General features: G+C 66.6%; 55 protein-coding genes, 2 tRNA genes and 1 pseudogene (2 of these 58 only partly in view). 26 read left to right on the plus strand and 32 right to left on the minus strand.

Translation table 11 applies throughout. The features are described from left to right. Together ACL58G_RS29960 and ACL58G_RS29965 are read right to left on the minus strand one after the other, a co-directional pair. Positions 1–1601: the 5' end (the start) of a transglycosylase domain-containing protein gene (locus ACL58G_RS29960; RefSeq protein ID WP_440964085.1), read on the minus strand. 2068 nt of this gene lie to the left of the window's left edge; only the first 1601 of its 3669 coding nucleotides appear in the window; its start codon is at positions 1599–1601; its stop codon lies beyond the left edge, outside the window. A 228-nt stretch (positions 1602–1829) separates the two neighbouring features. Further along, a complete protein-coding gene (locus ACL58G_RS29965; protein WP_440964087.1) occupies positions 1830–2630 on the minus strand; it encodes a competence/damage-inducible protein A in 801 nt (266 codons plus the stop codon). 177 nt (positions 2631–2807) lie between these two features. On the opposite strand from ACL58G_RS29965, the gene ACL58G_RS29970 reads away from it, so the two are divergent. Further along, complete coding sequence (locus tag ACL58G_RS29970; protein ID WP_440964089.1) at positions 2808–4040, plus strand: WD40/YVTN/BNR-like repeat-containing protein; 1233 nt, start codon at positions 2808–2810, stop codon at positions 4038–4040. A gap of 6 nt (positions 4041–4046) precedes the next feature. Here the strand turns inward: ACL58G_RS29970 and ACL58G_RS29975 are convergent, their stop codons facing one another. From ACL58G_RS29975 to ACL58G_RS29990, 4 genes are read right to left on the minus strand one after another with little or no spacing between them, the layout of a single operon-like run. Continuing rightward, on the minus strand, positions 4047–4865 hold the full coding sequence (locus ACL58G_RS29975) for an EI24 domain-containing protein (RefSeq protein WP_413387032.1): 819 nt from the start codon (positions 4863–4865) through the stop codon (positions 4047–4049). Then, on the minus strand, positions 4862–5857 hold the full coding sequence (locus tag ACL58G_RS29980; RefSeq protein ID WP_413387030.1) for a sterol desaturase family protein: 996 nt from the start codon (positions 5855–5857) through the stop codon (positions 4862–4864). Before ACL58G_RS29980 ends, ACL58G_RS29975 begins: the two co-directional genes overlap by 4 nt. 21 nt (positions 5858–5878) lie before the next feature. Continuing rightward, positions 5879–6637, minus strand: a complete 759-nt coding sequence (locus ACL58G_RS29985; protein WP_440964092.1) for a polysaccharide deacetylase family protein — start codon at positions 6635–6637, stop codon at positions 5879–5881. After that, entirely contained in the window at positions 6637–7608 is a 972-nt protein-coding gene (locus ACL58G_RS29990) for a YVTN family beta-propeller repeat protein (RefSeq protein WP_413387028.1), read from the minus strand. The genes ACL58G_RS29985 and ACL58G_RS29990 overlap by 1 nt, the downstream gene beginning before the upstream one ends. Positions 7609–7793: 185 nt before the next feature. Between ACL58G_RS29990 and ACL58G_RS29995 the strand changes: the two genes are divergently transcribed. Together ACL58G_RS29995 and ACL58G_RS30000 are read left to right on the plus strand one after the other, a co-directional pair. Continuing rightward, on the plus strand, positions 7794–8150 hold the full coding sequence (locus tag ACL58G_RS29995) for an FKBP-type peptidyl-prolyl cis-trans isomerase (RefSeq protein ID WP_036235195.1): 357 nt from the start codon (positions 7794–7796) through the stop codon (positions 8148–8150). Between the two features lie 132 nt (positions 8151–8282). Continuing rightward, positions 8283–8534, plus strand: a complete 252-nt coding sequence (locus tag ACL58G_RS30000) for an acyl-CoA-binding protein (protein WP_258851041.1) — start codon at positions 8283–8285, stop codon at positions 8532–8534. Here the strand turns inward: ACL58G_RS30000 and ACL58G_RS30005 are convergent, their stop codons facing one another. Continuing rightward, a complete protein-coding gene (locus ACL58G_RS30005) occupies positions 8535–8813 on the minus strand; it encodes a polyhydroxyalkanoic acid system family protein (protein ID WP_413387027.1) in 279 nt (92 codons plus the stop codon). Positions 8814–8968: 155 nt separating this feature from the next. Between ACL58G_RS30005 and ACL58G_RS30010 the strand changes: the two genes are divergently transcribed. From ACL58G_RS30010 to ACL58G_RS30025, 4 genes are all read left to right on the plus strand, one after another. Continuing rightward, positions 8969–10504, plus strand: a complete 1536-nt coding sequence (locus ACL58G_RS30010; protein WP_440964096.1) for a hypothetical protein — start codon at positions 8969–8971, stop codon at positions 10502–10504. Positions 10505–10676: 172 nt separating this feature from the next. Next, the gene (gene fdxA, locus ACL58G_RS30015) at positions 10677–11000 is read left to right on the plus strand and encodes a ferredoxin FdxA (RefSeq protein WP_413387025.1); all 324 of its coding nucleotides are present in this window, start codon (positions 10677–10679) and stop codon (positions 10998–11000) included. Positions 11001–11133: 133 nt separating this feature from the next. Beyond that, positions 11134–12225: an NAD(P)/FAD-dependent oxidoreductase gene (locus ACL58G_RS30020; RefSeq protein ID WP_056123168.1), complete on the plus strand. Its 1092-nt coding sequence runs from the start codon at positions 11134–11136 to the stop codon at positions 12223–12225. A 234-nt stretch (positions 12226–12459) separates the two neighbouring features. After that, the gene (locus tag ACL58G_RS30025) at positions 12460–13695 is read left to right on the plus strand and encodes a polyhydroxyalkanoate depolymerase (protein WP_440964099.1); all 1236 of its coding nucleotides are present in this window, start codon (positions 12460–12462) and stop codon (positions 13693–13695) included. 53 nt (positions 13696–13748) lie between these two features. Here ACL58G_RS30025 and ACL58G_RS30030 read toward each other — a convergent pair whose 3' ends face one another. Together ACL58G_RS30030 and ACL58G_RS30035 are read right to left on the minus strand one after the other, a co-directional pair. Next, positions 13749–14159 carry a VOC family protein gene (locus ACL58G_RS30030; RefSeq protein ID WP_413387023.1) on the minus strand — a complete coding sequence of 137 codons (411 nt, stop codon included), beginning with the start codon at positions 14157–14159 and terminating at the stop codon, positions 13749–13751. 166 nt (positions 14160–14325) lie between these two features. Further along, complete coding sequence (locus ACL58G_RS30035; protein ID WP_413387022.1) at positions 14326–14805, minus strand: RcnB family protein; 480 nt, start codon at positions 14803–14805, stop codon at positions 14326–14328. 170 nt (positions 14806–14975) lie between these two features. Between ACL58G_RS30035 and rsxB the strand changes: the two genes are divergently transcribed. Both rsxB and nth read left to right on the plus strand, forming a co-directional pair. Continuing rightward, entirely contained in the window at positions 14976–15662 is a 687-nt protein-coding gene (gene rsxB, locus ACL58G_RS30040; protein WP_440964101.1) for an electron transport complex subunit RsxB, read from the plus strand. 7 nt (positions 15663–15669) lie between these two features. Continuing rightward, positions 15670–16317 (plus strand): endonuclease III, encoded by a 648-nt coding sequence (gene nth / locus ACL58G_RS30045; RefSeq protein ID WP_259448886.1) that lies wholly within the window; start codon positions 15670–15672, stop codon positions 16315–16317. A 12-nt stretch (positions 16318–16329) separates the two neighbouring features. Here the strand turns inward: nth and ACL58G_RS30050 are convergent, their stop codons facing one another. Beyond that, the gene (locus ACL58G_RS30050) at positions 16330–16689 is read right to left on the minus strand and encodes a cupin domain-containing protein (protein ID WP_440964104.1); all 360 of its coding nucleotides are present in this window, start codon (positions 16687–16689) and stop codon (positions 16330–16332) included. A gap of 51 nt (positions 16690–16740) precedes the next feature. Here ACL58G_RS30050 and ACL58G_RS30055 point away from each other — a divergent pair. Further along, a pseudogene (locus ACL58G_RS30055) lies at positions 16741–16953 on the plus strand (helix-turn-helix domain-containing protein); the annotation flags it as partial. Here ACL58G_RS30055 and ACL58G_RS30060 read toward each other — a convergent pair. The 3 genes from ACL58G_RS30060 to ACL58G_RS30070 are packed head-to-tail and all read right to left on the minus strand — an operon-like array spanning position 16943 to position 19489. Continuing rightward, entirely contained in the window at positions 16943–18376 is a 1434-nt protein-coding gene (locus ACL58G_RS30060; RefSeq protein WP_440964106.1) for a cell envelope integrity protein TolA, read from the minus strand. The pseudogene ACL58G_RS30055 and the gene ACL58G_RS30060 sit on opposite strands and share 11 nt — an antisense overlap. Before the next feature lie 2 nt (positions 18377–18378). Continuing rightward, positions 18379–18798, minus strand: a complete 420-nt coding sequence (locus ACL58G_RS30065) for an ExbD/TolR family protein (protein WP_413341346.1) — start codon at positions 18796–18798, stop codon at positions 18379–18381. Further along, positions 18788–19489, minus strand: coding sequence for a MotA/TolQ/ExbB proton channel family protein (locus ACL58G_RS30070; protein ID WP_413387018.1), 702 nt, complete (start codon positions 19487–19489; stop codon positions 18788–18790). Before ACL58G_RS30070 ends, ACL58G_RS30065 begins: the two co-directional genes overlap by 11 nt. A gap of 191 nt (positions 19490–19680) precedes the next feature. Between ACL58G_RS30070 and ACL58G_RS30075 the strand changes: the two genes are divergently transcribed. Then, positions 19681–20073 (plus strand): VOC family protein, encoded by a 393-nt coding sequence (locus ACL58G_RS30075; protein ID WP_413387017.1) that lies wholly within the window; start codon positions 19681–19683, stop codon positions 20071–20073. Between the two features lie 484 nt (positions 20074–20557). Here the strand turns inward: ACL58G_RS30075 and proB are convergent, their stop codons facing one another. The 5 genes from proB to rplU form a co-directional block, all read right to left on the minus strand. Further along, positions 20558–21676: a glutamate 5-kinase gene (gene proB, locus ACL58G_RS30080; RefSeq protein WP_413387016.1), complete on the minus strand. Its 1119-nt coding sequence runs from the start codon at positions 21674–21676 to the stop codon at positions 20558–20560. Continuing rightward, the gene (locus ACL58G_RS30085; protein ID WP_413343621.1) at positions 21673–22113 is read right to left on the minus strand and encodes a hypothetical protein; all 441 of its coding nucleotides are present in this window, start codon (positions 22111–22113) and stop codon (positions 21673–21675) included. The genes proB and ACL58G_RS30085 overlap by 4 nt, the downstream gene beginning before the upstream one ends. 4 nt (positions 22114–22117) lie before the next feature. Further along, entirely contained in the window at positions 22118–23230 is a 1113-nt protein-coding gene (cgtA, locus tag ACL58G_RS30090; protein WP_413343620.1) for an Obg family GTPase CgtA, read from the minus strand. A gap of 210 nt (positions 23231–23440) precedes the next feature. Continuing rightward, on the minus strand, positions 23441–23713 hold the full coding sequence (rpmA, locus tag ACL58G_RS30095; protein ID WP_056123130.1) for a 50S ribosomal protein L27: 273 nt from the start codon (positions 23711–23713) through the stop codon (positions 23441–23443). Between the two features lie 42 nt (positions 23714–23755). After that, on the minus strand, positions 23756–24067 hold the full coding sequence (gene rplU, locus ACL58G_RS30100; RefSeq protein ID WP_036230184.1) for a 50S ribosomal protein L21: 312 nt from the start codon (positions 24065–24067) through the stop codon (positions 23756–23758). Positions 24068–24297: 230 nt separating this feature from the next. On the opposite strand from rplU, the gene ispB reads away from it, so the two are divergent. From ispB to ACL58G_RS30115, 3 genes are all read left to right on the plus strand, one after another. Continuing rightward, positions 24298–25287, plus strand: a complete 990-nt coding sequence (ispB, locus tag ACL58G_RS30105) for an octaprenyl diphosphate synthase (RefSeq protein ID WP_413343617.1) — start codon at positions 24298–24300, stop codon at positions 25285–25287. Positions 25288–25339: 52 nt separating this feature from the next. Then, positions 25340–25416: transfer RNA gene (locus tag ACL58G_RS30110), tRNA-Pro, on the plus strand. Between the two features lie 34 nt (positions 25417–25450). Continuing rightward, positions 25451–25527 (plus strand) — tRNA-Pro (locus ACL58G_RS30115). A gap of 6 nt (positions 25528–25533) precedes the next feature. On the opposite strand, the gene ACL58G_RS30120 is transcribed toward ACL58G_RS30115, so the two are convergent. Further along, positions 25534–25731: a hypothetical protein gene (locus ACL58G_RS30120; protein ID WP_413387012.1), complete on the minus strand. Its 198-nt coding sequence runs from the start codon at positions 25729–25731 to the stop codon at positions 25534–25536. Positions 25732–25947: 216 nt separating this feature from the next. Here ACL58G_RS30120 and ACL58G_RS30125 point away from each other — a divergent pair, with 216 nt between their 5' ends. Next, a complete protein-coding gene (locus ACL58G_RS30125) occupies positions 25948–27048 on the plus strand; it encodes a hypothetical protein (protein WP_440964112.1) in 1101 nt (366 codons plus the stop codon). A gap of 6 nt (positions 27049–27054) precedes the next feature. On the opposite strand, the gene ACL58G_RS30130 is transcribed toward ACL58G_RS30125, so the two are convergent. Next, complete coding sequence (locus tag ACL58G_RS30130) at positions 27055–28269, minus strand: MFS transporter (RefSeq protein ID WP_440964114.1); 1215 nt, start codon at positions 28267–28269, stop codon at positions 27055–27057. Positions 28270–28410: 141 nt separating this feature from the next. On the opposite strand from ACL58G_RS30130, the gene ACL58G_RS30135 reads away from it, so the two are divergent. Next, positions 28411–29319, plus strand: coding sequence for a LysR family transcriptional regulator (locus ACL58G_RS30135; RefSeq protein ID WP_413387009.1), 909 nt, complete (start codon positions 28411–28413; stop codon positions 29317–29319). A 99-nt stretch (positions 29320–29418) separates the two neighbouring features. On the opposite strand, the gene ACL58G_RS30140 is transcribed toward ACL58G_RS30135, so the two are convergent. The 7 genes from ACL58G_RS30140 to ACL58G_RS30170 form a co-directional block, all read right to left on the minus strand. Then, complete coding sequence (locus ACL58G_RS30140; protein WP_440964116.1) at positions 29419–32127, minus strand: molybdopterin-dependent oxidoreductase; 2709 nt, start codon at positions 32125–32127, stop codon at positions 29419–29421. Between the two features lie 13 nt (positions 32128–32140). Next, positions 32141–33346 (minus strand): NAD(P)/FAD-dependent oxidoreductase, encoded by a 1206-nt coding sequence (locus ACL58G_RS30145; protein ID WP_440964118.1) that lies wholly within the window; start codon positions 33344–33346, stop codon positions 32141–32143. Further along, entirely contained in the window at positions 33347–33706 is a 360-nt protein-coding gene (gene nirD / locus ACL58G_RS30150; RefSeq protein ID WP_440964120.1) for a nitrite reductase small subunit NirD, read from the minus strand. Between the two features lie 26 nt (positions 33707–33732). Next, positions 33733–36270, minus strand: coding sequence for a nitrite reductase large subunit NirB (gene nirB, locus ACL58G_RS30155; RefSeq protein ID WP_440964122.1), 2538 nt, complete (start codon positions 36268–36270; stop codon positions 33733–33735). Positions 36271–36299: 29 nt separating this feature from the next. Beyond that, positions 36300–37595 (minus strand): MFS transporter, encoded by a 1296-nt coding sequence (locus ACL58G_RS30160; RefSeq protein WP_413343013.1) that lies wholly within the window; start codon positions 37593–37595, stop codon positions 36300–36302. A gap of 277 nt (positions 37596–37872) precedes the next feature. Beyond that, a complete protein-coding gene (locus ACL58G_RS30165) occupies positions 37873–39054 on the minus strand; it encodes a CmpA/NrtA family ABC transporter substrate-binding protein (RefSeq protein ID WP_440964125.1) in 1182 nt (393 codons plus the stop codon). 16 nt (positions 39055–39070) lie between these two features. After that, entirely contained in the window at positions 39071–39712 is a 642-nt protein-coding gene (locus ACL58G_RS30170; RefSeq protein ID WP_413387004.1) for an ANTAR domain-containing response regulator, read from the minus strand. A gap of 197 nt (positions 39713–39909) precedes the next feature. Here ACL58G_RS30170 and ACL58G_RS30175 point away from each other — a divergent pair, with 197 nt between their 5' ends. From ACL58G_RS30175 to ACL58G_RS30185, 3 genes are all read left to right on the plus strand, one after another. Then, positions 39910–40167, plus strand: a complete 258-nt coding sequence (locus tag ACL58G_RS30175) for a hypothetical protein (RefSeq protein ID WP_036229690.1) — start codon at positions 39910–39912, stop codon at positions 40165–40167. 20 nt (positions 40168–40187) lie between these two features. Next, entirely contained in the window at positions 40188–40358 is a 171-nt protein-coding gene (locus tag ACL58G_RS30180) for a hypothetical protein (RefSeq protein ID WP_156403645.1), read from the plus strand. Between the two features lie 217 nt (positions 40359–40575). Further along, on the plus strand, positions 40576–42936 hold the full coding sequence (locus ACL58G_RS30185) for a prolyl oligopeptidase family serine peptidase (protein ID WP_440968164.1): 2361 nt from the start codon (positions 40576–40578) through the stop codon (positions 42934–42936). A gap of 116 nt (positions 42937–43052) precedes the next feature. Here ACL58G_RS30185 and ACL58G_RS30190 read toward each other — a convergent pair whose 3' ends face one another. Then, a complete protein-coding gene (locus tag ACL58G_RS30190; RefSeq protein WP_440964128.1) occupies positions 43053–44255 on the minus strand; it encodes a urate hydroxylase PuuD in 1203 nt (400 codons plus the stop codon). A gap of 119 nt (positions 44256–44374) precedes the next feature. Here ACL58G_RS30190 and ACL58G_RS30195 point away from each other — a divergent pair, with 119 nt between their 5' ends. After that, positions 44375–45313, plus strand: a complete 939-nt coding sequence (locus tag ACL58G_RS30195) for a LysR substrate-binding domain-containing protein (protein WP_056123089.1) — start codon at positions 44375–44377, stop codon at positions 45311–45313. A 24-nt stretch (positions 45314–45337) separates the two neighbouring features. Here the strand turns inward: ACL58G_RS30195 and ACL58G_RS30200 are convergent, their stop codons facing one another. Then, entirely contained in the window at positions 45338–45760 is a 423-nt protein-coding gene (locus ACL58G_RS30200; protein ID WP_413387002.1) for a hypothetical protein, read from the minus strand. A 244-nt stretch (positions 45761–46004) separates the two neighbouring features. On the opposite strand from ACL58G_RS30200, the gene ACL58G_RS30205 reads away from it, so the two are divergent. The 5 genes from ACL58G_RS30205 to ACL58G_RS30225 all read left to right on the plus strand — a co-directional run bounded on the left by ACL58G_RS30205 (position 46005) and on the right by ACL58G_RS30225 (position 50285). Then, a complete protein-coding gene (locus ACL58G_RS30205) occupies positions 46005–46490 on the plus strand; it encodes an RNA polymerase sigma factor (protein ID WP_413389068.1) in 486 nt (161 codons plus the stop codon). Continuing rightward, positions 46487–47143: a zf-HC2 domain-containing protein gene (locus ACL58G_RS30210; protein ID WP_440964131.1), complete on the plus strand. Its 657-nt coding sequence runs from the start codon at positions 46487–46489 to the stop codon at positions 47141–47143. Before ACL58G_RS30205 ends, ACL58G_RS30210 begins: the two co-directional genes overlap by 4 nt. Next, positions 47140–48447: a S8 family peptidase gene (locus ACL58G_RS30215; protein ID WP_440964133.1), complete on the plus strand. Its 1308-nt coding sequence runs from the start codon at positions 47140–47142 to the stop codon at positions 48445–48447. Before ACL58G_RS30210 ends, ACL58G_RS30215 begins: the two co-directional genes overlap by 4 nt. Further along, positions 48393–49112 carry a TorF family putative porin gene (locus ACL58G_RS30220; protein WP_440964135.1) on the plus strand — a complete coding sequence of 240 codons (720 nt, stop codon included), beginning with the start codon at positions 48393–48395 and terminating at the stop codon, positions 49110–49112. Before ACL58G_RS30215 ends, ACL58G_RS30220 begins: the two co-directional genes overlap by 55 nt. Before the next feature lie 75 nt (positions 49113–49187). Further along, entirely contained in the window at positions 49188–50285 is a 1098-nt protein-coding gene (locus ACL58G_RS30225; RefSeq protein ID WP_440964137.1) for a TIGR03118 family protein, read from the plus strand. Positions 50286–50288: 3 nt separating this feature from the next. On the opposite strand, the gene ACL58G_RS30230 is transcribed toward ACL58G_RS30225, so the two are convergent. Together ACL58G_RS30230 and ACL58G_RS30235 are read right to left on the minus strand one after the other, a co-directional pair. Next, the gene (locus ACL58G_RS30230) at positions 50289–51578 is read right to left on the minus strand and encodes an NRAMP family divalent metal transporter (RefSeq protein WP_440964139.1); all 1290 of its coding nucleotides are present in this window, start codon (positions 51576–51578) and stop codon (positions 50289–50291) included. A gap of 185 nt (positions 51579–51763) precedes the next feature. After that, positions 51764–53569, minus strand: coding sequence for a DUF885 domain-containing protein (locus ACL58G_RS30235; RefSeq protein WP_440964141.1), 1806 nt, complete (start codon positions 53567–53569; stop codon positions 51764–51766). Positions 53570–53801: 232 nt separating this feature from the next. Here ACL58G_RS30235 and ACL58G_RS30240 point away from each other — a divergent pair, with 232 nt between their 5' ends. Then, the gene (locus tag ACL58G_RS30240; protein ID WP_413338323.1) at positions 53802–55007 is read left to right on the plus strand and encodes an ammonium transporter; all 1206 of its coding nucleotides are present in this window, start codon (positions 53802–53804) and stop codon (positions 55005–55007) included. Between the two features lie 15 nt (positions 55008–55022). On the opposite strand, the gene ACL58G_RS30245 is transcribed toward ACL58G_RS30240, so the two are convergent. Then, a protein-coding gene (locus ACL58G_RS30245) for an ATP-binding protein (RefSeq protein ID WP_440964143.1) crosses the window boundary here: on the minus strand, positions 55023–55325 show its 3' portion. Its footprint extends 1212 nt past the window's final position; only the last 303 of its 1515 coding nucleotides appear in the window; its start codon lies beyond the right edge, outside the window; its stop codon occupies positions 55023–55025.

Here is a 55325-nt window from a genome sequence, read left to right on the forward strand (position 1 = left end):
ACGACCTTGGACGGGTCGCCGTTGCCCAGCATGCCCTTGCCCGTGAGGCCCGCTTCCGCGGCCGCTGCGTTGTCGGTCAGCTTGCGCAAGGTGGCCGTCACGGCCTTCTGCGCGTCCGAATTCAAGGTCGTCACCACCGACAGGTCGAGGCGGTCGAGGTTGTACAGGCGCGAGTCGCCCAGCAGGTTGGCGAGGTGGTTGCGCACGGCGTTGGCGGCCTTGCGCGTGACGAATGTGTTCGCGGGCGGCGGTGCGACGCCGGAACCGAGTGCCGGATGCAGCACGGTGGCGATGGCCGCGTCGCGCAGCGCGGGCGAAATGACGCCGGCCTGCGCCAGCACGCGCAGGTGCGAGTTCGTGAGGATTTCCAGGTCCTTCTCGCCGGCGCCCAGGTAGTACGCGGGGCGGCGCTGCGCGATCATCAGCGACAGCGCTTCCTTGTACACCAATGCGAATTCGGGCGTGACCTGCTTGCTCGAGAGGATGCGGTTCACTTCCGCGAAATCGCGGCCGTACCAGACCCACATGCCGTCGCCGATGCCGTTCACCTCGCCGTAGCCGAGCTTGGCCGACAGCGGCACGGTGTTCAGGTATTCGAGCACGATGCGGCGCCGGGTCGGGCCCGTGTTCTCGCCGTCCAGGTAGGAACGCAGCGTGGCCGACGCCATCTGGCGCAGCTTGTCGCCCAGCGAGGCCGTGCGGCCTTCCGGCGAGTGGCGGTATTTTTCGATCTGCGTGGCGAGCGTGCTGCCGCCGGCGACGCGGCCGCCGCTGCCCAGGCCGATCGAGTGCAAGGTCTTGTCGAACACGGCTTTCGAGAAGCGGTCCCATTCGACGGCCGGGTTACGCTTCGGATACGTCGTGTCGAGCAGTTCGCGGTTCTCGATGAACAGCAGGCTCTTCACGAGCAGCTGCGGCGTGGCGTCGAACTTGTCGTACAGGCGCTCGGGGAAGCGGGCCGAGAACAGCGGCTCGCCGCTGTAGTCGAGGATGTCGAGGCCGGCGCGCGTCTTTTCGTGGTACGTGGCGAACAGGCCCATGTCGGCCAGTTCCAGCATCTTTGGCGACATGCGCGCCTGTTCGACGACGACGTAGTCGCGCGTCTTGAGCTTGGCCAGGTAGTTCGGCAGGTTCGAGTAGCCGAGGCGCTCGTCGTATGGGCTGGCCTGCGGGAAGCGGATCGCGTCGCTCGGGCCCTTGGCCATGCGGTAGTTGAGTTTCTTCGTCAGGCCGGCGAAGAAGTGCGCTTCGAGCGCCGACGTGCGGCTTTCGTAGACGGCCAGGCCGGCCGCACCCGCGACGGCGAGCAGCAGCAGGACGAGGAACGTGCGCTTGACCATGCGCCAGCGGCGCTTGGGCGGCGCCGGCGGCGTCTCGGGCGGCGTGTCCGCTCCGGCCCCGCCGGGTTCGACGGCGGGCTCGAGGCTGGAGTCGAAACTCGGCTCCTGGCGCGAGGGGATGTTGCGGACAGGGAGATCCTGCTCGGCTGCCACGGCGGGAATGCCGGCCAATGCAGGCTGGCCCGGCGCAGCCTGGCCAAGAATGCGGCGCAGCGCGCGGGAGAAGAAACGGGGCCGTCGTTGACGGCGAATACTATCCATGATGGCTCAACCGGTTTGAAACACGCCTGCAAATCCCGTCAACCTGCTCGCCATCCTGCTGCTGGTCGGTTCGAGTGATCCAGGTCGTAAAAGTTCACAAAGCTACGGCGACCTCACTCCGGATCGCCCCTGCTCACAGACATCATTCCACCACATCAATGTGACATGCAGGAACCGCTCACGCAGTTTTTTGACGTCGTCCTGACATTTTCGCAAAAAAACAACGACTCAGTTCGAACTGCTGTCCACCACCCGCAACGGTTGCACTTCCGCACCCATTCTTTCCAGTTCCACGCACATGTCGGTCCAGGCCGCTTCGACCTGGCCGGGGTCGCCTTTTACCCCCAATTCGATATGGCGCCGCGTGTGCGCATTGCCCACGCTGGGCAGGCTGAACACGCGCACTTCGGGGTAACGCGCTTCCAGCGCCTCCATCAGCGGCGTGAGCGCCGCCTCCGCCGCCTCGACCACCAGCAACGACTTTTCGAGCCGCGCCTCGCGGTGGAATTGGTCCGCATACAGTGTATCGAGCACCCACGCGATCATCGGCCACGCCATCACGGGAAAACCGGGCACGAAGTGGTGCTGCGCCACCGTGAAGCCGGGGATGCGGTTGTACGGATTCGGGATCAGGCTCGCGCCAGCGGGGAATTCCGCCATCCTGAGGCGTTGCAGGTTCTCCGGCGCTTCCAGGTCGGCGTCCGGACCCGCGGTCTCGCGGATGCGTTCCTCGATCAGCGCGCGTCCTTGCGGATGCAGTGCGAGCGGCACGCCCAGCGCCGCCGCCGCGCACTGGCGCGTGTGATCGTCCGGCGTGGCGCCGATGCCGCCGCAGGAAAACACGATGTCGGCACTCGCAAACGTGCGCCGCAGCAGGGCCGTGATGCGGTCCGGTTCGTCGCCGACGATCTCGGCCCACGCCAGGCGCAAGCCGCGCTCGCGCAGGAGTTCGATCACCTTGGGCAGGTGCTGGTCGCGGCGTTTCCCGGACAGGATCTCGTCGCCGATGATGATGAGGCCGAATGACATGCAGTCCTCCATGCGTCCAGTGTGCCACAGTGCGCCGGAGCCTGCCGCGCCGTGGCCGCGTACCGTGTGTGACATTTGCGGACAAACTCGTGACAAAGGCCCCCAAGACGCTACACGGCTCCCCTCCTAGAATCGGCGCGCCGGCCGCGGGCTGCGCGGCGCCGAACAGGATGAACGATGATTCCATCAGGACGACATGTCGCCGGCGCGTGCGCGCTGGTCCTTTTGCTTGCCGGTTGCGGCGGCCCGGACGATCCGGCCGCATCGCCGCCGGTCGCCACCCAGCCGACGGCCCCCGTCGCACAACCGGCGCGCGCCGACGTGCTGGCGACAGCGGCCGGCGGCATCGACAGCATCGCCTTCGGTGGCGACAGCGCCTGGCTGTCGCTGTCGAATACCGCGACCACCGACACGGCCGTCGTCCATGCCAGCCTGCCGCTGCGGGCGGATTCCGCGTGGACCGGCGTCGCGCTGGGCGAATGCGGCCTCGCGCGCGAAGACGGCGGCACCTGGCCCCTGCGCGCGCCATCGTTGCGCATGCTGGGATCCGATCTGTGGCTGTTCCAGCCCTGGTACGACAAGGGCCCGGACGCGCGCCCCGAACACGCGCTGTGCGCGTTGAGTGCCGACCGGACCACCTTCGTGCCGCGCGACGCCGGCCTGAAAGCGTGCGTGGGCAGCACGTGCACGACGTTGTCGATGGACGAGCTGAAACAGGTGAACGACCGCCTGTACACGAATGCCGGCGGCGGCCAGAACGTTCTCGCGTCGAACGACGGCGGCGCCCATTGGCGCGTGCTGACCGGCTTCTTCGACCAGGACATCTGCACCCATCCCGCGTTCGAGATCGTCGGCGACCGCCTGCTCGTCGGCGGCGAATGCCCGCTGGATTTCGCGTTCCTGCGCGCCTACCAACTGGCTGCGGATGGCGTCAGCCTCGCATCGCGCGACGCTCTCCCCGTCGCCTTGCCGGAACTGGAAAACCGCAACGTGCAATTCATCCAGGCGACAGGCGCCCAGCGCGTGTTCGCCGGCGTCGAGGGCGGCCTGCTGCGCAGCGAGGATGGCGGCAAGTCGTTCAAGTTCGTGATCCGGCATCCGCTCAGCGGCGGCGGGAACTACCCGTACATCCGGCATCTGCTGGCCCTCGCGGGCAAGCCGGACACGCTCGTCGCGGGCGGCTTCGACAAGGCGACGCAGAAGCCGTACCTGGCCTGGTCGAAGGATGGCGGCACGACGTGGACGGACCTGTCGCCCCTGCTGCCCGGCTATGCGCGCAACCTGGACGATGCGTCGGTGGCGGAAGTGACGGCCATCGCCCAGGATCCGCAGGGACGCGTGCTCGTCACCGTCAACGAGTCGAAAGGCGCGCAGGGCCGCCTCGTGCTCGTCACGCTGGGCACGCCTTGACGCGCTTTACACGTCCTTGGACACCTGGCCGGCCCGGAGGTCGGCCAGCGCCTGCAGGCAGAAATACTGGAACCACAGGCCCGTGAAAATGAAGATCACGAGGTAGAGCCAGATCGACAGCACGGCCAGGAACGGGAACAGCACGACGGAGAACAGCGCGCCGCCGATCCACGCGACGCCCGGCAACGCGCCCAGCAGGCCCGACACGGTGCCGATCAGTAGCAGAGAGCGCTTGTGCGCGTGCATGATCGTGCGACGTTCCTCCGGGCTGGCGTGGATGGCCAGCGCGTCGTACCCCATCACGCGCGCCGTCAGCCAGCCCCACAGCACGGCCTGCACGACGATGGCGACGGGCGCCAGCGCGTACAACGGCAGCGTGACGAGCCACAGCAGCGCGAACACGACGATGCCCGACAGGTTGACGCCGAGGCTGCCCATGAAGCTGCCGCCCTCCTTGCGCTCGAGCGTCGGGAACTGCACGCGGCTGACGTGGCGCGCGATGGCCGGCATCGCGCCCACGCCGATGAACAGCAGCGACGTGATGATCATCAGCGGCAGCAGCACGAGCATCGCCACGAGCGGGATCACGAGCGTTTTCAGGAAACCGAGGCCGAGGGTGGCAAGGATGCTGCCGCTCGTCTCGAACAGGCCGTAGTCGGCGAAGACCGCGTGCAGCCAGTCCAGCAGCGGCTGCATGCCGGCGTACAGCAGGCCGCCCCACAACGCCAGCGACAGCAGCAGCGGCACGATGGACAACAGCAGCATGCGCCCCGAGAACTGGGAGCGCAGCGCGCGGCCGTAGGCAATGGCGACGGGGCGCATCATGCCGCGTTGCGCCGGTTGCCGGCTTCGACGAGGCGCACGAGGCCGAGCCACTGCTGGCGCCAGAAACCGCGGCCGTAGTCGCGCGCGGGACGTACACTCCCATCAGGATTGGTGCGCGCGAACTGGTCGCGCACGCCCGTGCCGTGCCAGCCGGGCGCGAAGTTGGCGGTGCCGAACAGCTGGTCCCAGACGGGCAGCAGTACGCCGAAATTGCAGCCGCCCAGCTCGCGCCCCTGCGATTCGTGGCCGATGCCGACGGCGTGGTGCGTGCGGTGGAAGCGCGGCGACACGAGCAGGCGCTCGCCCAAGCGGCCGAAGTGGATGCGCACGTTCGCGTGCTGCAGGCTTTGCAGCGCGCGCGAGACGGAGACGAGCAGCACGTACTGGCTCGGCGCCACGCCGATCGCCAGCGCGATGACGGCCATGTAGACGTCGCGCAGCAGATCGTCCAGCAGGTGGTTGCGGTCGTCGCTCCACAAATTCATGTTCTGCTGGCTGTGGTGCAGGCTGTGCAGGGCCCACCACCAGCGGAACTTGTGCTGGCCGCGGTGGAACCAGTAATCGAAGAAGTCCAGCACGACGAGGTACATGAGGAAGCTGGCGAGCGGGTGGAACCCCGTCATCAGGTTCTCCAGGTTGAACGGGCGGACGCCTTCCATGCGCAGCGCCGCGGCGATGCCGTCCATGACCGGGTCGAGCGTGAAGAACACGGCCATGCCGAAGAAGCCGAGGCGGTGGATCAGCGTGTAGATGAAATCGTCGATGCGCGCGCGGCGGTCCGTCATCTTCTGCGCCGGGATGACCGCCTCCAGCGGCCGCAGCACGAGGTACAGGGCGGCCACTTCGCACAGGCCGGCGAGGAACCATTCGATGCCTTCGAAGGCGTCTTCGATGTATTCGCCGAGGCCCATGGCGAACATTGCGGGTTCGACCGCGTTCTCGAACAGCCATCCCTGCAGGAAGGCGAAACCATCGAGGAAATGCTGGCTCATGTCGTTAGCTGAATCATATTTTTATCGGTAGTCCGGATGCGCTCTCAGTGTAGCGAAACAGAAGCCTTTGCGCTCGAGACCGGAGATCAACGGTTCGAGGTTCGCGGGCATCCACGGGTCCTTGCGCGACCAGATGCCCATGTGGGCCATGAAGATGTCGCCATCCTTCAGGTTGTCCAGTGCGCGCTTCAGCAGCACCGCGTTGGGGAATTTGTCGCTGGACGTCTCGTCGCCCGAGAAGCCGGCCGGCGCCCAGCCCGCGTGTTGATAACCGCATGCCTTCGCGGCCGCGAGGATGTTGGGCGAGCTGTGGCCGCCCGGCGTACGGAAGATCGGGTCCAGGCGGCGGCCCGTCAGCTGTTCGAAGCGCGCGTCGACGCGGCGCAGTTCGGCGCAGTACTGCTGCTGCGTCCAGGTGAGCTTCCGACCCGCATGCGCGCCGAACTGCGGCTTGACGACGATGCGGCCATCCGCCTCGTCGCGCTGGAAATACACGTGGTCGAACGTGTGGCTGCCGAACGCGTGGCCTTCCGCCACGCGGGCCTTCCAGTAGTCCGCCCACGAAGGATCGAGCGACCAGTCGCCGCGCACCGTCTTCTCGTTGGCGAGGAAGAACGTCGCCTTGATGTGGTGGCGGCGCAGCGTGTCGGCAATCAGCCCGGCCTGCGACTGGCTCCCCGTGTCGAACGTCAGGTAGACGGTGCCCTTGCATGCGGGCGCGTCACCCGCGTGCGCGCTGGAACTGGCCGCCAGCAGTGCGGCGGCGGCGAGACGCAGCATCACATCCGCGGCGCCGCGTTGGCGAAGAACACGCCGTGCGGCGAGCGGCCTACGGGGATCATCTTGATGACCTTGCGGCTGGCCACGTCGATCACGGCGACTTTCTTGATCCAGCGGAGCGTCACCCACAAGGTCTTGCCGTCGTTCGTCAGTTCCATGCAGTCCGGGCCGCCCGGCACGGGGATCATGCCGACGTTTTCCAGGGTGACCTGGTCGATGATGTTGATCGAGTTCTGCACGCGGTTCGACACGAACACGTGGCGGCGGTCGCCGAGGGCGCGGAAGTTGTGGGCGCCGTTGCCCGTCTTGATGCGCTTGACGGTCTTCTGCGCGCGCCAGTCGATCACCTCGACGTAGTCGCTGCCCATGATCCCGACGAGCAGGTACTTGTCGTCCGGCGTCATCGAGATGCCGGCCGGGAGCTTGCCGACCGGGAGGGTCCATTTGACGGTCTGCGTCTTCAGGTCGATGGCGCTGACCTGGTCGCTGCCCTGCTGCGTCACGAACGCGGTCGTGCTGGCCGCGTCGAACGCGATGTGGCTGGGCATGCGCGCGAGCGGAAGCCGTTTGCTGAGCAACAGGTTGCCGCCTTCGTATTTGTAGACGTCGACGCGGTCCAGGCGCAGCGACGCCGACACGAACCATTTCTGGTCCGGCGAGAAGCCGATCTGGTACGGGTCGAGCACGTCCGCCAGCCGGCGCTGCACCTTGCCCGAGATGGGGTCGAGGAAGATCAGTTCGTTGCCGACGGAGCTGGCGACGATGACTGACTTGTTGTCCGGCGTGGCCATCAGGTGATGGGGCTCCTTGCCGACCGCGAACGTGCCGTTGTCGGCGCCCGTCTTCTGGTCGAGCAGCTGGACGGTGGCGTCGCGCGAATTGAGTACGACCACGACGTTCGCGTGGGCAGCCTGGATGGCCGAAAACAACACGAAACCAGGGATGAGAGACTTGCAGAAGCGACGCGGCATGGAACCAGACGGACTCAGTGGAAGGAAGCTTTATTCTACGGGGAAACTTGAACGCTCCGAAGCGCAGAACGATGGAATCGCACGCAAGCGGCGCGCCGCCGCAACACAGTGGACAGACCGTTAATAGCGCATTGACAGGTCATGGACTACAATCGGCCTTTCACTCTGAACAACAAGGAACACCCATGTCCATCACCACCACGAATTCCGGCCTGCAATACGAAGACACCGTCGTCGGCAGCGGCGCCGAAGCGAAGGCCGGCAACTACGTGACCGTGCACTACACCGGCTGGCTGCAGAACGACGACGGCAGCACCGGCGTCAAGTTCGACTCCAGCAAGGACCGCAACGACCCGTTCCAGTTTCCGCTGGGCGCCGGCCACGTGATCCGCGGCTGGGACGAAGGCGTGCAGGGCATGAAGGTGGGCGGCGCGCGCCGCCTGATCATCCCGGCGAGCCTGGGCTACGGCGCGCGCGGCGCCGGCGGCGTGATTCCGCCGAATGCCACGCTGATCTTCGACGTGGAACTGCTGGACGTTTAATTTTCGCCGACGCATTGGTGGGCTCCCCGAGCCCACGATGCCAACCGAGCAATTATTCTAAAATCCGGTCAAATCGGGCGTAATTCCGAACATGATGGGCTAAGATGCCCGCACATCGTCAAAGGAGTTACCATGAGTTTGCAAGAACAGTTCGCCCAGGCCCAGATCGATTCGAAGAACCTGCCCGAGCGTCCGGACAACATGACCCTGCTGAAGATCTACGCATTGTTCAAGCAGGGGTCGAGCGGCGACGTCACGGGCGAGCGTCCCGGCTTCACCGACATGGTCGGCCGCGCCAAGTACGACGCGTGGGCCGCGCTGAAAGGCACGTCGCAGGACGACGCGATGCAGCAGTACGTCGACCTGATCGAAGACCTGAAGTAATCAAGCGTTAAACGTCTTGCGCATGCTTTCCGCCACCTTCTGTTCGATGGCGGACGCGAAAGCACTCATCAAAAACCCCAGCTTGATGCGCAACGCGGCCTGGCGCTCGCCCAGCGTGAGCGCCCCCTCCACGCCGCTGCGGGCGAAACGCAGCACGTCCCCTTCCCATTTGCACGTCAGGCCATATTCGCGGGCCAGCTTGTCCGCCACCTTTTGCGCGGCGGCGCGCGCGTCGGTCTGGCTCAGGCTGTGCGGCTGGGTGATGCTGATGTCCGGCATTCGATTTCCTTACTGATTCAAAGCAAACAGCCCGCCATGATGCCAGTTGATGGGCGCAAAGGCCAGCGCTTGCCTGGAGAATAATCAATTGATGAGTCTCAAAACCCAACTTGGGCAAGGGGCGACCATTCCTCGTGTCATCAAGGAGGATTCCCATGGATTCGACGCCCACCCAGCCCCCCGTCGGTTTCGTGCCGACGCCCACCGCCTCGTATCGCCAGCACCGCAAGGCCGCGCAACTGCTCGACCAGCCGGGCCGGCCTCGGCCGCAATCGGGCCCCGGCAGCGCGTCGGCATTTGAAGGCAGCCAGCCGGGTGACGTGCCCCTGCCCTACGCGTCCGGCGCACGCGTGCTGATGTGGAAGCAGGATCCATCGGTGGACGAGATCGGCACGCGCAAGGTCTTCCTGCCCGGCGTCGTGCTGGCCGGTCCGCGCGACGCGCGCATCGTGCTGGCCTCCAGCGATGCCGGCATCCCGCCGGTCGAGCCGAACGCCTTCGGCGACTTCGTGACGATGCCCGATACGCCGCAGTTCGACGCCGTCCACACGTTCGCCGTCGTGCGCCAGACCCTGACGATGTACCAGCGCGCGCTGTCGACGGCCGGCAGCGCGATGCCCCTGCCCTGGCAATGGAACAGCAGCGTGGACACGGCGCCGCTGCAGGTCTGGCCATACGGCCTGCCGAACGTGATGAATGCCTATTACAGCCGCGCGCAGGCGTGCCTGAAGTTCGGCGACTTCGTGCCGGCCGGCGAAACCGCGCGCGTGTACACGTGCCGCTCGTTCGACATCGTCTCGCACGAAACGGGCCACGCCGTGCTGGACGGCCTCAAGCCGCAATGGCTGCTGGCCGACAATCCGCCGCAGACGGGCGGCCTGCACGAATCGTTCGGCGACCTGACGGCGATCTTCCTCGCGCTGTCCCAGCTCGACCAGTGCGAGGCCGTCATCGCCCAGACCAAGGCGCACCTGCACGACAAGACCTTCCTGGCCGACATCGCCGAGCAGTTCGGCCTCGCCCTGGGCAGCACGACCGGGCTGCGCAATGCCGACAACGACCTCACCCTGTCCGAAGCCGGGACCGAAGTGCACGCGATCTCGCAGGTGTTCACGGGCGCCGTCTACGACATCCTGGCCGACGTGTTCGCCCTCGAGCGCGATCCCGCGCTGGAAGATTGCGCCAGCGTCCTGCACCGCGTGGCCGGATGGCTGCGCGGACTCGTGCTGCGCGCGCTGATGGCCGCCCCGGACACGGCCGCCACGTTCGCCGACGTGGCCAACGAGATGCTGCGCCTGGCCTTCGAGGACGGCAAACCGCAGGCCGTCGTCAACGCGATCCGCGACCGGTTCGCCCAGCGCGAGGTGTTCGCCGTGCCGGCCGGGATCACGGGCGACCACCCGGCCGGCCTGCGCCTGGCGCCGCTCGTGACCGACGCGCCCGGCGCGCGCCAGGATCGGCGCGCCTGCTGCGGCACGATGAACCTGGCCGAATACTACGATGTCGAACGCGTGCTGCAGGCGGAGGCGGACGCCCTCGCGCGCTGGTGCGCGGCGCACGGCCGGTCCGGTCCGGCCGGCGCGCCGCCGGCGGCCGTGGCGCTGACCACGGTCACGGTGACGGACGATTCCGGCGCGGCCGTCGCGACGACGGCGGTAGTGGACCTGGGGGCTACGGACAGGCTTCGATGAGCCCTGGAAGCGGCCCGGCGAGCGGACTCCGAATACATTTGCTTATGTGTATTGTGTATAAGCCTGATTTGTCGTAGAAGCAGAATTGCCCTAAAATACAGTGCTTTGCCGCGTCCGGCGAACGCTCTTCGAACAATACACGCCGCCGCTTCCACTCATTGATAGGACTGTTATGACCCACGTTGTCACCGAATCGTGCATCCGTTGTCGCTATACCGATTGCGTGGATGTATGCCCGGTAGATTGTTTCCGGGAAGGCCCGAATTTCCTCGCCATTGACCCGGACGAGTGCATCGACTGCGCCGTGTGCGTGGCGGAATGCCCGGTCAACGCGATCTACGCGGAAGAAGACGTGCCGTCGGACCAGCAGCAATTCATCAAGCTCAACGTCGAACTGGCACGCAACTGGCCGTCCATCACCAAGACCAAGCCGGCCCTGCCGGACGCGGAAGAGTGGAAGGACGTCAAGAGCAAGCTGGACCAACTGGTCCGCTAATCGTTCTTGAACGCCGGCCCGCCGGAGCGCCGGCCGTGGCCGGCGTCCTTTGCCGGTCCCTGCAGGTGTGCGCCATTCGTGGCACACTATCCGCCCTCGCCTACCTACCGTACATAATTTTCAGGAAATCAGCATGACTACGACCCCCGAAGTGGGCACCATCGCTCCCAACAGCTCCTTTGCCGGCGCCATCGAAGCCGATGCCGTGATCATCGGCGCGGGCCCGGTCGGCCTGTTCCAGGTGTTCGAGCTGGGCCTGCTGGAGATCAAGGCCCACGTGATCGATTCGCTGCCGGCCGTCGGCGGCCAGTGCGTGGAGCTGTATCCGGACAAGCCGATCTACGACATCCCGGCCGTGCCCGTCTGCACCGGCCAGGAACTGACCGACAACCTGCTCAAGCAGATCGAGCCGTTCGAGCCGACCTTCCACCTGGGCCAGGAAGTCACCACCGTCCAGCGCCGTGAAGACCACCGCTTCAACGTCGAGACGTCGACCGGTACCCGTTTCATCACCAAGACCATCTTCATCGCTGCCGGCGTCGGTTCGTTCCAGGCGCGCACGATCAAGGTCGACGGCATCGAGAAGTTCGAGAACAGCCAGCTGTTCTACCGCGTCAAGGATCCGAGCCTGTTCGAAGGCAAGAACCTCGTCATCTGCGGCGGCGGCGACTCCGCGCTGGACTGGGCCCTGAACTTCGTCGGCAAGGCCGAATCCGTCGTGCTGGTGCACCGTCGCGAAGACTTCCGCGCCGCCCCGGCTTCCGTCGCCAAGATGAAGCAGCTGTGCGAAGACTACGAAATGCAACTGATCACCGGCCAGGTCACCGGCTTCGACGAGAAGGATGGCCAGCTGTCCGAAGTCAAGGTGACCGGCGCCGACGGCGTGACCCGCCGCGTGCCGCTGGACATGCTGATGGTGTTCTTCGGCCTGTCGCCGAAGCTGGGCCCGATCGCCGAATGGGGCCTGGACATCGAACGCCGCCAGCTGAAGGTCATGGACACCGAGAAGTTCGAGACCAATGTGCCGGGCATCTTCGCCGTGGGCGACATCAACACCTACCCGGGCAAGAAGAAGCTGATCCTGTCGGGCTTCCACGAAGCCGCGCTGGCCGCCTTCGGCGCCGCGCCGTACATCTTCCCGGACAAGAAGATCCACATGCAGTACACGACGACGTCGCCGAAGCTGCACAAGATCCTCGGCGTCGAAACGCCTGTGTTCGATTGACCGTTCCGTAACTCAGTCACGACGAAAATGCCCCGCCTGTGCGGGGCATTTTTCTTATGTAGTGCACTTAACGAACCGGGTGCTGACAAGTGTGATACATATTGTGCAACGCAGTAATAAACAGATTGTGACTCAGGCTCGTTGTTGCCCCACGCCAAGCCGAATGAGCCTATAATTCACCGCACACGTAGCGCAAACGATTGCAATTGCGCACAGAGTCATGAAGGAAAAATTATGCTTTATCAACTGCACGAGATGCAACGCTCCTTCCTGAACCCGCTGATGCAGTGGGCCGATGCCTCTGCCAAACTGTTTTCGAATCCAGTCTCACCGTTCGCGCACACCCCGTTTTCGCAGCGTATCGCTGCCGGCTACGAGCTGATGTACCGCCTCGGCAAGGACTATGAGAAACCTGCTTTCGGCCTGACCTCGACCATCATCAACGGGCAGACGGTCGGCATCGTGGAACGCCCCGTGGTCAGCAAGCCGTTCTGCAAGCTGCTGCACTTCAAGAAAGACATGAGCGACGCGGACTTTGCCGCGCTCAAGCAGCCGACGGTGCTCGTCGTGGCCCCGCTGTCGGGCCACCATGCGACCCTGCTGCGCGACACGGTCCGCGCCCTGCTGCCGGACCAGGACGTCTTCATTACCGACTGGGTCGACGCGCGCATGGTGCCGCTGTCGGACGGTCCGTTCCACCTGGACGACTATATCTATTACGTGCAGGACTTCATCCGCCACCTGGGCCCGGACGTGCACGTGATCTCCGTGTGCCAGCCGACCGTGCCGGTGCTCGCCGCGATCTCGCTGATGGCGACGAACAAGGATGCCAGGCTGCCGAAGTCGATGGTCATGATGGGCGGTCCGATCGACCCGCGCAAGTCGCCGACGGCCGTCAACGACCTGGCAGTCGAGAAGCCATATTCGTGGTTCGAGAACACGGTGATCTATGCCGTGCCGGGCAATTACCCGGGCTTCGGCCGCAAAGTCTATCCGGGCTTCCTGCAGCACGCCGGCTTCATCGCGATGAACCCGGGCCGCCACGCCCAGAGCCACCGCGAGTTCTACCAGCACCTGGTGCGCGGCGACGACGATTCGGCGGAAGCGCACCGCAAGTTCTACGACGAGTACAACGCCGTCCTCGACATGCCGGCCGAGTATTACCTGGAAACGATTAAAACGGTATTCCAGGAAACCCGCCTGCCGAAAGGCACGTGGGAAGTGGGCGGCCAGCTCGTGCGTCCGCAAGACATCGAGAGCGTGGCGCTGTTCACCATCGAAGGCGAGCTGGACGACATCTCCGGCGCCGGCCAGACCCATGCCGCGCACGACCTGTGCACCGGCATCCCGGCCGAGAAGCAGCAGCAGTTCACGGCGCCGAAGTGCGGCCACTACGGCATCTTCTCGGGCCGCCGCTGGCGCGAGATCATTTGCCCGATGATCGGTGAATTTATCCGCAAGAACGCCTGAGCGTTGCGAATGTCCCTTTGAAAATGCCGCGGCCTGGACCGCGGCATTTTTCGTTAACGCGTGCCCGTTTCGATCATCCAGTGCAGGCCGTAGCGGTCGATGACGGCACCGAACGCATCCGCCCACGCCGTGGCGCGCAACGGGACGCGGACGTCGCCGCCCTCGCCCAGCGCCTGCAGGATGCGCACCGCCTCGTCCGCGCTGTCCACGTGCAGGTTCATCGAGAAGCCAGAGAACGCGGGCGCCTGGCCGGGGTGGTGGCCTTCCGAGAAATAGATGGTCGACTCGCCGAAGCGCAGGCCGGCCCGGATGATCTTGCCGGGACTGCCTGGCGCGAGGAACCGTGGCTGTGCATCGGGAATCGCCGTCAACTGAAACAGCACGTCGGCGTGCAGGACGTCACGATAAAAAGAAAGGGCTTCGGCGCACAGGCCGGGAAAATAGATCGTTGGAATCGCTTGCATAAAGGTCGCTGGTTCGGTGAAGTGAATGGTCCAGGAATGCGTGGTACACGATGTCCTCCTTTCTTTTGTTGTTGGCGCGTCAAGAATAACAGAAGGCCGTCCCCGCGCGAACGGGAACGGCCTGGCGTTTCACCTGCCGGGGCCGCCTTGAAGGCAGCCCGCGGCGTCAGTGATTGATGATCAGGTCTGCGATGACGCCGGTGGCAATGGCCGCCAGCACATAATCGCCGCCTGTCTGCACCCAGTGATAACCCCGCGGCGGAGGCCGCAAATGGTGGTCGCGCCAGTTGTCCACGACGTATTGGTGATTCCGGTAGCGGGACGGCAGGCGCCCGCCGCGGCGGATATCGTGGTTGGGCCCGGCACCATCCCAACGGCGCGCCCCGCCGGAACCTTCGTCGCCGTAGCGGCCGCCGCCGCGGGCCTGATAGCCGTCGCGACGATCGTCATTGCGGCGGTCGTAGCGGTCGTCACCGCGCCGGTCGCTCCGGTTGTCGATGCGGCGGTCGCCACGATCATTGTCGCGCTGGCTATAGCGGCTATCGTCACGGTCACCGTGGTAGCGGTCCTGGGCAAAGCTCGATGCGCCGGCAGCACTCAGCAGCGCCGCCAGCAACGTGGACATCGCGAGGTGCTTCTTGTTCATAAGACCCTCCATGTAATTCGTTGCCTGGACTCCAGTAGACCACCAGACTCATCTTGCACTCCGTACGTTGCATCACGAACGTATGCAGATTGAATTACCCAGGTGCATTTCGACTGCATTGGGCTTTTAGCGGATAATGACGGTCTATCCAGTTTCGAAGTAGCACCGCCGTGACCAAGACGCTCGCCGACCAGATCGAAGACCTGCTGCCGCAGACCCAGTGCACCAAGTGCGGCTATCCCGCCTGCCGTCCGTACGCGGAAGCGATCGCGCGCGGCGAGGCCGAGATCAACCAGTGCCCGCCCGGCGGCATGGAAGGCGTCGCGCGGCTGGCAAGGGTCACCGGACGGCCCGTCATCCCGATCAACCCGGCCAACGGCGTCGAGCGGCCGCGTCCCGTCGCGTTCATCGACGAGAGCCTGTGCATCGGCTGCACCTTGTGCATCCAGGCCTGCCCCGTCGACGCGATCCTCGGCGCCGCCAAGCAGATGCACACCATCATCCCGAGCCTGTGCACGGGCTGCGATTTGTGCGTGGCGCCCTGTCCCGTCGACTGCATCGCGATGATCCCGCGCACGGACGACCCCGCGAGCGAGCCGACCGGCTGGGCCGCGTGGTCGCAGGAACAGGCCGACGCCGCCCGCGCCCGCCACGATTTCCGCACCGAGCGCCTGCGCCGCGAGAAGGAAGAAAACGACGCGCGCCTGGCCGCCAAGGCGCTGGAAAAGATGCGTGCCGTGACGGCGGAAACGACGAATACGGCGGAGGAGCTGGCGGAAAAGGAACGCAAGCGCGCGATCATCGCCGCCGCCATCGAGCGCGCGAAACAGAAAGCCGTCTCCGACAAGAAAGACTGACGCATCGATGAATCCCGCCAAACGCCTCGAGATCTTCACGCGCTTTCGCAACGCCAATCCGCATCCCACCACCGAACTCGAATACACGACGCCGTTCGAACTCCTGATCGCCGTGCTGCTGTCCGCGCAGTCGACGGACGTCGGCGTCAACAAGGCCACCCGCAGGCTGTATCCGGTCGCGAACACGCCGCAGGCGATCCTCGACCTGGGCCTGGACGAGCTCAAGACGTATATCTCGACGATCGGCCTGTACAACAACAAGGCGAAGAACGTCATCGCCACGTGCGAAATCCTCGTGAACCAGTACGGCGGCGAGGTGCCGCGCTCGCGCGAGGCACTGGAAGCCCTGCCCGGCGTGGGCCGCAAGACGGCGAACGTCGTGCTGAACACCGCGTTCGGCGAACCGACGATGGCCGTCGACACGCACATCTTCCGCGTCGCGAACCGCACGAAGATCGCACCGGGCAAGAACGTCGACGAAGTCGAGATGAAGCTGCTGAAGTTCGTGCCGAAGGACTTCCTGCACGACGCCCACCACTGGCTGATCCTGCACGGCCGCTACACGTGCGTGGCGCGCACGCCCAAGTGCTGGAACTGCATCATCAACGACCTGTGCGAGTACAAGGACAAGACGCCGGCGCCGAAGGACGCGTAACGGCCATCCGGGTCAGATGACCCGGCGCGGCGCCGCCGTCGACGGGTCGCCGCTGTTCGGCGTGCCCGTCGGCTCGATCAGCAGGATGTGCGCCTCTCCCTGCGCGCGCGGCCGGTGGCGCATGCCCCTGGGGACGACGAACATCTGGCCGGGATCGAGCGTCACCGTCGAACCATCCTCGAGGTCGATCTCGACGCGCCCGTCGAGCACCAGGAAAAAGTCGTCGGTGTCGTCGTGGACATGCCAGTGGTATTCGCCGCGCAGCTTCGCGACCATCACGTCGTGGCCGTTGAACAGGGCCACCGTGCGGGGCTGAAAGGCTTCCGTAAACGTCACCAGCTTGGCGGCCAGGTCGATTGCAGTGTGCATCATGCCTCCCGATGAAAAACCCATTGTGGGCCCCCCCCCCCCCGCGCCTTCACCGCCGCCTACCACATGCCGCCGCACGTGTACCTCAACGCCGTGCGGGTCGCGCAGGCGCAGGCCCTGATCCGCCGCGGCACGCCGCTCGCCGCCGTCGCGCTGGAATGCGGCTTCGCGGACCAGAGCCACCTGACGCGGCGCTTCAAGGGCAGCGTGGGCGTGACGCCGTCGGCCTGGCAAAAGATGCAGCGCGGCGCCGCATTCACTTCGTGAGGACCAGCGAAAAGAAGATCCGCGTCGGCCCGTTCGACAGCTTGAAGAACAGCTTGTTGCGGCCCTTCCGGAAGTGCACGACGCGCTTGCCTTCGTTCAGGTTGTAGTCGCGCACAAAGGTATTCCGCGTCTCGTAGACCTGGCCGAAGAACGAGTCCTTGTTGGCGTTTCCTCCTTCCCAGACCAGCCGGTCGTTGAGCCACAGCTGCACATCGTCGTCCGCGCCGACCCAGATCGTCAGGTCCTGTTCCGCGTCGAGCATCAACTCCGTATAGCCGTAGTACACGGCGTCTTCCGCGTGCACGGGCGGCTCCAGGGGATAGCGCGCCATGTCGACGTAGTCCCATTTGACGAGGCGCCCGCCCTTGCCCCGATAGGCGGCATCCAGCACGACGCCCTGCTCGGGCGGATGATGGTAATTGGCGAACAGCCCTGCGCCGTGCCGTCCGTCGAATGGACCGATCAGGTACCAGCGGTTGACCCAGACGCGGTTCGCGTACGTGCCGCCCGCGCCGATCATCCGGCCCGTACCCTTGACCATGGTGGCCGCGTCGACGGTGGGCATGTGCGCGACGCCGCCGCCGAACATGGTGCCCGCGCCCCCGAGGTAAGCCTTCGTCATTCGATCCGGCAGGTCGGGATTCGTGAACGCGGCGATCCGGTCCAGCATCTGACGGCCCACGCCGCCGGCGCTTCCGTTCCCGAGGCCTTGTCCGCTCTGGCCATTGCCCTGGCCGTCACCCTTGCCTTCGCCATTGCCTTTGCCTTTGCCCTTGCCATTGCCTTTGCCCGCGCCGCGTTGCGCCGCACCCGCCGCGTCGGCCGCGACCTGCACGCCGTTCTGCTGCTGCTCCAGCTGGTGGCGGCGCTCTTCCAGCGCGACGCGTGCCTTCGCTTCGAGCTGCTCGATCTGCGCCGCCGCTTCGGCGGGCGTCCGCGGTTCGGCGGCAGGCGGCGCCTCAGCCCTGGCCTTCTCCGCGACCTGTTCCAACGCCTTTTCCTTCGGGATGTCGAGCAACTTTGCGAGTTGCTCGGCCTTGGTGTCGCGCTCGATCTCGTCGATCTTGCGCGCCAGGTCCTTCGCCTGCTTCAGCAATTCGTCCGGCGCCTTCGGCTGCGCGCTGAACTGCACCTCGTCTTCCTTGTTCCCGGCAGGCTGCTTGCCCGCGCTTTGTGCGAGCAGGGACTGGATCCGCGCCATGTCGTGCACGCGCTTTTCGAGGCGGGCCTGCACCGTCAGCCATGCGCCCGATTCGACCTGGCGCTGCTGGCGCTCGCGCTGGGCGATCTCGATGCGCTGGGTGCCGAAGTGATACAGCGCGACGAGCGGCACCGCATGCAGCACGAGCGACAGGACGATGAACGGATGCCGCCGCAGGGGGCCGAAGGCCGGGGCGAGCCTCGGAGTATCGTCGGCGAACATCGTCAGCGCGTGTGCATCGACACGTGGGTGAGCCCCTCGAACTGGCACAGCTCGAGCACGTGCACGATGTCCTGATAGCGCGTGGACTGGTCGCCGTCGATGCGGACCGGCCGCGCCGGATCGCGCGCCGCCTCGCGCTTGAGCAGGTCGTGCAGGGCTTGCGTCGACACCTCCTTGCGGTCGATATACAGGCCGCCTCCGGCATCGACGCCGATGACCAGCGGCGCCGGCGCCGCCTTCGCGCGATCGAGGCTGACCTGCGACGTCGGCAGCACGATGGGCATGTCCTTCTCCGGCTTTTCGCCGTCGGGGTGCCGGAACGACGTCGCGACCATGAAGTACATCAGCAGGAAGAAGATGCAGTCGATCAGCGCGATCAGGCCGATCTCGGGCTGTTCGTCGTCGCCGAGATCAATGCGCATGGACGACCTCCAGCGTGCGCGCCGGCATGCCGTCCAGCACGCGGTTCAGCTGACGCTCCAGCGCGATGCCGATGCCGACCATGCGGTTGCGGAAGACGTGGTGCATGGCCAGCGATGGCAGCGCCACCGACAGGCCGGCCGCCGTGTTGACGAGCGCCTTGGAGATGCCGCCCGCCAGCAGGGTCGGATCGCCCATGCCGTTGAACGCGATGACGTGGAAGGATTCGATCATGCCGATGACGGTGCCCAGCAGGCCGACGATCGGCGCGACCGTCGCGACGACGTTCAGCGCGTACGCCTTTTGCTGCTGCAGGCGCAGTTCGACGCCCGCCATCTCCGCCACGCGCGCCGCCAGCTTTTCGGCCGGCAGGTGGCGCTGTTCGACCATCCAGCCGAGGATGCGCGCGAGGCTGCTGTCGCCGTCGGCCACCCGTTCGCGCAACTGGTCGAAGCGTCCCGTGCGCCACAACGTCTCCGCCTCCGCGGCCAGCTCCGGCGGCGCCACTTTCGCCAGGCGGAAGTTGGCGAGCCGCTCGAACGTCACGGCCAGCGCCAGCACGGACAACGCGCCGATCGCGACGATGCCCATGCCGCCATGCAGCAGCTCGGAAGCGATGTTCAGGCCCTGCGCATGGGCCGGGAAGGCAGTCGACAGCAGGCCATACAGGCCGAGGTGGCGCAATCGGGACATCGTCTTCCTTTCAATGGAAACAACTGATTTACGCGCCAATTTAGCACAGATGATTCTTTGTTTGGTAACTAAATTACACTTTAATAGCAATGAAAATTACCATTTTGTGGAAGTCCACTATTCCATACGCATGAAATTAGTTATTAGCAAATTTTCAGTATGATGAATGGTATTTTCACGACGAGGCAACCATGTTTTCCCATGTCTTCATCGGCGTCGGCGATTTCGACCGGGCGCTCGCGTTTTACCAACCGCTGCTGGCGGCGCTGGGGCTGGAGGCGCGCTTCTGCGACCGATCGCGCCCGTGGGCCGGCTGGCAGCAAGCGGGCCGGGCGCGCCCGCTGTTCCTCATCGGCGCGCCGTACGACGGCCAGCCGCACGCACCCGGCAATGGCCAGATGACGGCCCTGCTCGCGCCCGACCGCGCGGCCGTCGATGCGGCTTACGAGATCGCGCTGGCGCACGGCGGCCGCGGCGACGGCGCGCCGGGCCTGCGCCCCGACTACCACGAGCACTATTACGGGGCCTACGTGCGCGACCCCGACGGCAACAAGCTGTGCGTGGTGTGCCACGATCCCGCTTGAAAGGAAGATCACATGATGCTTCGCGCTTGCACCGCCTGCGCGATCGGCGGCGTATACCTGCTGTGGATGGTCTGGTAGGGTGGGCGGCCCTCCGCCCACGCGTAACGCCAACAAACCGCAAACGTCACGCGTGGGCACGGGGTGCCCACCCTGCGCGCCGGCCCGGAGAGAATCAGATCAGGACCAGTCGTGAAGGCGCTCGGCGGCGTACACCTGCTGTGGATGGTCTGGTAGGGTGGGCGGCCCTCCGCCCACGCGTAACGCCAACAAACCGCTGACGTCACGCGTGGGCACGGGGTGCCCACCCTACGTGCTGGCCCGGAGAGAATCAGATCAGGACCAGTCGTGAAGGCGATCGGCGGCGTATACCTGCTGTGGATGGTCTGGTAGGGTGGGCGGCCCTCCGCCCACGCGTAACGCCAACAAATCGCAAACGTCACGCGTGGGCACGGGGTGCCCACCCTGCGCGCCGGCCCGGAGAGAATCAGATAAGGACCAGATTGTCGCGGTGCACCAGCTCGGGCGCCTCGACGTAGCCGAGGATGCCCTCGATCTCGCCGGACGAGTGACGCATGATGCGTTTGACTTCGCCGCTCGTGTAGTTGGTGAGGCCGCGCGCGATCTCGGTGCCCGCTTCGTCCACGCAACCCACGAGGGCGCCGCGGCCGAATTCGCCGCGCACGGCCGTCACGCCGATCGGCAGCAGCGACTTCCCTTCCTTCACGAGCTTCTGCACCGCGCCCGCGTCCAGCACGAGCTGGCCGGCCGTGTGCAGGTGGTCGATCATCCACTGGCGGCGCGCGGTCAGGCGCGCGGTCGGTGCCGTCAGCTGCGTGCCGATCGCGTCGCCGTGCGCGAGGCGCGTCAGGACGTTGTCTTCGCGGCCCCACGCGATCACCGTGTGCGCACCGGAACGGGCGGCGCGCTTGGCGGCCAGCACCTTCGTCAGCATGCCGCCGCGGCCGATGCTGCTGCCGGCGCCGCCGGCCATCGCTTCCAGCGACGTGTCGCCCGCCTGCGCTTCTTCGATCAAACGCGCGGACGGATCCTTGCGCGGGTCGGCCGAGTACAGGCCCTTCTGGTCGGTCAGGATCACGAGGGCATCCGCCTCGATCAGGTTGGCGACGAGCGCGCCCAGCGTGTCGTTGTCGCCGAACTTGATCTCGTCCGTGACGACGGTGTCGTTCTCGTTGATGATCGGGACGACGCCCAGCCCCAGCAGGGTGGTCAGCGTGGAGCGCGCGTTCAGGTAGCGTTCGCGGTCCGCGAGGTCGGCGTGCGTGAGCAGCACCTGCGCTGTCTTCACGCCGTGGCTGCGGAAGCTCGTCTCGTAGATCTGCGCGAGGCCCATCTGGCCGCACGCGGCGCAGGCCTGCAGTTCGTGGATGTCGGTCGGGCGCGACGTGAAGCCCAGGCGCAGCATGCCTTCGGCGATGGCGCCCGAGGACACGAGGACGACTTCCTTGCCGAGCGAACGGAGGGACGAGATCTGCGCGGCCCAGCGCGCGATGGCCTCGTGATCGAGGCCGCGGCCTTCGTTGGTGACGAGAGAAGAGCCGACCTTGACGATGATGCGGCTGGAAGACTGGATAACGGAGTTCATGGCGACGGTCGGATTGACAGGAAGCGTCCTTGCGGGCGCAGGCCGATCAGCGCCAGGCCGACCGCCAGCTCGATCCCGCTGACGACGAACAATAAGCCCTGGGGCAGGCCGATCGCGAAGGCCGCGACGAGACGGCCGACCGGCTGCGCCAGGATGAACAATGCTGCGAGGTCGCCGAGGATGGGCTGGTCGCCCTGCCTGGCCGCCAGCAGAGCCAGCCCCGCGGTGGCGAGGCGCACTCCGACGTAGAGGGCGAAGAACTGGCTGTAGCCGTTCACGCCCACGGGGAACAGTCCCATCGCATCCGCCACGCGGTCCGGATCCAGCAGGGCCGCGAGCGCGGCCAGCGAATGCGCGGACGCCGCGACCGACAGCAGCTGGCCGCGCAGGCGCGCGCGCCAGGTGCTGCTTGCGGTCGGGGCGAAGGTGACTGCCAACGACTTAATCTTCGAGGATCTTGAAGCGCGGATCGTCCGGATCGATCGACGAGATGCCGCGCGCTTCCTCGGTCATCTGCGTCTCTTCCGAGCGCTGCGCGCTGTGGCGCGTCTCTTCGAGATACTTGTAGATCGCGTGCACGAGGTCTTCGCAGCCTTCGCGGTTCAGCGCCGAGATCTCGAACACGGGGCCCTTGAACCCCATGCGCTTGACGAAGTCCTTGACCACCTTCTTGCGCTCTTCTTCCGGTACGACGTCCAGCTTGTTCAGCACGAGCCAGCGCGGCTTGTTGAGCAGTTCCTCGTCGTACTTCTCGAGTTCCTTCACGAGCGCCTTGGCTTCCTTGACCGGATCGGTCTTGCCGTCCATCGGGGCGAGGTCGACGATGTGCAGCAGCAGGCCCGTGCGGCTCAGGTGGCGCAGGAACTGGTGACCGAGGCCGGCGCCTTCCGCCGCGCCTTCGATCAGGCCCGGGATGTCGGCGATGACGAAGCTCTTCGCATGCGACACGCGCACGACGCCGAGGTTCGGATGCAGCGTGGTGAACGGATAGTCCGCGATCTTCGGGCGCGCGTTCGACACGGCCGTGATGAACGTCGATTTACCCGCGTTCGGCATGCCGAGCAGGCCCACGTCGGCCAGCACCTTCAGTTCGAGGCGCAGTTCGCGGCGCTCGCCGTCCTTGCCGTCCGTCTTCTGGCGCGGCGCGCGGTTGGTCGACGTCTTGAAGTGGATGTTGCCCCAGCCGCCCTCGCCGCCCTTGGCCAGCAGCTCGGTCTGCTCGTGCTCCGTCAGGTCGGCGATGATCTCGCCGGTGACGTCGTCGATGATCAGCGTGCCGACCGGCATGCGCAGGTAGACGTCCTCGGCGCCCTTGCCGTAGCAATCGGAACCGCGGCCCGGCTCGCCGTTGCGCGCCGTGTGGACCTTGGAAAAGCGGAAGTCGACCAGCGTGTTGACGTTGCGGTCGGCGACCGCCCAGATCGAGCCGCCGCGGCCGCCGTCGCCGCCGTCCGGACCGCCGAACGGGCGGAATTTCTCGCGTCGGAACGAGGCGCAGCCGTTGCCGCCGTCGCCGGCGATGACTTCGATGCGTGCTTCGTCGATAAACTTCATGATGAGACCACCAAAACGAAAGGCTGTGTCACTGTTAAAAGCGGACCAGGCGTCCATGATAGACGAACGGCCGCGGAACGTTCCGCACTTAACGGTGACAACGCCGAAAATTAAAAAGGCCCTACCGGAGGGCAGAGCCTATCGATTGCAAGGCTTGACGCCTTACCGGGCGGGGCACGCCTTTACTCGGCCTGCCCCGCTGCGCCGCAATTAAGCAGCAACTGCTTCAGCAGCCACGACGGTCACGAACTGCTTCGAACCGACGCCTTGCTTGACGAACTTGACCGTGCCATCGACCAGGGCGAACAGGGTGTGATCCTTGCCCAGGCCAACGTTGGTGCCCGGACGAACCTGGGTACCGCGCTGACGCACGATGATGCCGCCGGCGTTGATCGCCTGGCCGCCGTAGACTTTCACGCCGAGGCGTTTGCTTTCTGAGTCACGGCCGTTTCGCGTAGTGCCGCCGCCTTTTTTGTGTGCCATTTCAAATGCTCCTTGATTAGCTGAAGAAGGTACGCGCGGCGATTAGCCGTTGATCGCAACCACTTGGATTTCGGTGTAGTTCTGGCGGTGGCCCTGACGCTTCTGGTAGTGCTTACGACGACGCATCTTGAAGATACGCACTTTGTCGTGACGACCATGCGAAACAACAGTCACGCGAACCGAAGCACCTTCCACCAGCGGAGCACCAAACTTGATGCTCTCGCCCTCGCCGACGGCGAGAACCTGATCGATAGTGAGTTCGGAACCAATGTCTGCCGGTATCTGTTCTACTTTGAGTTTTTCGCCAGCGACAACTTTGTATTGCTTGCCACCGGTTTTTATGACCGCGTACATGATTTGAAACCTCATTGATTGTTAAGAAATATTCCCCTCGTCTTGGCGAGGTAAACAGCCGGGGATTCGGGGAACAGAGGATTATACATGGAATGGTGCGCAGCGTCAAAACGGTTGTCGTGGCGCGGCAGCCCCTCTGGCGCCACTGGGAAAAAGGGCGCCTTTTCCTTGCATGTCGTATAATCGCGACTCAACAAAACCTATCCGCATCCAACGTCAGCAGGTCCGCCTTGTCCGCCGCCACCCAAACCGCACAACAGAACCCCATCACCCGCACGATCGCAGCAGACATGGAGGCCGTCAACACGGTGATCCGCGCGCGGTTGCAGTCCGAAGTCGCGCTGGTGAACCAGATCGCCGAGTACATCATCAGTGCCGGCGGCAAGCGGATCCGCCCCGTGCTGGTGCTGCTGCTGGCGAACGCCTACGGCTACAAGGGTGCCGGCCACCATGAGCTGGCGGCCGTCGTGGAATTCATCCACACCGCCACCCTGCTGCACGACGACGTCGTCGACGAATCCTCGATGCGCCGCGGCCGCCAGACCGCGAACGCCATGTTCGGCAACGCCGCGTCGGTGCTGGTCGGCGACTACCTGTACTCGCGCTCGTTCGAGATGATGACGGGCTTGGACAACATGCGCGTCATGGAGATCCTGTCGCGCGCCACCACCGTCATCGCGGAAGGCGAAGTGCTGCAGCTGCTGAACATGCACGATCCGGACGTCACGCAGGAAAGCTATCTGCGCGTGATCCGTTCGAAGACGGCGAAACTGTTCGAAGCGGCCGCGCAACTGGGCGCCCTCGTCGCCGGCGCGAACGACGCGCAGATCGAAGCGGCCGGCGAATACGGCCGCTCGCTGGGCACCGCGTTCCAGCTGATCGACGACGTGCTCGACTACGCGGGCGACGCCGCGGAAATCGGCAAGAACGTGGGCGACGACCTGCGCGAAGGCAAGCCCACGTTGCCGCTGATCTACGTGATGGAAAACGGCACGGCCGAGCAGCGCGAACTGATCCGCACCTGCATCGAACAAGGCGACGAAACGCATTTCGACGCGGTGCTGGCGGCCGTCACGAGCAGCGGCGCGCTGGACTTCACGCGCCGCGAAGCGGAGACCGCGGCACGCCGCGCCGCCGCCGCGATCGCCGACCTGCCGCCGAGCGAATACAAGGACAGCCTCCTGCAGTTATGCTCCTTCGCTGTTGACAGGAACCACTGAGGCAACTATAGTAATGCCTTCCCGAGATTTCGGTGACGAAGTCTCAAACAGTCGGGGTGTAGCTTAGCCCGGTAGAGCGCTACGTTCGGGACGTAGAGGCCGGAGGTTCGAATCCTCTCACCCCGACCATCTGTTTTTCTCCCTCAGCAGTACCCATACCAGTCGGGGTGTAGCTTAGCCCGGTAGAGCGCTACGTTCGGGACGTAGAGGCCGGAGGTTCGAATCCTCTCACCCCGACCACAGAATTCATACAAGACAGCGGCTGATGGCCGCTGTTTTCGTTTCTACCCCCTGCTCCCGCATGTGCCGGCTGAGCGCCGCCCCGCGCCGCGCCAGCAAGGCCGTCAACAGTTCCGGATAGCGCGGATCGACGGCTGCCTGGACCGACGGCCGCAACGCCAGCGCCGCGCGCCATGCCTGCACCTTGATCAGCCCCGCCAGCATGCCGAAGTCGCCTGCCACCTCATTGTTTTTATTGGGAAATTTATCTTTCCTTAAGCAACCGATCGCTACATATTATTGGCCAATGCGCTTGAAGTGTGACTTCCACACACAGTGTGGGCCGGCCTGCGCAGCCGCAAAAGCCACGCCGATCCGCGCCCTAACATGAAGCCACATCACGCCTGATGAACTTGGACAATGTCTAGTGGAATTTTTAGCTTGGAAAAAGCCAGAATGCAGCGGCGCTTCGTCGCGTTCCTGCATGTAGCACGCTGGACCAGCGTCCTGGTGGCACTGATGTACCACGTCCGTTTCCTGCTGTTCGTGGACTACGAACACGTCCAGGCGAAAACGTGGCTGTCCGACGTCTTTTATTTCCTCACGGGGCTCGGCCATGAATCCTTTGCCGTCTTCCTCGTCCTCGACGGCATCCTGACGGGACGCGCGCTACGGGCCCACGGGGCGCCCGCCCCTGCAACGCCGGGCCGGCACGCCATCGCGCTGTACCGGATTCTCCTGCCCGGCCTGGCCCTCGGCGCCTTGTTCGATGCCGCGGGCGCGGTGTTCTTCAACGGATCGGGCCTGTACACGGCCTATCCCGCCTTCAGCACGCTCACGCTCGGTTATGCCACGCTGCTAGGGAATCTGTTCATGCTGCAGCCCTTCGTCGTGCCCACGTTCGGCAGCAACGGCATGTTGTACCTGCTGTCTTTCCTGTTCTGGTCGCTCATCCTGCTGGACGTCTTCCTGCGCGCCACGCGCGCCGGCCGGGTCGTGCTGCTGGCGGCCGTGGTGGTGCTGGCGCCGCCCCTGTTCCTGATCTGGTCGGCCATCTGGCTGACCGGCGTCGCGGTGGCGCACATGGGCGCGCTGCACAGCGCCAGGCCGTCGCTGCCCGTCGCCATCGTCGGCTTTCTCGCCGCGCTGCTGCTGTCCCGCTTCCTCGGCGCCGGCGTACACGGGCCGCCGGCGTCCGGCGCCTGGCTCGCCGACTGTAAGTTCCTGCTCGTGGGCTGGGGCTTCGCCGCCATCGCCTGGGCCCTGTACCCGCCCGGCGCGCAGCCTCGCACAGCGCCCCACGACCCGGCCGCCGCGTTCACCTTCTTCTTCCACTTTCCCGTCATGATGCTGGTCGTCGGGATCGCGACGACACTGCCCGGCCAGTCCCTGATGCAGCAGCCGGCACCGGCACGCTACGGTGCGTTCGTCGCCGTCGTCGCCGCCTGCGTGGGCACGACGGTGCTCGTCGCGCGGGCGGCGCGGCCCGCAAAAGCACGGCGCCAGGCCGCGTTGCCGTGGCCTGGCGCCGGTCATTCCTGATGTCTGTTATGGCGCCGACGCGGCCCGGATCCGCACCGCCAGCGCGGCCAGGCTCGATGCGACGGCAAGGATCACGATGCCGTTCCAGCCCCACGCAGCCAGCGCCTGGGCACCGAGCGCGCCGCCCGCTGCCATGCCGACGAACATCGTGGTCATGAAGATCGCGTTCAGGCGGCTGCGGGCTTCCGGTGCGATGCCGTAGACGATGGTCTGGTGGGCGATCATGGTCGCCTGCACGCCCAGGTCGAAGCCGACGGTCGCCAGGGCCAGCAGCACCAGTTGCCCCGCCGCCGGCAGGTGCGGCATGGCGAACATGAGCGCGAACGAGGCGACGCTCAGGCCGGCGCCGACGCGGGTCACGAATTGCGGACCCCGGCGGTCGGCCAGGCGGCCGGCGAACGGGGCGGCCAGCGCGCCGACGGCACCGGCCAGGCCGAACGAACCGGCGGCGGCCGAACCCAGGTGGAACGGGGCACCGTGCAGCATCACGGCCAGCGTGGACCAGAAGGCCGAGAAGCCGATCGACAGCAGGCCCTGGGCCATGGCGGCAAGGCGCAGCGCGCGGTGTTCTTTCCACAGCGCGAACAACGAGCCCAACAGGACCGGATACGGACTCGTGCTCGTCGGCTTGAAGCTCGGCAGGCCGCGGGCGAGGATCGCGGTCGTGAAGGCCGCGACGACCGCCGCGCCGCCGAACACGGCGCGCCAGCCGAGCGCTTCCGCCACGAGGCCGCCCACGACGCGCGACAGCAGGATACCCAGCAGCAGCCCGGTCATGACGGTGCCGACGATGCGGCCGCGGTGCGCGGCCGGGGCCAAAGTGGCGGCGGCCGGGACGATGTCCTGGGCGACGGTGGCCAGCAGGCCGACGGCAAGGCTGGCGCCCAGCAGCACGGTCAGGCTCGGCGCGGCGGCGATGGCCAGCAGCGCGATGGCCAGCAGCAGCGATTTCACGACGATGATGGTGCGGCGGTCGAAACGGTCGCCCAGCGGCGCGAGGAACAGCAGGCCGAGCGCGTAGCCGAATTGCGTCAAGGTCGGGATCCAGCCGACGGCCCGGTTGCTGGCGTGCAGATCGGTCGCCAGAACGCCCAGCGTGGGCTGGCTGTAGTACAGGGCGGCGACGGACAGGCCCGTGCTTGCGGCCAGCAGGAAGATCAGAGGCGAGGTCAGCGTCGTGCGGATCGGTATGACAGTCGCCGTCGTGTGTGCGATGCTCATGTTGGACTCCATGGTGGGTGTGTTGTTGCAGTGCATTATGGAGAACCGAAACACGGCCGTGTAGCACCGGCGAACGTCGAACTGTTATACTTCACGCGTATGAGCACTGACTTTTCGACGATCAATCCATCTGCCGACCGTATGATGCTGGTCGAAACCTTCGTCCGCATCGTGGATGCCGGCAGCCTGTCCGCCGCCGCACGCGCACTCGCGACGACGCAGCCGACGATCAGCCGGCGTTTGAAGTCACTGGAAAAATCGCTGGGCGTGCGCCTGCTGCAGCGGTCCACGCACGCGATGAAGCTGACGGACGACGGCATGCGCTGCTACGCGCGTGCGAAAGAGCTCATCGCGGGGTGGCAGGAATTCGAGAGCGAGATCCGCGGCGCCGTGGACGAGCCGGTCGGCATGCTGCGCGTCGTCGCGCCGCACGCGTTCGGCCAGCAGCAGCTGGTGGCGCCGCTGGCCGAATACCTGGCGCGCTATCCGCGCATGACCGTGGACTGGGTCCTGCACGACCGCACGCCGGACTTCATCGGCGAAGGCATCGATTGCGCGATCCGCGTGGGCGAGGTGCCCGATCCGTCCATGGTGGCGATACGGCTGGGCGACGTGCCGCGCATCGTCATCGCGACGCCCGGCCTGTTCGAGGGGCGCGCCCTGCCCCTCCATCCGGAAGAACTGGGGACCCTGCCCTGGATCGCGGTCAGCCATTATTATCGCGACGAGGTCACGCTGACCCATGCGCAGACGGAAGAAACGGTACGAATCCCCGTCAAGCCGCGCATCTACACGGACAACCTGTACGCGATGCGAAGTGCCGTCGTGCTGGGCGTGGGGGCGGCGCTCGGTTCGCGCTGGGCGCTGCGCGAGGAACTGGACGCGGGCCGGCTCGTGCAGCTCGTGCCGGAATGGCATGCGTCGCCGCTGCCGATCTGGCTGATCTATCCACCGGCGCGCTTCTATCCGGCGCGGCTGCGGCGGTTCATCGACATCATGCGGGTGGCGGTGCCGCGGGCGTATGGGGTGGTGGCACCGCCGGGCCGTTAGATCCAAAACCGTCGTTCCCGCGCAGGCGGGAACCCAATATGCACGCGTTATCGTAATGCAAGCAGAACTTGGGTCCCCGCCTTCGCGGGGACGACGAAGCTATGCTTCCGCGACCTGCGCCTCCGCCAGCAGCGAGCGGATCTCCGGAATGCACGACCCGCAATTGCCACCCGCCTTCGTGCATGCCGTGACGGCCGCCGCATCGCACAGATTGTTCTGCCGGATCGCGATCTCGATCGTCTTGCGGCCCACGCCGAAGCACGAGCACACGGTCGGTCCGGGATCGATGCCCGGCTCTTTCGCCCGGCCGGCAAGAAGGCTGAGGCGGTCGGCCGGCTCCAGTTGCTCCTTGTCGAACATGCTGGCGAGCCACGTGCGGGCCGGCAGGTCGGCGCGCTGTGCCACGAACAGGCACGCTTCGATGCGGCCGTCGACGAGGTGCACGGCGCGGTACATGCCGCCGTTCTTGTCCTCCACCTCGATCCAGTCCGCGTCGTCGTCGTGCACGTCCAGCAGCTTGCGCGCCCAGTCGTGCGCGGCGGCGAACGGCTTGCGGCCCGCCAGTTCGTAGCGGACGAAGTCCTTGCCCTGCACGCGCGTCCAGTTCGACGCCTCGCGCAGCGGCAGCTCCGTGCGCGACAGGATGAAACCGAACCACGTGACGCCGAACGGTTCGATGCGCACCGGCGTGTGCTTGAATTCCGGCTCGCCCGACACGGGGTCGACGGCCGGGTTGACGACGGTGCCCACGCGCGCGTCCGACGCCGTCTGGCCGCTCCAGTGGATCGGCATGAACACGCTGCCGCGCGCGATGCCCCCGCCGTGCTGCACGCGCGCCACCACGGCGCCCCAGTCGCTCGTCACGCGCGCCAATTCGCCCGCCTTCACGCCGCACAGCAGCGCATCCTGCGGGTGCATGTCGATGTACGGTTCCGGGATGTGCTCGGCCAGTTTCTGCGAGCGGCCCGTGCGCGTCATCGTGTGCCACTGGTCGCGCACGCGGCCCGTGTTCAGCACGAGCGGATATTCGCCGCCCGGCAGGTGCGCCGGCGCGCGCGGCACCGTCGGCACGAAGCGCGCGCGGCCGTCGGCATGCGCGAAGCGGCCGTCGCCGAACAGGCGTGCGGTCCGTTCTTCCGGCGTACGCACCGGCCACTGCACGGGGTCGAGCGCATCGTAGTCGGCACGTGTCATGCCGGCCAGGCCCACGATGTCGAACAGGCGGCGGCGCTGGCCCTCGGTGCCGTTCTTCCATGCGGACAGGCGCGCATGCTCGTCGAAAATCTCGTGCGCGGATTTGAAATCGAAACCCTTGAAACCCATGCGGCGCGCGACGTCGCACATGATGTCCCAGTCGGCGCGCGCACTGCCCGGCGCGGACAGGAACGCGCGCTGGCGCGAGATGCAGCGCTCGGAATTGGTGACGGTGCCATCCTTTTCGCCCCAGCCGAGGGCCGGCAGCAGCACGTGGGCCGCGTCGTTCGTGTCGGTGCCGAGCACGATGTCGCTGGCCACGACCAGCTCGCATTTCTGGAGAGCGCGCCGGGCCTGGTCGGCATCGGGCAGGCTCACGAGCGGATTCGTCGCCATGATCCACACGGCCTTCACTTTGCCGTCCTCGATGGCGCGGAACAGGTCGACGGCCTTCAGGCCCGGCTTCGCCGCCACGTGCGGCGAGCCCCAGAATTCCTGCAGCGCGGCGCGCTGCGCGGCATCGTCGAGGTCCATGTGCGCGGCCAGCATGTTCGCGAGCCCGCCCACTTCACGTCCACCCATCGCATTCGGTTGACCGGTCAGCGAGAACGGCCCCATGCCAGGGCGGCCGATGCGGCCCGTGATCAGGTGGCAGTTGATGATCGCGTTGACCTTGTCGGCGCCGCTTGTGGACTGGTTCACGCCCATCGTGAACGCCGTCACGACCTTCTCCGTGTTCGCGAACAGGTCGTAGAAGCGCTCCAGGTCGCGCGGGTCGAGGCGGCAGGCTTTTGCCACTTCTGCCAGCGTGCCCGCCTTGCCGGCCGCGTCCAGCGCGTCCGCGACGCCCGTCGTGTGGGCTTCGATGAAGCTGTCGTCCGCGGCGTGCTGCGCGAGATGGCCCAGCAGGCCGTCGAACAGCCACACGTCCGTGCCCGGCTTGACCGGCAGGTGCAGGTCGGCGATGTCGCACGTGGCCGTGCGGCGCGGGTCGACGACGACGACCTTCAGTTCCGGACGGTCCTGCTTCGCGCGCGCGATGCGCTGGTACAGCGTCGGGTGGCACCACGCGGCGTTCGAGCCGACGAGCACGATCAGGTCGGCCTGCTCGAAGTCTTCGTAGCAGCCCGGCACGATGTCTTCGCCGAACGCGCGCTTGTGGCCGGCCACGGCCGACGACATGCACAGGCGCGAATTGGTGTCGATGTTCGCGCTGCCGACATAGCCCTTCATGAACTTGTTGGCGACGTAGTAGTCCTCGGTCAGCAACTGGCCGGAGACGTACAGCGCGACGGCCTCCGGACCATGTTCCGCGATGATGCGGGAAAAACCGGAGGCCACCTTGTCCAGCGCCTCGTCCCACGACGCTTCGCGCAGGCCGCCGTCTTCACGCAGCATGGGCGCGAGCAGGCGGCCGCGGTTGCCGAGCGTCTCGCCCAGCGCCGAACCTTTTACGCACAGGCGGCCCTGGCTGGCCGGGTGCGCCGCGTCGCCCGCGATCGCGAGCGTGCCGTCCTGCCCGATTTGGGCACTGACACCGCAGCCGACGCCGCAATACGGGCAAGTCGTCTTGATGGTGGTGGAAGAAATAGGAAAATGCGCGGCCAACTTCATGTGCAACTCCTCGTCAGGCCGCTCGGCCGAACAGCAACTGGTCGCGGATGGACGAGATGTCCGTCCGCTGTTGAATCAGGTCGAAGTACCAGGGACCGTCCGCGACGTCCCCGTACAACACGGCGCCCGTCAGGCGGTTGCCCGCGACGACGAGACGTTTATAGATGCCGCCGCGGCGGTCGCGCAGCACGAGATCTTCGCTGCCTTCGCCGCCGACGATGTCGCCGGCCGAGTACAGGTCCACGCCCGTCACCTTCAGCTTCGTCGCGGTCGCCTGCTGCACGTAGCGGCGGTGACCCGAGCCTGCGAGGTGGGCGGCGGCGACGCGTGCCTGGTCCCAGATCGGCGCGACGAGGCCGAACGTGGCGCGGCGGTGCTGCACGCATTCGCCCACGGCGTACACGCGCGGATCGTAGGTCTGCAGCGTGTCGTCGACGACGATCGCGCGCTCGCAGTGCAGGCCGGCGCTCTTCGCCAGCTCGACGTTCGGGCGCACGCCGGCGGCCATCACGACGAGGTCGGCGTCGACGGTTTCACCGCCTTCGAAGCGCACGGAACGCACGCGGTCCTCGCCCTCGATGGCGACGGTCTGGCGGTTCAGCAGGATGCGCAGGCCGCGCTGCTCCAGGCTGGCGCGCAGCAGTTCGGCGGCGGGCGGGTCGAGCTGCTGGTTCATCAGGCTGCCCGTCACGTGCACGACGGCGACTTCCATCCCCTGGCGCAGCAGGCCGTTCGCGGCTTCGAGGCCGAGCAGGCCGCCGCCGATGACGACGGCCTTCCCGCCCGCGCGTGCGGCTTCCAGCATCGTGTCGACGTCGCTGATGTCGCGGAAGCCGATCACGCCCGGCAGCTGGTGGCCCGGCACCGGCACGATGAACGGCTTCGAGCCGGTCGCGATCAGCAGGCGATCGTACGGCACGGCGAGGCCGGACGCGGCGTGCACGACGCGCTTCTTGCGGTCGATGCGCACGACCGGGTCGCCCGCGTGCAGCGTGATGCCGTTGGCGTCATACCATTCACGCGTGTTGAGCATGATGTCGTCGACGGTCTTCTCGCCGGCGAGCACGGGCGACAGCAGGATGCGGTTGTAATTCCCGTGCGGCTCCGCGCCGAACACGGTGATGCGGTACATGTCGGGCGCGAGCTTCAGCAGCTCCTCGACCGTGCGCATGCCCGCCATGCCGTTGCCGATGACGACCAGGCGCGGATGGGTCTTCATTTACGCACCCACCCAGACCTTGCCGTCCTCGACGCGCACCGGGTAGCTCGACACCGAGTGGTGCGGCGCTTCCAGGCATTCGCCGGTCTGCAGGTCGAAGTGCTGCTTGTAGATCGGCGACGCGACGACGATGCGCTCGCCGATGCTGCCGACCAGGCCGCGCGACAGCACGGCCGCGTCCGAGTTCGGATCGTAGTTATCGATGGCGAACACGCGCGGCTCCTCGGCGCCCACGCGGAACACGGCCACCTGGCGCCCGTTCAGCAGGGCGGCGACGCCGGTGTCCGGGACGATCTGGTCGAGCGAGCAGACGGCATTCCATTGGTTCAGCTCATTTTTTACTTGCGGGTCACGGGGCATGATGTTCTCCTGTTCCAGTCGTTAAATCAAGCTGCAGCGATCGGGATGACGCGGCGGCGTTCTTCCGGCGTGGCCGGGCGGATCTGGCCGCGCTCCGCCATGAACACGACGTTGTCGTCCGTGCCCTCGGTGTTGACGAAGCTGCGGAAGCGCTGGCGCACGGCCGGGTCTTCGACGGCGTTCTTCCACTCGTCGGCGTAGGTGTCGACGACGCGCTGCATGTCGGCTTCCAGTTCGGCGGCGATGCCCAGCTTGTCGTCGACGACGACCTGCTTCAGGTAATCCAGGCCGCCCTCCAGGTTCTCGCGCCACGTGCTGGTGCGCTGCAGGCGGTCGGCGGTGCGCACGTAGAACATCAGGAAGCGGTCGACCAGCTTCACGACGGTCGCTTCATCCAGGTCCGACGCGATCAGTTCCGCGTGGCGGGGCTTCATGCCGCCGTTGCCGCACACGTACAGGTTCCAGCCCTTCTCGGTGGCGATCAGGCCCACGTCCTTGCCCTGCGCCTCGGCGCATTCGCGGGTGCAGCCGGAGACGCCGAACTTGATCTTGTGCGGCGCGCGCAGGCCCTTGTAGCGGTTTTCCAGCGCGATGGCGAAGCCGACGGAATCGCCCACGCCGTAGCGGCACCACGTCGAGCCCACGCACGATTTCACCGTGCGCAGCGACTTGCCGTAGGCGTGACCGGATTCGAAGCCGGCCGCGATCAGCTCTTCCCAGATCGCCGGCAGCTGGTCCACGCGGGCGCCGAACAGGTCGACGCGCTGGCCACCCGTGATCTTGGTGTAGAGGCCGTATTTCTTGGCGACCGCGCCCACGGCGATCAGGCCGTCCGGGGTCACTTCGCCGCCCGGCATGCGCGGCACGACGGAATACGTGCCGTCCTTCTGGATGTTGCCGAGGAAGTAGTCGTTCGAATCCTGCAGGCTCGCGTGCTGCGGCTTCAGCACGAAGTCGTTCCACGTCGACGCGAGGATGTTGGCGGCGACCGGCTTGCAGATGTCGCAGCCCAGGCCCGTGCCGTGCTTGTGCAGCAGTTCGCCGAAGCTCTTGATGCCGCCCACGCGGATCAGGTGGTGCAGTTCCTGGCGCGAGTACGGGAAGTGTTCGCACAGGTGGTTGTTGACGGCCATGCCGGCCTTCGCCATCTCGGACTTCATGATCTGCGTGACGAGCGGCACGCAGCCGCCGCACGACGTGCCGGCGTTGGTGCACGACTTGATCGCGCCGATGTCGCAGGCGCCGCCGGCCACCGCGTCGGCGATGACGCCCTTGGTGACGGCGTTGCACGAGCAGACCTGCGCGCTTGCCGGCAGCGCGTCGACGCCCAGCGCCGGACGCGCACCGCCCTCAAGCTGCGGCAGGATCAGGAATTCCGGCGCTTCCGGCAGCTCCATATCGTTCAGCATCATCTGCAGCAGGCTGCCGTATTCGGCCGCGTCGCCGATCAGCACGGCGCCCAGCAGCTTCTTGCCGCAGTCGGACACGACGATCTTTTTATAGACCTGCTTGCGCTCGTCCGTGAACTGGAAGCTGCGTGCGCCCGGCGTGTTGCCGTGGGCGTCGCCGATCGACGCGACGTCCACGCCCATCAGTTTCAGCTTGGTGCTCATGTCGGCGCCGGCGAACGCGGCTTCCTGGCCGATCAGCGCGCGCGCGACGATGCGGGCCATTTCGTAGCCCGGTGCGACGAGGCCGAACGTCTGGCCGCCCCACGAGGCGCATTCGCCGATGGCGTAGATGTGCGGGTCGGAGGCGAGGCAGGCGTCGTCGATCGCGATGCCGCCGCGCGGGCCCAGTGCCAGGCCGGCGGCCTTGGCCAGTTCGTCGCGCGGGCGGATGCCGGCCGAGAACACGATCATGTCCGCTTCGAGGAAGCTGCCGTCCGCGAATTCCATGCGGTGCGTGGCCGACTCGCCGTCGACGATCTGCAGCGTGTTCTTTTGCGTGTGGACGTTGACGCCCAGTTCTTCGATCTTCCGGCGCAGCACGCGGCCGCCCAGGTCGTCGACCTGCACGGCCATCAGGCGCGGCGCGAATTCGACGACGTGCGTGTCGAGGTTCATGTCGCGCAGCGCCTTGGCGCATTCGAGGCCCAGCAGGCCCCCGCCGACGACGACGCCGGTTTTCGAACGGGCGCCGCATTCCGTCATCTTTTCCAGGTCTTCGATGGTGCGGTAGACGAAGATGTCGTTGCGCTCCTTGCCCGGGACCGGCGGCACGAACGGATACGAACCCGTCGCGAACACCAGCTTGTCATACGAGAGCACTGCGCCATCGGCCAGCGTGACGGTCCGGGAGTCCCGGTCGACGGCGACGGCCTTCGCGTTCAGCTTCAGGTCGACCTGGCCGGCGTGCTGTTCGAAGAAGCCCGGTGCGACGAGCGACAGCTGGTCGGCCGTGGTGCCCGAGAAGAACGAGGACAGGTGCACGCGGTCGTAGGCCGGGCGCGGTTCCTCGCACAGCACGGTGACGTGGAAATGGGCATCCTGCTTGGCTTCCGCGAACAGGGTCTCGAGGAACTTGTGGCCTACCATGCCGTGGCCGATGACGATCAGTTTCATGTTGCGACTCCTATGCTGCAATAACGTGTTCAGGCGGCGGCGGGTGCCGGCGTTTCGGGGACGGTCAGCGTGAAGCGCACGCCGATGGCGCACAGCGCCGCGACGAGGACGGCGCCGCCGAGGATCATCAGGGTCTGGCGCACGTCGCCCGTGCCCTTCATCAGGAAGCCGGCCAGCACGGCGCCGACGTTGCCGCCCGCGCCGACGATGCCGGCCACGCCGCCCAGTGCCTTGCGGCTCACGAACGGCACCAGGGCGTAGGTCGAACCGCACGCCATGTGGGTGCACAGGCCGAAGGCGAGCATGGCGACGATGGCCAGCGTGACGCTCGTGGTCTGCGAGAACCACAGCAGGCCCAGGCCCTCGCCCAGCATCAGGACGAACAGCAGGTTCACGCGGGAATTCAGGTCGCCCCTGGCCGCGACCTTATCCGAGATCCAGCCGCCCAGGGCACGGGCGAACAGGGCCAGCAGGCCGAAGCTGCCGGCGGCCATGCCGGCCTGTTTCAGCGACAGGCCGAAGTGGTCGACGTAATAGGTGGCGGCGACGTTGTGGATGAACAGTTCGATGCCGAAGCAGGCGCCGTAGGTAATGAACAGCAGCCAGGCGCGGTAGTTGCGGCAGGCTTCGAAGAAGCTCGCCCAGCCGCCCTTGCCGCCCGCTTCGAACGGCACGCCGGCCGCGCGCAGTTCGGTGAAGTTACCTTCCGGGCAATCCTGGGTGAACTTGTAGTAGACGACGGCCATGATGAGCATCAGCACGCCCGGCACGACCAGGGCGGCACGCCAGCCCATCGTCTCGTTCACGCCCAGCATGATCATGGCGCCCATGATCAGCGGCATCGTGGCCTGCGCGACGCCGCCGCCGCTGTTGCCCCACCCGGCCGATGCCGCGTTGGCGGTGCCGACGACCTTCGGGCCGAACATGACGGAGGTGTGGTACTGGGTGATCACGAAGCTGGCGCCGACGGCACCGATGCCGAGGCGGAACAGCAGGAAGCTTTCATAGCTCTGGGCCATGGCGACGCCCAGCACGGGGATCGCGCCCAGCGCCAGCAGGCCGGTGTAGGCCTTGCGCGGGCCGAAGCGGTCGCACAGCGGGCCGATGATCAGGCGCACGATGATGGTGATGGCGACGGCTGCGATGTTGATGTCGGCGATCTGGCTGACCGACAGGTGGAACTCGCCCTTGATCACCGGCATCAGCGGTGCGCAGGCGAACCAGGCGAAGAAGCAGACGAAGAAGGCCACCCAGGTCAGGTGGAATGCGCGCATCTGGGGCGTATCAAAGGAGAATAGCTTGATACTGTTTGCTTTGCCGGCCATGTTGTTATTCCCTTCTTGAAAACGAAAAGGCGCCCGCTGCCTGGCCGCGAAGACGATTCCAGAAATCGTTCAAGCGGGTGCAGCGGACGCCGTTGTCCTGTTGCCGGCCCCTCGTTGGACCGGCTCTTGTTTACTCAGGGATCGCCGTTGATCCTTTACCTCCGTATTTGCAAGACCCGTGCCAGATGGTTTTCAGGGGGAAGATCGTATTGACCGGGCCTGGCACGCTTCATTGCAGTGCACCATGCACGCTTATGAGGCGCTTGAATGAGCACCATCAAGATGCGAAACTGGAAAACGCGGTGCGGCGGATGGGAAAGGATGAGATATACGCGTCGGGCGCGAGGCCGTCCCAGACCTTGCCGTCCATGAGCACCGAGCGGCGCATCAGGCTCGACGCCGCCGGCACGCCCGCCAGCACGGCCGCCTCGCGGTACAGGCCCACGCGGTTCACGCGCGCGGCCACGGCCGCGTAATCGACGTCGTCGCGCAGCAGGCCCCAGCGCCGGTGCTGGGTCATGAACCACATCGCGTCGGACAGGTACGGGAAATTGGCCTCGCCCTCGTCGTGGAAGCGCACCGGATCGGGATCGATCCAGCGCTTGCCCAGGCCGTTGTCATAATCGCCATGCAGGCGCGCGGCGATGGCGCGGCGGTCCGCGTTCACATAGGCGGGGCTGGACAGCACCTCGGCCGCCACGTCGCGGTGCTCCGGCGATTCGTCGAGCCAGCGCCCGGCCTCCAGCACGGCCGCGACCAGCGAGCGGCACGCATGCGGGTTCGCGTCCACGAAGGCGGCCGTCGCGCCGAGCGCCTTGCCGGGATGGTCGGGCCAGATGTCCTGGCTCGTCGCGACGGTGAAGCCGCTGCCGTCCAGCTGGGCGCGGGCGCTCCACGGCTCGCCGGCGCAAAAGCCGTCCATGTGGCCGGCCGCCAGGTTCACGGCCATCTGGCTGGGCGGGACCGTCACCACTTGCGCGTCGCGCACCGGATCGATGCCGCCCGCCGCCAGCCAGTAATACAGGAACAGCGCGTGGTTCCCGGTCGGGAACGTGTGCGCGAACGTGTAGCGGCGCTCGCCCTTGCGCATCGCGGCGGCCAGCGTGCCGAGGTCCGTCACGCCCTGGCGGGCCAATGCGCGCGACAGGGTAATCGCTTGGCCATTGCGCGATAAATTCATCAGCACGGCCATGCGCGTGGGGGGACTCCCGATGCCGTTTTCCACGCCGTACAGCAAACCATACAGGACGTGCGCCGCGTCGATCTCGCCCTGCAGCAGGCGGTCGCGCATGCCCGACCACGAATGCTGGCGCGCGAGTTCGAGCTTGATGCCGTATTTGTCGTCCAGCCCGAGCACGGACGCCATCACGAGGGACGCGCAATCCGTCAGGGGCATGAAGCCGGCCCTGATCACGGTCTTTTCCGGCCGGTCCGAGCCGGCGATGAATGCGTGAGCCATCGTTTCCTTTGCTGTTTTAGCCGAGTAGATCCTCGACGTCGAGGATGCGCTGGGCGACTTCGGCCAGCTTGAGCTTCTTGTTCATCGCCATGGTGCGCAGACGCTGGTAGGCCTCGTCCTCCGTCAGCCGGTTGCGCGCCATGAGCACGCCCTTGGCCCGTTCGATCAGCTTGCGGTCGGCGAGCTGGCGGCGCGTGTCGGACAACTCGTCCAGCAGCTTCTGTTCGCGGCGGAAGCGCTTCATGGCCACGTCCAGCACGGGCTTCACGCGCTCGGCCTGCAGGCCGGCCACGATGTACGCGGTGACGCCCGCCTCGATCGCGGCATCCATGCTGGACGACGTCTGGTCGTCCGTGAACAGGACGATGGGACGCGGCTCGTCGCGCGTGGCGATCACGATGTGTTCGAGGACGTCGCGCGCGTCCGATTCGCTGTCGATGATGATCATGTCCGGCTGGATCTGGGCGATCCGTTCCGGCAGGAAGATGTCGGCAGGCAGCGACGCGACGATGTCGTAGCCCGATTCCAGCAGGCCGATGCGCAGGGCCGTGTTGCGCCTTGCCTGCGCGGCGAGCGTGACCTCGTCCGCGGCAGCGCTGGACGCGGTGTTGACGACGACGATGCGCAGGGTGCGCTGGACCTTGGACGGCGGTTTCATGCCCTTTGGATATGCAAGTTCCGGGCCAGCCGGTCAGATATTCATGTTTGCTATGTCCGCAGTGCGAATCAATATTAGTTGTCGCACAGAAAATATTCACGAAACGCATGGGGAGCATCACAAATCAAAAGTTCATTTATGACGCGGTTGTCCCTATACTGCATCGCAACACGACAGATTTCTCACCGGAGATGACCATGAACACCGCAACGATCAACCAGGCACAGAACAAGACTCTGCGCCAGCACATTGCCGACACCCTGGGCAAGATCCGCACCTTTGCGATCGAACTGTACGAAGCGCACGGCGGCCTGATCGTGCCCGACGCCGCCCAGCCGGGCAGCGGCGCCCTGGCCCGCCGCAAGATGCAGCAGCAGGCCGGCATCATCATCCTGGGCCCGTTCTGCGCAGCCGCGCTGGCTCCGGAAGCCGTCCGCGAAACGCCGAACAACTAATCAAGCCAAGGATACAGATCATGACCCCGTTCGAATACCTCACCGTCGCCATCGCTGCCGCCGCCGTCGTCACCCGTATCGTGATGTTCGTGCGCAACCCGTCGCTGACCGCGCCGTCCGAACTGTGGCTGGCGCAAGAGCCGACCGAACTGTGGATGGGCGAGTACGCGAAGCCGAAGGCAGCCGCGTAACAGCAAGCCGCCCCCATCGTCTCCACACGCCCGGCATTGGCCGGGCGTTGTCTTTTGTGCGCCGCAATATCGTTAATGGCCGCCACCGTACTTACGCACGCGCGCCACTCCCGCCAGCGAATCCGCACAGCACCATAGTCGGCTGCGCTAGAATGCTTTTTTGCAATTTCTGACCAAGAAAAGCATTCTTGTTCTTCATTTATCCACCCGACTGATGATGCGACTTCCTGTCCTTACCGTTCTCGCCGCACTGCTGGCGCTACCCGCTGCCGCCTCCACACCCGTGACCCTCGACCAGGCCATGGCCAACCCAGACTGGATCGGTCCTCCCGTGGAAGCGGCGTGGTGGAACTGGGACGGCAAGCAGGTCATCTACAAGCAGAAGCGCGCCGGTTCGCCCCTGCGGGACACCTACCGCGTGAACGCGGCGAAGGCCGGCACGGCGGCACAGGTGACGGACGCCGAACAGGCGAAGCTGGACAGCCCGGAAATGCTGTACAACCGCGCCCGCACCCGCGCCGTCATCGTGCGCAACGGCGATCTGTTCGAGCGCGACCTCAAGTCGGGCGCCCTCGTGCAGATCACGCGCGGCAACGGCGTGGCGATCCAGGCCGTCCAGTACACGGCCGACGAGCGCGGCGTGCAGTACCGCATCGGCGACGACTGGTTCGCGTGGGACCGCACCGACCGCGTGGCCGGCCCCGTCGCCCTGCCGCGCGCCGCCAAGGATCCGAACGTGACGGAAGCCGACGCGCTGCGCGACATGCAGCTGCGCCTGTCGACGATCCTGAAGCGCCAGAAGGACGAGCGCGACGCCACCCGCGCGCAGGCCGAGGAACTGCGCCGCGCCGACCCGACCCGCGCGCCCGCGCCGATCTACCTGGGCGACAAGGTCGCGATCCTGAACAGCGCGCTGTCGCCGGACGGCCGCTGGCTGCTCGTCGTCACGGGTCCGAAGAACGCGGACAAGGGCCGCGCCGGCAAGATGCCCCGCTACGTGACGGAAAGCGGCTACGAGGAATTCTCGGAAGAGCGCACGCGCGTGGGCCGCAACAACCCCGCGGGCCACGGCCTGAAACTCGTGAACCTCGCCACGCGCGAGGTGAAGGACCTGGCGCTGGACGCCCTGCCCGGCATCGCGGTCGACCCGCTGGCCAGGCTGCGCGCGGAGCACAAGCTCGATCCGCTCAAGGGCAACCGTCCGGTGATGATCGGCTTCGACGGCGAAGCGATCACGTGGAGCCAGGACGGCGCCAACGTGGCCGTCATGTTCCGCGCCGTGGACAACAAGGACCGCTGGATCGCCACCGTCGACCTGCCGCGCGCGGCGCTCCAGCCGGTGCACCGCCTGACGGACGAGGCCTGGGTCAACTACGACAACAATGAATTCGGCTGGCTGCCGGACGGCTCGACCCTGTGGTACCTGTCGGAAGAAAGCGGCTACGCGCACCTGTACGTGCGCGACGCGGCCGGCCGCACGCGCGCGCTCACGCAAGGGCGCTGGGAAGCGGGCGACGTCGCATGGTCGGCGGATGGCCGCACGGCCTGGCTGCTGTGCAACCGCAAGGCGCCGCACACGTACGAGGTCTGCGCCGTCGATGCGAAAGATGGCACCACGCGCGAAATCAGCAGCCTCGCGGGCGTGCAGGACTTCCGCCTGTCGCCGGACCAGAACAAGCTGCTCGTCCACTATTCCGGCCCGTACCTGCCGGCGCAGCTCGCGACCGTGCCGTCGCACGGCGGCGAGGCCGTCAGGCTGACGGACACGCGCACGCCCGAGTTCAAGGCGCGCGAATGGATCCAGCCGCAATTCGTGACGATCCCGTCGACGCACGGCGCCGATCCGATCTGGGCCAAGCTGTACCGCCCCGCGCGGCTGGAGCCGGGTAAAAAATATCCGGTGGTGATGTTCGTGCACGGCGCGGGCTACCTGCAGAACGTCACGCAGCGCTACACGCCGTACTTCCGCGAGCAGATGTTCCACAACCTGCTCGTGCAGAACGGCTACGTCGTCCTCGACATGGACTATCGCGCCTCGAAGGGCTATGGCGTCAAATGGCGCACGGCGATCTACCGCCAGATGGGCCATCCGGAACTGGACGATTACCTGGACGGCGTGAACTGGATGATCGCGCACCAGCAGGGCGACGCGGCCCGCGTGGGCGTCTACGGCGGCAGCTACGGCGGCTTCATGACCCTGATGGCCATGCTGCGCGCGCCGGACGTCTTCAAGGCCGGCGCCGCGCTGCGCCCCGTGACCGACTGGACGACGTACAACCACGAGTACACGGCCAACATCCTGAATACGCCGGACCTGGATCCGGAAGCGTATAAAACGTCGTCGCCGATCGAGTACGCGCAGAACCTGAAGGGCCACCTGCTGATCGCGCACGGCATGGTCGACGATAACGTGTTCTTCCAGGACTCCGTGCGCATGGCGCAGCGGCTGATCGAATTGAAGAAGGACCACTGGGAACTGGCGCCGTATCCGCTGGAGCGGCATTCGTTCGTGCAGCCGGAGGCGTGGTATGACGAGTATCGGCGGATCTACCAGCTGTTCGAGCGGACGCTGAAGTAAAGAAGGACGTCAACCTAAAAACCGTCGTCCCCGCGCAGGCGGGGACCCAATTTCCGCATGCGTTATCGGGACGCGTACAAATCAGGTTCCCGCCTGCGCGGGAACGACGTGCCAGCTTATTCGGTCTTCGCCCCCGCCTCGAACCACCTCCCCACCTCCGCCCTTTCCGCCTCCGTCATATTGGTCATGTTCGCCAGCGGCATCGCCTTGAGCTGCACGGCCTGCTGGTAGATGCGGGGCGCGTTCCGGGCGATGCCGTGCGCGTCGTCCAGCATCACGCCGGCCGGCGCGCTCGCGAACCCGGGCTGCGTCGGATGCGCCGCGTGGCACGACACGCAGCGCGCGCGCAGGATCGTCTCCACCCGCGCAAACGGCACCGTCCCCGCCGACACGCCCGGCCGCGGCGGTGCCAGCAAAATCGCAAGCCCCAGCAGCAGCGCCACACCGATCGCCGGATACACCCACTCGACGCGCCCCTTGTGGCGCAGGTTGAAGAAGTGGCGGATGAAGACGCCGGCCGCCATGATGGTACCCAGCACGGCCCATGCGTGCGGGTGGCGGTAGGTCATCGCGAAGTGGTTGCTGATCATGATGAACAGCACCGGCAACGTGAAGTAGTTATTGTGGACGCTGCGCTGCTTGCCGCGGATGCCGTGGACGGGATCGGGCGTCAAGCCCGCGCGCATCGCCTCGACCATCTTGCGCTGCCCCGGAATGATCACCATCGCCACGTTCGCGACCATGATCGTGCCGATCATCGCGCCCACGTGGATGTAAGCGGCGCGGCCGCTGAGGAAGTGCGTGAGCACCCATGCCGCGCCGACCAGCAGCGCAAAGACCACGACGCCGAACGCGAGATCATGCTTGCCGAGAGGTGAACGGCACAGCAGGTCGTACACGACCCAGCCGGCGACGAGGCTCCCGAGCCCGAGACCGATCGCCTGCCAGCTCGACAAATCGGCCACTGACCGGTCGACCATCATCGCCTGCGCATTCAGCCAGTACACGATGACGAGGAGCGCAACACCCGACAGCCACGTCGAATACGCTTCCCATTTGAACCAGTGCAGCTCCGCCGGCAGCTCGGCCGGCGCGACGAGGTATTTCTGCGGATTGTAGAAACCGCCGCCGTGCACGGCCCACAGCTCGCCCGCCACGCCCTTCTGCGCGAGATCGGAACCGGCCGCCGGCGGACGCAGCGAATTGTCCAGCCAGACGAAGTAGAACGACGCGCCGATCCAGGCGATGCCGGTGATGACGTGCAGCCAGCGCACCAGCATGTTCATCCATTCGAGACCATACGGGACCAGGTATTCCATCGAGGCTCCTCAGCGTGACCGGCAGGCGACACCGCCGTCGATATAGTTTCTAGAACATGAAAAATATCGTATATTTAAAATCAGACTACGTATATAACAATTCCATCAAAAACTCTCCCATGTCCAGCCTGCCCCAGCACCTCGACCTGCACCTGATCCGCATCCTTTATCTGCTGCTCGTCGAGAAGAACGTCTCGCGCGTCGCCCTCAAGTTGAACCAGCCGCAACCGTCGATCTCGGCGTCGCTGCGCAAGCTGCGCGAGCTGACGGGCGACCCGCTGCTCGTGCGCGGCGCGCGCGGCATGGTGCCGACGCAGCACGGCGAAAGCCTGCTCAAGCCGGCCAAGCGCATCCTCGACGAGACGGAGAGCCTCTTTGTCCGCAAGACGCCGTTCGTGCCGGAACAGGCCGACCGCACGTTCCACATCGCCGCGCCCGACTACCTCGACACGCAGTTCCTGCCGGGCGTCGTCGCGTCGATCCGGCGCGGCGCGCCGAACAGCCGCGTGACCATCCACCACCTGGGGCCGGGCACGGACTACCTGCGCATGCTGTCGGACGGCGAAATGGATCTCGTCATCGCCAACTGGGACGAGCCGCCCTCGCACCTGCACATCTCGAAGCTGTTCGAAGACCCGATCATCTGCACGATGCGTGCCGACAGCGCCTACGCCAAGCGCACGGCGGCCGACGCGATGACGGTCGAGGACTACCTCACGCTGCCGCACATCGCGCCGACGGCGATGCTGCCCGGCTACCACGGCGTGATCGACGCCTTCCTCGAGCGGCAAGGCATGCATCGCAAGGTGGCCGTGGAATCGCCTTATTTCGGCCTGATCCCGTACATGCTCACGCAGACGGACCTCGTGCTGACGACGGGCCGCCAGTTCATCCGGTTCTACGAAAAGACGCTGCCGCTGAAAAACTTCACGGTGCCGATCAAGTTCCCGCCGATGCGTTTTTATCAACTGTGGCACCAGCGCGTGCACCAGTCGCCGGAGCACAAGTGGCTGCGCGACCAGGTGACGGCCGCGGCCAAGGTGGTGGTCAACCGGTAGGCACGCGTGGGCACAGGGTGCGCCCTACTGCTTGGCTTCCTGGCCTTTCTGCGCCTGCATCTCCTGCAGTTTCTGCTGCATCTGCGCCGTCATCTGCTGGAAGTGCACGGCCAGCCGGCGGCATGCGTCCCGCTTCGCTTCGCACAGCACTTTCATCTCGACGAACGTGCCCTCGTCCGTCTTGCGGACCAGGCGCCGCACGACGGCCGGGTAGGCTTCATGTCCTTGCGGCACGAACGACCACACGGCCACCTCCGGTTTCTGGATGGCGTACGTGGTCCAGCCGCCCGGATGGGAGAGCTTGGCGTCCGGATTCTTTTGCAGTGCGGCCAGCGCATCGGCGACTTTCTTGTAGCCGAGCGGACGGGGCTCCTGCTTCGACTGGGCGTGGGCCGCGCCGGAGAGGACCAGGGCGGCGGCGAGGACGGGAATGGCAAATCGTTTCATGGGGCAAGAATGAATTAGCATGGCGACATCGTGACATGCCCGGCGCGTCCCAGCAACGCCGATTCGTGTAAAAATCACATGCGGCAAAAAATATTTGCGGAACGCATGAACCTTGGGGCGGCCGGCGGGTATTCACCGCAAAACAGCAGAGAGCGCATGCGTGGACGGAAAGATTGAAGGAGTGGCCGTGAACGAGGCCAGCCTGGTGGGTCGGATTGCGGCCGGGGACCGGCGCGCCTTCGAGATGCTGTACCGCGCGTACTTTCCGCGCCTGGCGCGCTTCCTCCAACGGATGACGCGCAGCGTGCCGCTGATCGAGGAAATCGTCAACGACACCCTGCTCGTCGTCTGGCAGAAGGCCGCCACGTTCGACGGCAGTTGCAAGGTGTCGACCTGGGTGTTCGCGATCGCCTACCGCAAGGCCTGCAAGGCCCTGCACGCACTCGACGAACCGCTGGATGCCCCGGCCGACGAGTGCGCGGCGGACGACGCGGGCCGGCCCGACTGGCGCTTCGAACAGCAGCGCCTCGCGCACGCCGTCGACGCCGCCGTCGCCACGTTGCCGCTGGCGCAGCGGGCCGCCTTCCAGCTGACCTTTTATCACGACATGGGTTACGCAGAAATCGCAGAAATCATGGAATGTCCCGTCAACACCGTCAAAACGCGCCTGTTCCACGCGCGCCGCCGCCTGGCAACGCTGCTGGAAGACCAGCTGGAGATCCGGCCATGAACGCTCGCACCGATCACCTCGACGCGCAGGACGCGCTGCCCTGGCTCGCGAACGGCACCCTCGCGGGCGCCGAACTGGAACGCGTGCAGGCGCACGTGGCCACCTGCGCGCACTGCCGCGCCGACCTCGCCCTGCTGCGCACGGTGCATGCGGCCGGGCCGGGCCCGGACCTCGACTTCGATCCGGACCGCGCGCTCGCGCGCTTGATGCCGCAACTGGATGCGCCGCAACTGGAGGCCGCACCGCCGCAGGCAAAGACCGGCCCGCTGCAACGCTGGCGCGACCGCGTCGCCGCCAACGACCGCACGTGGCTGCGCGCCGCCGTCGCCTGCCAGTTCGGCGCGATCGCCGTACTGGCCGCATTGCTGGCGCGCCCTTCCGGGCAGCCAGATTCGCCGGACAGCTACCGCGTCCTCGGCGCCGCCGGCGCGAACGGCATGGCGCGCGTCGTCGTGACCTTCCGGCCCGACACGCCGGAGGCGGAACTGCGCCGCATCGTGCGCGCCAGCGGGGCGCGCATCGTCGGCGGGCCGACCGTCACCGATGCGTGGCTCGTCGGCGCGGACGGCCGGCTCGCCCCGGTGCTGGCCAGGCTGCGGGCGGAGCCGGCGGTGACGCTGGCCGAACCGCTCGTCGTGGACAAGCAGCCGTGAAAACCGCCCTTCTCGCCCTGGTCGCGGTGTTGATCGCGTTCGCCTGCGCGGTGCCGCGCGCGCGCGCGGATGCGCAGGCGGCCACGCACCCGGTCTCGACGCCGGCGCCGGCGGCGCGACAGGTGCTCGTGATGCTGCGCATGCCGTCGCCGCACTTCCGGCCCGACGGCGCCTACGGCGGCGGCTACACGGAGGACGGCACCCGCGCCGCGCGCCGCCGCGTCGCGCGCGACCTCGCCGCCGCCTATGGCCTGCGCGTCGTCGACGACTGGCCGATGCCCGCCATCGGCATCGACTGCTTCCTGATGGAGGACACCGGCACGGGCCCCGTCGACCGCCTGCTCGACACGCTCGCGCACGACCCGCGCGTCGCATGGGCGCAGGCGATCCAGGACTACCACGGCCTGGCCGAAGGCGACCCGCTGCTGCCCGTGCAGCCGGCCACGCGCGCCTGGCAGCTGCCCGCGCTGCACCGCGCCAGCACGGGTCGGGGCGTGACGGTGGCCGTCATCGACAGCGGCGTCGATGCGAACCATCCCGACCTCGACGGCCAGGTCAAACTGCGCCGCAACTTCGTCGATGCGTATCCGGACGGCGCGGAAGCGCACGGCACGGCCGTCGCCGGCATCATCGCCGCGCGCGAAGGCAATGGCCTGGGCATCGCGGGCATCGCGCCGGGTGCAAAACTGCTGGCCCTGCGCGCGTGCTGGGAAACGGCCGGGCCGCCCGCCCGCTGCAACAGCTTCACGCTGGGCAAGGCGATCAATTTTGCGCTGATGAGCGATGCGCGCGTCATCAACATGAGCCTCGGCGGGCCGCGCGACCGGCTGCTGGAAGCCCTGCTCGACGCGGCCCTCGCGCGCGGCGTGACGCTCGTCGGCGCGGCCGATCCGGCGCAGCCCGACGGCGGCTTTCCCGCGTCGCATCCGGGCGTCATCGCGGTGGCGTCCGACACGCAGCGCGCGCCGCCGCCTGGATCGCTGCGCGCGCCGGGGACGGACGTGCCCACGTCGCTGCCGGGTGCGCGCTGGGGTATGGTGTCCGGCTCGTCGTACGCGTCGGCCCACGTGGCGGGGCTCGCGGCACTCGTGCTGGAACTGCGTCCCGGGACGACGCCCGCCAGGCTGCGGGCCGACCTCGACGGCGGCGCACGCATCCTGCCCGCCGCGCTGGCCTCCGGCGCCGGACAAGCTGGTAGCATAGACGCCTGCGCCGCCGTTACGCGCGCAGCCGGAGCCTGTTTCTGCCTATGCCCATCGACGACCACGACCGCCAGCCTTCCTTCCCCGCGCCCGCCGCACTGAAACCCGTCGCGGGCGCGTTTGCCCTCCTCCTCGTCGCGCTCGCGGCACCTGGCGCAGTGGCCCAGACCAGTGCCGACCTCTCCGTCGTATCCGAATACGCGATACGCGGCGTCTCGCAGGGCCGCAATCCCGCCGAGCAGCTGCGCGTGGACCACGACTTCGACGGCGGCTGGTATGCCGGCACCTTCGCGTCGCCCATCGAGCTGTACGGCCGCGGCCAGGGCCTGCTGATCGTCTACGGCGGGCGCGCGCTGCCGCTGACGACGCGGCTGTCGTGGGACGCCGGCGTCACGCGCACGATCTATCTGCGCAACCACGAAGTCGACTACCACGAGTTCTACGCCGGCCTGACGTACGACCGCGTCAACGCGAGAGTCTCGTATTCGCCGGCGTATTACGGCGGAGGCCGCACGGTCTACCTCGACCTGAACGGCGGCATCCCGCTGGGCGAGCGCGTCGCACTGGCCCTGCATGCGGGGCTGCTGCATCCGCTCGATACCGATTACCGCTGGAGCGACCGGGACCGCGCGGACCTGCGCGCCACGCTCGCGTACGACACGGGCGACTGGCGCCTGCAGGCCGGCGTGCAAACCCTCGTGCACAGCGGCGGCACCGGCCTCCCGCGCGCCCGCGCCCTGTTCGCCGGCGCCAGCCTGCGCTTTTGAAAGTACCCGCGATTCGATTGAACCTTGCGCGTGGATGGGGGCATTAACGTCGTCCCCTTTCCATGAGGTGCAATCATGAACCTGCAATCGAATCCGGCCGTGCGCCTCCTGTGCGGCATCGTCCTCGGCGCCGCCGTGACGGCCTGCGGCGGCGGCGGCGACGACCATCCGATGACGCCGCCCGTCACCATGCCGCCGGCGATCACGAGCGCCTTCACCACCACGGCCCTCGTCACCGACCAGTCCAGCGGCGCGGCCCACACCGACACCCACCTCGTCAACGCGTGGGGCCTCGCATTCAATCCGACGGCCTTCGTCTGGGTCGCGAACAACGGCACGGCGACGTCGACGCTGTACGACGGCAACGGCGTGCCGCAGACGCTCGTCGTCGCGGTCCCGGCCGGCGTCACCGGCATCGTGTACAACGGTAGCCAGGACTTCAAGGTCACGCAGAACGGCGTGACGGGCGCCAGCCCGTTCATCTTCGTGGGCGAGACGGGCACCGTGTCGGGGTGGTCGCCGGCCGTGAATCGGACGAACGCCGTAACGGCCGTCGACACGGGCGGCAGCGCCGTCTACAAGGGTCTCGCCATCGGCGCGTTCTCGGGCGCGAACTACCTGTACGCGGCCGATTTCCACAACAACCGCATCGACGTCTACAACGCCAGCTTCCAGAAAGCCACGCTGCCGGGCGGCTTCACCGATCCGAACCTGCCGGCCGGCTACGGGCCGTTCGGCATCCAGGCCATCGGCGACCGCATCTACGTGGCGTATGCGCAGCGCGAGGCGGCCGGCAACGACGAGGTCAAGGGCGCGGGGCTGGGCGTGGTGGACGTGTACGACACGGGCGGCGTCTTCCTGCACCGGCTGGCGGCGGGCGGTGCGCTGAATGCGCCGTGGGGCATGGCGCTGGCGCCGGCCAACTTCGGGGACTTCAGCAATGCGGTGCTCGTCGCGAACTTCGGCGACGGCAAGATCAACGCCTACAACCCGTCCAACGGCGCGTTCATCGGCACGTTGTCGAAGGCCGACCGCACGCCCATCGTCATCGACGGCCTGTGGGGCATCGCGTTCGGCAACGGCGTGCAGAACCAGCCGACGAACACGCTGTTCTACACGGCGGGGCCCGCCGACGAATCGCACGGCATCTACGGGCGGATCGACATGCAGTAAGCGTCAAAGGAACGACGCGAACATGGCGATCGTCGCCGCCGCCATCACGCCCGTGCACAGCCAGCCCATGGCGCGCAGGCGCGGCGCGATCGTCAGGTCGCCCATGATGCGCGGGCTCGACGCCACCAGCATCATGATCGCCATCACCGGCACGGCGATGACGCCGTTCAGCACCGCGCTCCAGTACAGCGCCTTGATCGGGTCGATCGGCATGAAGTTGATGCCGACGCCGGCCAGCGTGGCGACGATGATGATGCCGTAGAACTTGCGCGCGGCCGAAAACTCCGCGCCCAGGCTGCTCTTCCAGTGGAACGTGCCGGCCATCGCGTACGCGGCGGAACCGGCCAGCACGGGGATCGCGAGCAGGCCCGTGCCGACGATGCCGAGCGCGAACAGGACGAACGCGAGTTCGCCCGCGACGGGTTTCAGCGCCGACGCGGCCTGCGCCGACGACTGGATGTCGTGCACGCCCTGCGCGTGCAGGGTGGCGGCGGTGGTGAGCATGATGAAGAACGCGACGCCGTTCGACACCGCCATGCCGACCAGCGTGTCGAAGCGGATGCGGCGGAACTGGCCCCTGGCCTGGTCGGGTGCGCGCCGCAGCGGCTCCGCGCTGTCGTCCGCGCGGAGTTCTTCGACTTCCTGCGACGCCTGCCAGAAGAACAGGTAGGGACTGATCGTCGTGCCGAACACGGCGACGATAGTGGTCAGGTAGTCCCTGTTCCACGCGATATGCGGCCACACGGTGGTCCTGAGCACCACGCCCCATGGCACGTGGACGACGAACACGGTGGCCACGTACGCGAGCAGCACGAGCGTGAGCCACTTGAGCAGGTTCACGTAGCGCTGGTAAGGGATGAACACCTGCAGCAGCACGGACAGCACGCCGAAGCCGACGGCATACCACAGCGGCCGGCCGGGCGCGACGAGCGACATCGCCTCGCCCATCGCCGCGACGTCGGCCGCGATGTTGATGACGTTGGCGACGAGCAGCAGCCCGACGATGCCCCACACGACCCCGCGCGGCGCATAGCGCTGCAAATTGGTGGCGAGCCCGCGCCCCGTCACGCGGCCGATGTTGGCGCTGATGACCTGGATGGCGGCCATCAGCGGATACGTGAGCAGCAGGGTCCACAGCAGGTTGAACCCGAACTGGGCGCCGGCCTGCGAATACGTGGCGATGCCGCTCGGGTCGTCGTCGGCCGCGCCGGTGATCAGGCCCGGACCCAGCTTCGACAGCCAGGTCGAGGCTTCCGGCGATGGCGGCGCGATGGTGGTTTCATCGGATTTCATGAAACCCATCATGCACCCATGTGGGGCGGGAATATGTACGGTTGCGCACACTGTGCGAGGACCGTAATCTCAACCGACGTCGTCCCCGCGGAGGCGGGGACCCAAGTTTGCATGCATTACGGCACGCTTAAAACTTGGGGGGATAGCGCCGGGGGCGCTATCCCGCCTTCGCAGGGGCGACGGTTCTATTTTTCCGACTGAATCCACTTCTCCACCTGCGCCTGCAGGATCGGCAACGGCAACGTCCCATCCCCCAGCACCACCTCGTGGAATTTCGCGAAGGTGAACTTCGGCCCCAGCGCCTTCTGCGCCCGCGCGCGCAGGTCGAGGATCTTCAGCGCGCCCACCTTGTACGCCAGCGCCTGGCCCGGCCACACCATGTAGCGCTCGATCTGGTTCGCCGCGCGCGCCTCGCTGTAGCCCAGGTTGTCCATCATGTACTTGACCGCCCGCTCGCGCGACCAGCCCTGCGCATGCATGCCCGTGTCGACGACGAGGCGCACGGCGCGCAGCAGTTCGTCGTTCAGGTGGCCGTAATACGCGGACGGATCGTCGTACAGGCCGAAGTGGCGGCCCAGCGTCTCGCAGTACAGCGCCCAGCCTTCCGTGTAGGCGGCGGCGCTCGGGTGCTCGGTGAAGAACTTGCGGAAATCCGGCAGCGGCAATTCCTTCAGCAGCGCCGCGTGCAGGTGGTGGCCCGGCACGCCCTCGTGCAGCAACAAGCTCGTCATGCCGACCGTGCTGTACTCCTTCGGGTCGTTGACGACGGCCCAGAACACGCCGGGATGCGAACCGTCGGCGGCGACGGGCGTGTAGTGGTCGGACGCCGTGGCGCGCGTCAGTTCCGGTTCCAGCTGGATGTCCAGCTTCGCCTTCGGCAGCAGGCTGAAATACTGCGGCAGCTTCGCTTCGACGACGCCGTAGATGGCACGGTAGCGCTCCAGCACCTCCTGGTCGGTCTTGAACGGCTTGAAGCGCGGCTGCGCGGCCACCCATTGCGGGAACGTGTTCAGCGGGCCGTCGTAGCCCAGCTTCGGCGCCAGGGTCGCCATCTGCTGCTGGATGCGCGCCACTTCCTTCTCGCCCAGCGCGTGGATCTCGGCCGGCGTCAGGTCGAGGTTCGTGTTGTTGCGGATGCGGGCCTGGTACCACGCGGCGCCATCCGGCAGCGCGCCAAAGCCGGCCGTCGTGCGGCCCGCGGGCAGGTAGTCCTTCTCGAGGTAAGTGTTCAGGCGCGCGAGCGCGGCGTCGATCTTTTGCGCGGCCTGGCGGTAGCCGGCCGTGAGCGATTTTTTATCGGCGTCGGAGAAGCCGGCCGGCAGGTTCCTGATGGGCGTGTAGAAGATGCTCGCTTCCGCGTCGCGCGCGGCCAGCTGGCGGAACTGCGGCAGCATCTTGGCCGTGATCGCCTTCGGCTGCACGACGCCCTTTTTCACGCCCTCTTTCATGTTGGCGATGGCCTGGTCGATCCATGCCGGCAGCTGCTCCAGGCGCGACAGGTACGCGCGGTACTGGGCCGGCGTCGCCAGCGGCTGCGAGCCCGTGCCGCTCGCGTAATTGGCCAGGTTGCTCGGGATGTTGTCGAAGTGGTTCAGCGGCAGCAGGTGCTCGGGAAAACGCGCGAGGTCGAGCTGGGCGCGGATCTCGAAGGCGAGGATGTCGTAGTTCAGGCGCGCCTTCTCCGACAGGTGCGCCTTGTCGATTTTCTGCAGGTCGTCCAGCAGCCTGTGATTCTGCGACATATAGCGGGCGCGCACCTTCGGGTCGATCGCCATGCCGATCTGGTCGTCGTAGCGGCTGTCGCCGTTCGCGGTCGCGTACAGCAGCGGGTCGAAGCGGGCGCGCGCATCGTAGAATCTCGCAGCGATGCGGTCGACCTGGCGTTCGGCCGACGACGCGGATACGGTAGTTGCGGCAGCCTGGGCGGACAGGATGGGTGCGCCGGCCGACAGCAAAGCCGCGAGGATGGCGGCATTGAGAGTGCGGTTCATGGGTCTCCTTTGTGAGGTTGTAGCTTGACAGCATACTACGGGGAACCCCTCGATTGCCGGATCGACCACACCTCCCCATTTTGGCGCAAATACGCACCGCAACGGTGCTTGTGCACGCTTGCGGGGCAACCCATCCGGCATGCCCACCGGGAGTGCGCCTCTTCACCAAATTGGAACGTTTATTGCTATCCAGAAGTGCAATCAGACCAACTTGCACTTTTTTGGAGTACGCATGGATGCATTCAAAAGCGGAGCGGACGCGCTCTTCATCTTGCTCGGCGGGATCATGATCCTGGCGATGCACGCCGGCTTCGCCTTTCTGGAACTGGGCACGGTACGCCGCAAGAACCAGGTCAACGCCCTGGTAAAAATCCTGATCGACTTCGCCGTTTCCACCATCGCCTACTTCTTCGTCGGCTATGGCATCGCCTACGGCATCCACTTCATGGGCGCCACCAGCACCCTCGTCGCCAAGAACGGCTACGAGCTGGTGAAGTTCTTCTTCCTGCTGACGTTCGCCGCCGCGATCCCCGCCATCATCTCGGGCGGTATCGCCGAACGCGCCAAGTTCCACCCGCAGATGGCCGCGACCGCCCTGCTCGTGGGCCTCGTCTATCCGCTGTTCGAAGGCATCGCCTGGAACAACCGCTTCGGCATCCAGGACTGGCTGACGGCCACCTTCGGCGCGGCGTTCCACGACTTCGCCGGTTCCGTCGTCGTGCACGCCGTCGGCGGCTGGGCCGCGCTGCCGGCCGTGCTGCTGCTGGGCGCGCGCCGCGGCCGCTATACCAAGGATGGCCGCATCTCGGCGCACCCGCCGTCGAACATCCCGTTCCTCGCGCTGGGCGCGTGGATCCTCACGGTCGGCTGGTTCGGCTTCAACGTGATGAGCGCGCAGACGCTGGACAAGATGAACGGCCTCGTCGCCGTCAACTCGCTGATGGCCCTCACGGGCGGCACCCTGACCGCCTTCGTGCTGGGCAAGAACGACCCGGGCTTCGTCTACAACGGCCCGCTGGCCGGCCTCGTCGCCGTGTGCGCGGGCTCGGACCTGATGCATCCGATGGGCGCTCTGGTGACGGGCGCGATCGCGGGCGCGATCTTCGTCGTGATGTTCACGCTGGCGCAGAACCGCTGGAAGATCGACGACGTGCTGGGCGTGTGGCCCCTGCACGGCCTGTGCGGCGCGTGGGGCGGCATCGCGGCCGGCATCTTCGGCAGCCAGGCGCTGGGAGGGCTCGGCGGCGTGTCGCTCGCGTCGCAGATCGTCGGCACCCTGCTGGGCGTCGCCATCGCCGGCATCGGCGGCATTATCGTCTACGGGTTGTTGAAGGCGACCGTCGGGCTGCGCCTGGACGCCGAACAGGAATTCGACGGCGCCGACCTGGCCATCCACCGCATCAGCGCCACGCCGGAACGCGAAACCACGTTCCAGTAGGCGCGCCAAATAAGGTCACGCTTCGCGCGCGGTGGCGACGAGGCGCCGGATCGCGGCCGCCAGCGCCGCCGGCTCCACGGGCTTGGCGAGATAGTCGGTAAAACCGGCCTGCAGCGCCTTGGCGCGGTCGTCCTGGCGCGTAAACGCCGTCAACGCGATGGCGGGAACGTCCGCCGTGGCCGCGCGCCGGCGGATGCGCCGCATCAGTTCAAAGCCGTCGACTTCGGGCATGCCGACGTCGCTGACGATCACGTCCGGCACCTCGCGCTCCAGCAGGGCCAGCGCGGCGCTGGCGCCCGGCGCCGTCATCGTGGCGGC

Source organism: Massilia sp. GER05 (genome assembly GCF_052056005.1).
Classification (GTDB): Bacteria; Pseudomonadota; Gammaproteobacteria; order Burkholderiales; family Burkholderiaceae_D; genus Telluria; species Telluria orientalis.

Bases quoted from the DNA above. Each gene is read 5' to 3' on its own strand.
- proB (WP_413387016.1), bottom strand. From the start codon at position 21,676: ATGAACTCCGTTATCCAGTCTTCCAGCCGCATCATCGTCAAGGTCGGC.
- ACL58G_RS30225 (WP_440964137.1), top strand. From the start codon at position 49,188: ATGAACCTGCAATCGAATCCGGCCGTGCGCCTCCTGTGCGGCATCGTC.
- ACL58G_RS30180 (WP_156403645.1), top strand. From the start codon at position 40,188: ATGACCCCGTTCGAATACCTCACCGTCGCCATCGCTGCCGCCGCCGTC.
- ACL58G_RS30010 (WP_440964096.1), top strand. From the start codon at position 8,969: ATGGATTCGACGCCCACCCAGCCCCCCGTCGGTTTCGTGCCGACGCCC.
- ACL58G_RS30195 (WP_056123089.1), top strand. From the start codon at position 44,375: ATGTCCAGCCTGCCCCAGCACCTCGACCTGCACCTGATCCGCATCCTT.
- ACL58G_RS30160 (WP_413343013.1), bottom strand. From the start codon at position 37,595: ATGGCCGGCAAAGCAAACAGTATCAAGCTATTCTCCTTTGATACGCCC.
- ACL58G_RS30185 (WP_440968164.1), top strand. From the start codon at position 40,576: ATGCGACTTCCTGTCCTTACCGTTCTCGCCGCACTGCTGGCGCTACCC.
- ACL58G_RS30130 (WP_440964114.1), bottom strand. From the start codon at position 28,269: ATGAGCATCGCACACACGACGGCGACTGTCATACCGATCCGCACGACG.
- ACL58G_RS30020 (WP_056123168.1), top strand. From the start codon at position 11,134: ATGACTACGACCCCCGAAGTGGGCACCATCGCTCCCAACAGCTCCTTT.
- cgtA (WP_413343620.1), bottom strand. From the start codon at position 23,230: ATGAAGTTTATCGACGAAGCACGCATCGAAGTCATCGCCGGCGACGGC.
- ACL58G_RS30235 (WP_440964141.1), bottom strand. From the start codon at position 53,569: ATGAACCGCACTCTCAATGCCGCCATCCTCGCGGCTTTGCTGTCGGCC.
- ACL58G_RS29965 (WP_440964087.1), bottom strand. From the start codon at position 2,630: ATGTCATTCGGCCTCATCATCATCGGCGACGAGATCCTGTCCGGGAAA.
- ACL58G_RS30175 (WP_036229690.1), top strand. From the start codon at position 39,910: ATGAACACCGCAACGATCAACCAGGCACAGAACAAGACTCTGCGCCAG.
- ACL58G_RS30190 (WP_440964128.1), bottom strand. From the start codon at position 44,255: ATGGAATACCTGGTCCCGTATGGTCTCGAATGGATGAACATGCTGGTG.
- ACL58G_RS30070 (WP_413387018.1), bottom strand. From the start codon at position 19,489: ATGTCCCGATTGCGCCACCTCGGCCTGTATGGCCTGCTGTCGACTGCC.
- ACL58G_RS30200 (WP_413387002.1), bottom strand. From the start codon at position 45,760: ATGAAACGATTTGCCATTCCCGTCCTCGCCGCCGCCCTGGTCCTCTCC.
- ACL58G_RS30240 (WP_413338323.1), top strand. From the start codon at position 53,802: ATGGATGCATTCAAAAGCGGAGCGGACGCGCTCTTCATCTTGCTCGGC.
- ACL58G_RS30145 (WP_440964118.1), bottom strand. From the start codon at position 33,346: ATGAAGACCCATCCGCGCCTGGTCGTCATCGGCAACGGCATGGCGGGC.
- nirD (WP_440964120.1), bottom strand. From the start codon at position 33,706: ATGCCCCGTGACCCGCAAGTAAAAAATGAGCTGAACCAATGGAATGCC.
- ACL58G_RS30135 (WP_413387009.1), top strand. From the start codon at position 28,411: ATGATGCTGGTCGAAACCTTCGTCCGCATCGTGGATGCCGGCAGCCTG.
- ACL58G_RS30075 (WP_413387017.1), top strand. From the start codon at position 19,681: ATGTTTTCCCATGTCTTCATCGGCGTCGGCGATTTCGACCGGGCGCTC.
- ACL58G_RS30000 (WP_258851041.1), top strand. From the start codon at position 8,283: ATGAGTTTGCAAGAACAGTTCGCCCAGGCCCAGATCGATTCGAAGAAC.
- fdxA (WP_413387025.1), top strand. From the start codon at position 10,677: ATGACCCACGTTGTCACCGAATCGTGCATCCGTTGTCGCTATACCGAT.
- ACL58G_RS30050 (WP_440964104.1), bottom strand. From the start codon at position 16,689: ATGATGCACACTGCAATCGACCTGGCCGCCAAGCTGGTGACGTTTACG.
- ACL58G_RS30165 (WP_440964125.1), bottom strand. From the start codon at position 39,054: ATGGCTCACGCATTCATCGCCGGCTCGGACCGGCCGGAAAAGACCGTG.
- ACL58G_RS30230 (WP_440964139.1), bottom strand. From the start codon at position 51,578: ATGAAATCCGATGAAACCACCATCGCGCCGCCATCGCCGGAAGCCTCG.
- rplU (WP_036230184.1), bottom strand. From the start codon at position 24,067: ATGTACGCGGTCATAAAAACCGGTGGCAAGCAATACAAAGTTGTCGCT.
- ACL58G_RS30170 (WP_413387004.1), bottom strand. From the start codon at position 39,712: ATGAAACCGCCGTCCAAGGTCCAGCGCACCCTGCGCATCGTCGTCGTC.
- nirB (WP_440964122.1), bottom strand. From the start codon at position 36,270: ATGAAACTGATCGTCATCGGCCACGGCATGGTAGGCCACAAGTTCCTC.
- ACL58G_RS29985 (WP_440964092.1), bottom strand. From the start codon at position 6,637: ATGCTGCGTCTCGCCGCCGCCGCACTGCTGGCGGCCAGTTCCAGCGCG.
- ACL58G_RS29975 (WP_413387032.1), bottom strand. From the start codon at position 4,865: ATGATGCGCCCCGTCGCCATTGCCTACGGCCGCGCGCTGCGCTCCCAG.
- ACL58G_RS30060 (WP_440964106.1), bottom strand. From the start codon at position 18,376: ATGTTCGCCGACGATACTCCGAGGCTCGCCCCGGCCTTCGGCCCCCTG.
- nth (WP_259448886.1), top strand. From the start codon at position 15,670: ATGAATCCCGCCAAACGCCTCGAGATCTTCACGCGCTTTCGCAACGCC.
- ACL58G_RS30205 (WP_413389068.1), top strand. From the start codon at position 46,005: ATGCTGTACCGCGCGTACTTTCCGCGCCTGGCGCGCTTCCTCCAACGG.
- ACL58G_RS30120 (WP_413387012.1), bottom strand. From the start codon at position 25,731: ATGCTGGCGGGGCTGATCAAGGTGCAGGCATGGCGCGCGGCGCTGGCG.
- ACL58G_RS29995 (WP_036235195.1), top strand. From the start codon at position 7,794: ATGTCCATCACCACCACGAATTCCGGCCTGCAATACGAAGACACCGTC.
- ACL58G_RS30035 (WP_413387022.1), bottom strand. From the start codon at position 14,805: ATGAACAAGAAGCACCTCGCGATGTCCACGTTGCTGGCGGCGCTGCTG.
- ACL58G_RS29970 (WP_440964089.1), top strand. From the start codon at position 2,808: ATGATTCCATCAGGACGACATGTCGCCGGCGCGTGCGCGCTGGTCCTT.
- ACL58G_RS30005 (WP_413387027.1), bottom strand. From the start codon at position 8,813: ATGCCGGACATCAGCATCACCCAGCCGCACAGCCTGAGCCAGACCGAC.
- ACL58G_RS30220 (WP_440964135.1), top strand. From the start codon at position 48,393: ATGCCCATCGACGACCACGACCGCCAGCCTTCCTTCCCCGCGCCCGCC.
- rpmA (WP_056123130.1), bottom strand. From the start codon at position 23,713: ATGGCACACAAAAAAGGCGGCGGCACTACGCGAAACGGCCGTGACTCA.
- ACL58G_RS30065 (WP_413341346.1), bottom strand. From the start codon at position 18,798: ATGCGCATTGATCTCGGCGACGACGAACAGCCCGAGATCGGCCTGATC.
- ACL58G_RS30140 (WP_440964116.1), bottom strand. From the start codon at position 32,127: ATGAAGTTGGCCGCGCATTTTCCTATTTCTTCCACCACCATCAAGACG.
- ACL58G_RS30030 (WP_413387023.1), bottom strand. From the start codon at position 14,159: ATGCAAGCGATTCCAACGATCTATTTTCCCGGCCTGTGCGCCGAAGCC.
- ACL58G_RS30025 (WP_440964099.1), top strand. From the start codon at position 12,460: ATGCTTTATCAACTGCACGAGATGCAACGCTCCTTCCTGAACCCGCTG.
- ACL58G_RS29980 (WP_413387030.1), bottom strand. From the start codon at position 5,857: ATGAGCCAGCATTTCCTCGATGGTTTCGCCTTCCTGCAGGGATGGCTG.
- ACL58G_RS30210 (WP_440964131.1), top strand. From the start codon at position 46,487: ATGAACGCTCGCACCGATCACCTCGACGCGCAGGACGCGCTGCCCTGG.
- ACL58G_RS29990 (WP_413387028.1), bottom strand. From the start codon at position 7,608: ATGCCGCGTCGCTTCTGCAAGTCTCTCATCCCTGGTTTCGTGTTGTTT.